At 42.5% G+C, this 48,414-nt stretch carries 45 protein-coding genes and 1 tRNA gene (1 of these 46 running past the window's edge); 32 read left to right on the top strand and 14 right to left on the bottom strand.

The window, feature by feature from the left end; all coding sequences use genetic code 11:
* Window positions 1–162: 162 nt before the first annotated feature.
* The 11 genes from JKP82_RS17700 to JKP82_RS17650 all read left to right on the top strand — a co-directional run bounded on the left by JKP82_RS17700 (window position 163) and on the right by JKP82_RS17650 (window position 9,964).
* A complete protein-coding gene (locus JKP82_RS17700) occupies window positions 163–588 on the top strand; it encodes a hypothetical protein (protein ID WP_218398056.1) in 426 nt (141 codons plus the stop codon).
* 143 nt (window positions 589–731) lie between these two features.
* Window positions 732–1,178 carry a biotin/lipoyl-containing protein gene (locus tag JKP82_RS17695; RefSeq protein ID WP_218398055.1) on the top strand — a complete coding sequence of 149 codons (447 nt, stop codon included), beginning with the start codon at window positions 732–734 and terminating at the stop codon, window positions 1,176–1,178.
* 378 nt (window positions 1,179–1,556) lie between these two features.
* Window positions 1,557–2,318: an alpha/beta hydrolase gene (locus JKP82_RS17690; RefSeq protein WP_258544427.1), complete on the top strand. Its 762-nt coding sequence runs from the start codon at window positions 1,557–1,559 to the stop codon at window positions 2,316–2,318.
* Between the two features lie 145 nt (window positions 2,319–2,463).
* Window positions 2,464–2,880, top strand: coding sequence for an MAPEG family protein (locus tag JKP82_RS17685; protein WP_159530472.1), 417 nt, complete (start codon window positions 2,464–2,466; stop codon window positions 2,878–2,880).
* A 237-nt stretch (window positions 2,881–3,117) separates the two neighbouring features.
* Window positions 3,118–4,251: an alpha/beta hydrolase gene (locus JKP82_RS17680; RefSeq protein WP_218398053.1), complete on the top strand. Its 1,134-nt coding sequence runs from the start codon at window positions 3,118–3,120 to the stop codon at window positions 4,249–4,251.
* Between the two features lie 116 nt (window positions 4,252–4,367).
* On the top strand, window positions 4,368–4,784 hold the full coding sequence (locus tag JKP82_RS17675) for a DUF6559 family protein (protein ID WP_218398052.1): 417 nt from the start codon (window positions 4,368–4,370) through the stop codon (window positions 4,782–4,784).
* Between the two features lie 125 nt (window positions 4,785–4,909).
* Window positions 4,910–5,512 carry a Pr6Pr family membrane protein gene (locus tag JKP82_RS17670; protein ID WP_218398050.1) on the top strand — a complete coding sequence of 201 codons (603 nt, stop codon included), beginning with the start codon at window positions 4,910–4,912 and terminating at the stop codon, window positions 5,510–5,512.
* 667 nt (window positions 5,513–6,179) lie between these two features.
* Complete coding sequence (locus tag JKP82_RS17665) at window positions 6,180–6,884, top strand: spondin domain-containing protein (protein WP_159530464.1); 705 nt, start codon at window positions 6,180–6,182, stop codon at window positions 6,882–6,884.
* Window positions 6,885–6,894: 10 nt separating this feature from the next.
* Window positions 6,895–7,617, top strand: a complete 723-nt coding sequence (locus JKP82_RS17660; protein WP_218398048.1) for a spondin domain-containing protein — start codon at window positions 6,895–6,897, stop codon at window positions 7,615–7,617.
* A 142-nt stretch (window positions 7,618–7,759) separates the two neighbouring features.
* Window positions 7,760–8,473: a winged helix-turn-helix domain-containing protein gene (locus JKP82_RS17655; RefSeq protein WP_159530460.1), complete on the top strand. Its 714-nt coding sequence runs from the start codon at window positions 7,760–7,762 to the stop codon at window positions 8,471–8,473.
* A gap of 3 nt (window positions 8,474–8,476) precedes the next feature.
* Window positions 8,477–9,964 carry a sensor histidine kinase gene (locus JKP82_RS17650; protein ID WP_218398046.1) on the top strand — a complete coding sequence of 496 codons (1,488 nt, stop codon included), beginning with the start codon at window positions 8,477–8,479 and terminating at the stop codon, window positions 9,962–9,964.
* 74 nt (window positions 9,965–10,038) lie between these two features.
* Here the strand turns inward: JKP82_RS17650 and yfaE are convergent, their stop codons facing one another.
* The 4 genes from yfaE to ubiG form a co-directional block, all read right to left on the bottom strand.
* Window positions 10,039–10,311 carry a class I ribonucleotide reductase maintenance protein YfaE gene (gene yfaE, locus JKP82_RS17645; RefSeq protein ID WP_013784176.1) on the bottom strand — a complete coding sequence of 91 codons (273 nt, stop codon included), beginning with the start codon at window positions 10,309–10,311 and terminating at the stop codon, window positions 10,039–10,041.
* 73 nt (window positions 10,312–10,384) lie between these two features.
* The gene (gene nrdB, locus JKP82_RS17640; RefSeq protein ID WP_159530458.1) at window positions 10,385–11,515 is read right to left on the bottom strand and encodes a class Ia ribonucleoside-diphosphate reductase subunit beta; all 1,131 of its coding nucleotides are present in this window, start codon (window positions 11,513–11,515) and stop codon (window positions 10,385–10,387) included.
* Between the two features lie 86 nt (window positions 11,516–11,601).
* On the bottom strand, window positions 11,602–13,923 hold the full coding sequence (nrdA, locus tag JKP82_RS17635) for a class 1a ribonucleoside-diphosphate reductase subunit alpha (RefSeq protein WP_159530456.1): 2,322 nt from the start codon (window positions 13,921–13,923) through the stop codon (window positions 11,602–11,604).
* A gap of 553 nt (window positions 13,924–14,476) precedes the next feature.
* Window positions 14,477–15,181, bottom strand: a complete 705-nt coding sequence (ubiG, locus tag JKP82_RS17630) for a bifunctional 2-polyprenyl-6-hydroxyphenol methylase/3-demethylubiquinol 3-O-methyltransferase UbiG (RefSeq protein WP_159530454.1) — start codon at window positions 15,179–15,181, stop codon at window positions 14,477–14,479.
* A 424-nt stretch (window positions 15,182–15,605) separates the two neighbouring features.
* Here ubiG and gyrA point away from each other — a divergent pair, with 424 nt between their 5' ends.
* From gyrA to pyrF, 10 genes are all read left to right on the top strand, one after another.
* Window positions 15,606–18,302 (top strand): DNA topoisomerase (ATP-hydrolyzing) subunit A, encoded by a 2,697-nt coding sequence (gene gyrA / locus JKP82_RS17625; RefSeq protein WP_159530452.1) that lies wholly within the window; start codon window positions 15,606–15,608, stop codon window positions 18,300–18,302.
* A gap of 96 nt (window positions 18,303–18,398) precedes the next feature.
* Complete coding sequence (serC, locus tag JKP82_RS17620) at window positions 18,399–19,484, top strand: 3-phosphoserine/phosphohydroxythreonine transaminase (protein ID WP_218398043.1); 1,086 nt, start codon at window positions 18,399–18,401, stop codon at window positions 19,482–19,484.
* 2 nt (window positions 19,485–19,486) lie between these two features.
* A complete protein-coding gene (aroA, locus tag JKP82_RS17615; RefSeq protein WP_218398042.1) occupies window positions 19,487–20,767 on the top strand; it encodes a 3-phosphoshikimate 1-carboxyvinyltransferase in 1,281 nt (426 codons plus the stop codon).
* A 157-nt stretch (window positions 20,768–20,924) separates the two neighbouring features.
* Complete coding sequence (gene cmk / locus JKP82_RS17610) at window positions 20,925–21,596, top strand: (d)CMP kinase (RefSeq protein WP_013784169.1); 672 nt, start codon at window positions 20,925–20,927, stop codon at window positions 21,594–21,596.
* A 121-nt stretch (window positions 21,597–21,717) separates the two neighbouring features.
* On the top strand, window positions 21,718–23,388 hold the full coding sequence (gene rpsA / locus JKP82_RS17605) for a 30S ribosomal protein S1 (protein WP_013784168.1): 1,671 nt from the start codon (window positions 21,718–21,720) through the stop codon (window positions 23,386–23,388).
* A 76-nt stretch (window positions 23,389–23,464) separates the two neighbouring features.
* Window positions 23,465–23,752, top strand: a complete 288-nt coding sequence (gene ihfB, locus JKP82_RS17600) for an integration host factor subunit beta (RefSeq protein ID WP_013784167.1) — start codon at window positions 23,465–23,467, stop codon at window positions 23,750–23,752.
* 153 nt (window positions 23,753–23,905) lie between these two features.
* Window positions 23,906–26,245 (top strand): PilZ domain-containing protein, encoded by a 2,340-nt coding sequence (locus JKP82_RS17595; protein ID WP_218398041.1) that lies wholly within the window; start codon window positions 23,906–23,908, stop codon window positions 26,243–26,245.
* 94 nt (window positions 26,246–26,339) lie between these two features.
* Entirely contained in the window at window positions 26,340–26,597 is a 258-nt protein-coding gene (locus JKP82_RS17590; RefSeq protein WP_041452528.1) for a LapA family protein, read from the top strand.
* Window position 26,598: 1 nt separating this feature from the next.
* The gene (gene lapB, locus JKP82_RS17585; protein ID WP_057791946.1) at window positions 26,599–27,768 is read left to right on the top strand and encodes a lipopolysaccharide assembly protein LapB; all 1,170 of its coding nucleotides are present in this window, start codon (window positions 26,599–26,601) and stop codon (window positions 27,766–27,768) included.
* Window positions 27,769–27,775: 7 nt separating this feature from the next.
* Entirely contained in the window at window positions 27,776–28,471 is a 696-nt protein-coding gene (gene pyrF / locus JKP82_RS17580; protein WP_159530442.1) for an orotidine-5'-phosphate decarboxylase, read from the top strand.
* Between the two features lie 156 nt (window positions 28,472–28,627).
* On the opposite strand, the gene ald is transcribed toward pyrF, so the two are convergent.
* Complete coding sequence (gene ald / locus JKP82_RS17575; RefSeq protein WP_218398040.1) at window positions 28,628–29,758, bottom strand: alanine dehydrogenase; 1,131 nt, start codon at window positions 29,756–29,758, stop codon at window positions 28,628–28,630.
* Between the two features lie 146 nt (window positions 29,759–29,904).
* Here ald and lrp point away from each other — a divergent pair, with 146 nt between their 5' ends.
* The 6 genes from lrp (at window position 29,905) to serS (ending at window position 37,116) form a co-directional block, all read left to right on the top strand.
* The gene (gene lrp / locus JKP82_RS17570) at window positions 29,905–30,390 is read left to right on the top strand and encodes a leucine-responsive transcriptional regulator Lrp (protein WP_013784161.1); all 486 of its coding nucleotides are present in this window, start codon (window positions 29,905–29,907) and stop codon (window positions 30,388–30,390) included.
* A gap of 240 nt (window positions 30,391–30,630) precedes the next feature.
* The gene (locus tag JKP82_RS17565) at window positions 30,631–33,318 is read left to right on the top strand and encodes a DNA translocase FtsK (protein ID WP_218398039.1); all 2,688 of its coding nucleotides are present in this window, start codon (window positions 30,631–30,633) and stop codon (window positions 33,316–33,318) included.
* Window positions 33,319–33,323: 5 nt separating this feature from the next.
* Window positions 33,324–34,079, top strand: coding sequence for an outer membrane lipoprotein periplasmic chaperone LolA (gene lolA / locus JKP82_RS17560; RefSeq protein WP_126873201.1), 756 nt, complete (start codon window positions 33,324–33,326; stop codon window positions 34,077–34,079).
* A 10-nt stretch (window positions 34,080–34,089) separates the two neighbouring features.
* A complete protein-coding gene (locus tag JKP82_RS17555; RefSeq protein WP_218398038.1) occupies window positions 34,090–35,424 on the top strand; it encodes a replication-associated recombination protein A in 1,335 nt (444 codons plus the stop codon).
* 5 nt (window positions 35,425–35,429) lie between these two features.
* A complete protein-coding gene (crcB, locus tag JKP82_RS17550) occupies window positions 35,430–35,813 on the top strand; it encodes a fluoride efflux transporter CrcB (RefSeq protein ID WP_159530424.1) in 384 nt (127 codons plus the stop codon).
* Between the two features lie 10 nt (window positions 35,814–35,823).
* Window positions 35,824–37,116, top strand: a complete 1,293-nt coding sequence (serS, locus tag JKP82_RS17545; protein ID WP_218398036.1) for a serine--tRNA ligase — start codon at window positions 35,824–35,826, stop codon at window positions 37,114–37,116.
* Window positions 37,117–37,311: 195 nt separating this feature from the next.
* On the opposite strand, the gene JKP82_RS17540 is transcribed toward serS, so the two are convergent.
* The 6 genes from JKP82_RS17540 to JKP82_RS17515 all read right to left on the bottom strand — a co-directional run bounded on the left by JKP82_RS17540 (window position 37,312) and on the right by JKP82_RS17515 (window position 40,617).
* Window positions 37,312–38,130 carry an HAD family hydrolase gene (locus JKP82_RS17540; protein WP_218398034.1) on the bottom strand — a complete coding sequence of 273 codons (819 nt, stop codon included), beginning with the start codon at window positions 38,128–38,130 and terminating at the stop codon, window positions 37,312–37,314.
* A gap of 59 nt (window positions 38,131–38,189) precedes the next feature.
* Entirely contained in the window at window positions 38,190–38,537 is a 348-nt protein-coding gene (locus JKP82_RS17535; protein WP_159530418.1) for a TusE/DsrC/DsvC family sulfur relay protein, read from the bottom strand.
* A 159-nt stretch (window positions 38,538–38,696) separates the two neighbouring features.
* Window positions 38,697–39,074: a DsrH/TusB family sulfur relay protein gene (locus JKP82_RS17530; protein WP_218398032.1), complete on the bottom strand. Its 378-nt coding sequence runs from the start codon at window positions 39,072–39,074 to the stop codon at window positions 38,697–38,699.
* Window positions 39,074–39,436 (bottom strand): DsrE family protein, encoded by a 363-nt coding sequence (locus tag JKP82_RS17525; RefSeq protein WP_159530414.1) that lies wholly within the window; start codon window positions 39,434–39,436, stop codon window positions 39,074–39,076. The genes JKP82_RS17530 and JKP82_RS17525 overlap by 1 nt, the downstream gene beginning before the upstream one ends.
* The gene (gene tusD, locus JKP82_RS17520; protein ID WP_218398030.1) at window positions 39,436–39,825 is read right to left on the bottom strand and encodes a sulfurtransferase complex subunit TusD; all 390 of its coding nucleotides are present in this window, start codon (window positions 39,823–39,825) and stop codon (window positions 39,436–39,438) included. Before tusD ends, JKP82_RS17525 begins: the two co-directional genes overlap by 1 nt.
* Before the next feature lie 126 nt (window positions 39,826–39,951).
* On the bottom strand, window positions 39,952–40,617 hold the full coding sequence (locus JKP82_RS17515; protein ID WP_159530410.1) for a Bax inhibitor-1/YccA family protein: 666 nt from the start codon (window positions 40,615–40,617) through the stop codon (window positions 39,952–39,954).
* 237 nt (window positions 40,618–40,854) lie between these two features.
* Between JKP82_RS17515 and JKP82_RS17510 the strand changes: the two genes are divergently transcribed.
* A tRNA-Ser gene (locus JKP82_RS17510) sits at window positions 40,855–40,946 on the top strand.
* Between the two features lie 110 nt (window positions 40,947–41,056).
* On the opposite strand, the gene JKP82_RS17505 is transcribed toward JKP82_RS17510, so the two are convergent.
* On the bottom strand, window positions 41,057–42,226 hold the full coding sequence (locus tag JKP82_RS17505) for a serine hydrolase domain-containing protein (RefSeq protein WP_246604325.1): 1,170 nt from the start codon (window positions 42,224–42,226) through the stop codon (window positions 41,057–41,059).
* 190 nt (window positions 42,227–42,416) lie between these two features.
* On the opposite strand from JKP82_RS17505, the gene JKP82_RS17500 reads away from it, so the two are divergent.
* Entirely contained in the window at window positions 42,417–42,998 is a 582-nt protein-coding gene (locus JKP82_RS17500) for a hypothetical protein (RefSeq protein WP_159530408.1), read from the top strand.
* Window positions 42,999–43,483: 485 nt separating this feature from the next.
* Here JKP82_RS17500 and JKP82_RS17495 read toward each other — a convergent pair whose 3' ends face one another.
* Both JKP82_RS17495 and JKP82_RS17490 read right to left on the bottom strand, forming a co-directional pair.
* Window positions 43,484–44,548 carry a type 1 glutamine amidotransferase domain-containing protein gene (locus tag JKP82_RS17495; protein ID WP_159530406.1) on the bottom strand — a complete coding sequence of 355 codons (1,065 nt, stop codon included), beginning with the start codon at window positions 44,546–44,548 and terminating at the stop codon, window positions 43,484–43,486.
* A gap of 64 nt (window positions 44,549–44,612) precedes the next feature.
* Window positions 44,613–45,662: a S41 family peptidase gene (locus tag JKP82_RS17490; protein WP_258544428.1), complete on the bottom strand. Its 1,050-nt coding sequence runs from the start codon at window positions 45,660–45,662 to the stop codon at window positions 44,613–44,615.
* A 198-nt stretch (window positions 45,663–45,860) separates the two neighbouring features.
* Between JKP82_RS17490 and JKP82_RS17485 the strand changes: the two genes are divergently transcribed.
* The 3 genes from JKP82_RS17485 to JKP82_RS17475 all read left to right on the top strand — a co-directional run.
* Window positions 45,861–46,550 (top strand): response regulator transcription factor, encoded by a 690-nt coding sequence (locus JKP82_RS17485; protein ID WP_159530402.1) that lies wholly within the window; start codon window positions 45,861–45,863, stop codon window positions 46,548–46,550.
* 148 nt (window positions 46,551–46,698) lie between these two features.
* Window positions 46,699–47,769 carry a sensor histidine kinase gene (locus tag JKP82_RS17480; protein ID WP_159530400.1) on the top strand — a complete coding sequence of 357 codons (1,071 nt, stop codon included), beginning with the start codon at window positions 46,699–46,701 and terminating at the stop codon, window positions 47,767–47,769.
* Window positions 47,770–47,882: 113 nt separating this feature from the next.
* Window positions 47,883–48,414: the 5' portion of an alpha/beta hydrolase gene (locus JKP82_RS17475; RefSeq protein WP_159530398.1), read on the top strand. The gene runs 500 nt beyond the window's last position; 532 of the gene's 1,032 nt are visible here — the first part of the coding sequence; the start codon lies at window positions 47,883–47,885; the stop codon falls past the right edge of the window.

Raw genomic sequence — 48,414 nt, 5'->3', positions numbered from 1 at the left:
ATAAAAATCATGCTATGTTTGTTCATGCTAGCCTCCAAATTGATTTAGTATTGAACAAACTAATTATGGCTTTGGCTGAAAAGTTAACCCACGAAAATGCGGAGGCTAACATTTCACAGGGAGTCATTGTGTCTATGTAGCCAAGGATAGTTCGGTGTTTGTATGACCTACGAAGAATTTTATTACAGTATTGATTGCAACTTTCCTTATCATGATGAAAATGAGTGGAAACGAATTATTCAACAATCTATCGAGATTGGTGATGACGCGCCCTTTCTGGTATTGCACGAAATATGTCGCGTGCCAGCTTCAGAAAAGATTGAAGAATCTATGCATTTAGAAATGTACAACTATTGGAAAGAGTCATTTTCTAGCCCTGTACAAGAAATCGTTGAACCTGCCTCACTCACATATATTAATAAAGGTGAACTAACAGACAACGAGGCGCTGGAGATTATGGTTAAACTTTCAAAGTTTCCAAACTCGTACAATGCCCTTCAAGTTGTTTTACTTTCGTGTCCCGATGATGAAGAGTTAGTCGACGGAAAGTATGAAGAAATTGTTAGTATGTGGAAGTTGGCTACATAACAAGAAATTAAACAAGGACAAAAAACAGTTGGCTTGTGCTCCTTCGTCGCTAATTTTAACCAAGCATTTTTCGCCTATTAGTAAGGCGTTATAAATAGGACTTACCCAAACTTAGTGGGTAAGACCAATCCCAAGGAAGGTAAGTGAATACTGAAATTAAAATACCTCAATTACCAGAATCAACTAATTCCGCAAATATCATTCGAATTTATGTTAATGAAGGTCAAGAAGTTGAATACGATCAAGCGTTGTTTGATATCGAAACAGAAAAAGTAGTTCTAGAGGTAGTATCACCATCAGCGGGTGTCGTAGAGGGTTTCAATATATCTCAAGGGGAGCAGGTTGTTTCAGAGCAAGTCGCAATGAACTTACGTGTAAAAGCAAATTCTGACACGCCTGCCGAATCAAAGAAAATTGAGTATATTGAAACTATAGTAGAGAAAAAAGTTAAGGAAGATTCAGATAGATTATTACTAGAAGAAACTATAGGTAATTCTTTATTTGATAAAAGAGGCCAAATCTGCGGATTATTTGGATTCGTAATAGGAATAATAATTGGTGTCATTGGCACAGTCGTTGTCCTCGGCTAATTCGGGTTATAACAAAAACATCAACGGAAAACTGCTCGCTGTAAAGCGCTCGTATTTTCTAGTTATATTAAGCGACTAAACAAGACAGGCATAATTGGAAAGGTAAATCTGCTTTTGCGAGATTTGCTATTTAGATGCAACGCTATCCCAGCAATCGCATTGCACTTTGTCGACCTTCAACCCGTTGCTGATGTTGGTTGTGTGCGTATTGCTCAAGGTGAATCACTTTGCCAGCGGCCTGCTTAAAGCAGGTTTCAAACTGCGTGGTTAAAGTTAGCCATTCAGATTAAAGAAAGTGTACTAAGGGACAGTTTTGGTGGTTTCGAATTATGCCTGTCTGGTTAAGTTTCTTAGTTCTTCGAAAAAGGAGTTTAAAATTTGAAAACCTATTACCTGTTACTTTCAATTTTCTTTTGCTTTACCGCAGATGCCCAAACTCACAAAGTGAACGTTATTGTTCCTCAGTCATACGAAACTGAGACATCAAAAGAATACCCTGTTATTTACTTACTAGACGGCACCTCGAATCAGAATATGCTAAATGGCATGCTTCAAAGACTCCATTTATCAAAGGGGTCTTATGAGCATATTATTGTAAGTATCGATGTAGAGGATCGGCTGGATGATTTCGCACCAACCGTAAACATGGATCCACGAGGCCCTGTTGGAAAAGGAGGTGGCGGGGACCAATTTTTAGATTTCTTAGAAAAAGAGCTTATGCCGCGCATCAACAAAAAATATCGCACAAGTGAATTTAATTCCATCGCTGGCCACTCTGTTGCTGGACTGCTAGTTATCCATAGCTTTCATTCACGCCCAAAACTTTTTCAGTCTCATCTAGCCTTCAGTCCTGCTGTCTGGTGGGGAGCAAGAGAGACGGCTAAATCGGCTCAAAATTACGTGCTCTCAAACGGAGGCAGCGAAAATTACCTTTATATGAATATTGGAAGTGAAAACGGTGAAATGAAATCAGTGTATAACTCGTTTGCAGCTACACTAATGAAAAACCATTCCATCGACTTAAAGTTAAAGCTAAACGAGTTTGACGATGTTTCTCACGATTTCACAATGGTTGCGGGCTTATACAATGCTTTATCAGGGTTATATCAATATCAGCGCGGTAAGGGCATACAACAATGACATTATATTGCTCGCAAGCTCAATGGGACATTCACACGATGGCTCTGTCCCTTCGTTCCAATTTTAGCCTACGTATTGCGACAATTTACCCTAGCGTATTTGCAGTGATGTACGCATAACAAACTGGTTACATAAGGAGTTACGAATGAATTCTAGTCATATCTTTTGGCCTGTATTGGCTCAGGTTTTTCTTACCCTAGTACTTTTTATCATTCTGGGAGCAAGAAAGGCCAAGGTAGTGAAAGCTGGCAAGGTTAATCGTCAGCAAGCGGCGTTAGATAATCGGGTATGGCCTGAAGAGGTCGTCAAGGTTTCCAACAACATTGCCAACCAATTTGAAGTCCCGATCCTTTTCTACGTTTTATGCGTTGTTCTCTACAGTATAAATGCCGCCGGTATTGTGGCCGTCGTTCTGGCTTATATGTTTGTTGTGAGTCGATACGCGCATGCCTGGGTCCACGTGGGGTCCAACTATGTGCCAATGCGGTTGCGGCTCTTCATGGTTGGTTGCGTGGTGTTACTTGCCATGCTTGGAGTTGCAGTTTGGAAATTGGCTGCATGACCGGTGTCTGCATAACAAAGCAATCAAATTTGTTTCGGCCTTCGGCGGGCGATTCCCCCGAATTAGTTGTTTCAAAATTCTTGAAACTGTAGAGTTTGTTTGGGGTAATGCAAGTTAAGAGTCTTTATCAACATTATGCGAAATTTATCTAAAATAAATTAATTAACAACACTCGTGTTGGGTTGTTGTCGTTTCCCACTCTAATGGTGAGTAGTGTAATAAAATTAAGGAAAATGATTGAAAAAATTAATTTACGGAATACTGCTGCTTATACTGGGAAGCCACAGTAATAGCTGGGCTATATCGAAGCTACCGACATTACAAGAATTGACGATTGATAGTAGTGTACTTGGTGAAAAGCGTGATTTAGTGGTTTACCTGCCGGCGGGGTATAAATTTAGTCAAAATCATTACCCCGTATTATACCTGACCGATGGTGACATTCAGGGATCACATACTGTTGGCACAATAGACTATCTAGCAAAGTTTGAGCAGATACCGCAAATGATTGTAGTGGGTATTGTAAACCCAGCTAAAACACGTATTAGAGATCTGACGATAACACCTTCAGATAAGCAAAGTCTTAATCAACTGGAAAACGCAGACAGATTTTTAGACTTTGTAGAGAAAGAAGTCATTCCTTATGTGAAACAGCAGTACCGCATTCTGGACTATCAAATTCTATCTGGAACTTCTCATGGCGGGCAGTTTGCTATCAATGCAATGGTAAAGCGGCCAGACTTATTTAATGGCATTATCGCCATCAGCCCATCTTTATACTGGAATAATCGGCAATTGCTTGGGTTAGCCGAGCAAGCTCTAAAAGACAAAAAGTTACAAGGACGTTTGTATATGTCGATAGCTAACGAAGAGCCAACCATGACAGATCCGTATCAACAGTTTATCGATCTACTTGTTAGTTATCCATCTGAGAAGCTGGTAGCCACATCTCAGACTTTTAGTGATGAAACGCATAATACAACCGTGCTCAAAGGGCAATATGCCGGATTAAAATACTTGTTTTCCGAATGGCCTATTCCAGAGGGTGAGCCTAAAACGTTGGCTGATTTACAGTCAAAATTTGCCAGTCGCTCAACACTTCTCAAAACACACTTAAAAATTCCAGAAGATAAAGTCAATGGTTACGCCCAGTGGTTGCAATACTTGAACCGTCATGATGATGTGTTGGAATTATTGGAGTGGAATCGAAAAAACTATCCTCATTCAGTAGATGCACATTCAGCCTTAATTAAGGCCTATATGGATTTTAAAATGACAGAAGAAGCCGAGTCAGCCCTTAAAAATGCATTGAAGTCAGTTAATGACCTTAGCCCAAAACAAAAATCACAGCTTAAAATTTTGATTTTATAAGCATTCGTGGTGAGGCTACTCGATAGCACAACCTGACCCATGAATAAATTCTGCTGTGCAAAGCATCAAATGACAAAATGACAAAATGACAAAATGGAGTGTACTAAATAATAGATATGTTTGATAAAAATCCAATTCACAGAATTGCTAGCGTATTGCCCCCAGCATTGGTGAGTGCGTTTGAAAAGCAAACATTTTATTCTACTGAAGAAGTGAAGCGTATTTTTGATAGTGAGCTCAAGACTAAACACAATGTAGAATATGCTTTTGCCATGTTTTGCTCGCAGGCTGAGTTCGAAAAATTGGGTTTAGCGTCAACTTATAATGATCTGCGCTTAGACGTATCTAAAACGTGTTTTGGAAATTGGCCTCGATTTAATTTCGAATCACTATTAGATTATTCTCGTCGCTCAACCATCGGTGGTGAAAGTGTTGTTATTGGGGGGAAGGTGGTTGTGGGGATGGCGGCTGCGGCGGAGGTGGCGAATAGTCTTTTTTATGAGCATGGGATAGTATCTGGCATGCGCTTTTAGAAAAACAAGCCAGTGTGATTAATAAGCAGCCGTGTTATTTATTCTGAACATTCGCTCAACGTTACTAACTATTATTTATCTCGTGGTGAGGTGGGGGGAACCTTCTTTCTTCCCAAGGATTCGAAATGAGTATCTTGCTTTTTTTAAGTACGGCTTTAGCTTTAACTTTAAGTCTCATCAGAGAAATCGCTAAAAGAGGAGAAGATAGCTTAGCTGTCACGGTTTGGAAATTTTTTAGCTATTACACTACGCTCTCAAACGTTCTTGTCTTGTTATGGTCTGGAGTTATTACTTTTTCTTCCTCACAGGCAGTCAGTACCTTCGCGCTTAATGCCAATATCGCCGCTGCCATTACGTTTTACATCTTTACGGTAGGTATCGCTAATTACCTTATCTATGGATGGCTTAAACTGTCATTCTTCGAGCGTATTGCTGATTTGTTTGTTCACGCTATCACGCCGCTTGCTACATTAACGTATTGGTTGTTATTTTCAGAAAAGCAACAACTCGAATACTCATTGGTAGGGTATTGGCTAATCTTTCCGTTAAGCTACGCCCTATACACCATTCTGCATGGTAAATGGTCAGAATTCTATCCTTATGAATTTACGAACATTAATGAACTTGGAGTCAAAAAAGTTTTTTTTAATGCGTTGGCCTTATCAATTTGCCTGTTAATAGGTGCTACTTTTTTTATATTTATAGGCAAGGTGATTGGTCATTTTTAACGAAAGAGATAATTGACTCGCATTCCGTGCATGGGCTGATACCTAAGGGCTTACTTCATTTCTAAACCTCACTTTCCTGCACTTGATAATGGAAGGTTATGAAACATTATGGAGAGCCTATTTGCCACATGATAAATTTCTATAAAGTAAAGAGTATTCAGGCTTATTTACCAAAAAACAAACCTATTTTTGAAGGGGGTTTTGATTCCGTTTGTTCCAATTAAGGCAGTTCATGCAGCTGAAGATTCTATTTAAGTCATCTTGGAAAAATTTACGTAAAGCATATTGATGAAGAAAGCTGCTCATTTTAGTGGAAGTGTTTTCACCAGAATGCTGTCAAAATTTGATGTGTGGCGGCGTAAGTATGCAATGTCTAATAATTTGGGCATGCGGCGAATACATTTACTGGCTCACTCTATGAGTAATCGAGTGCATAGAACACCCATTAGCTATTGCGGTAAATACGATCATCATGGCCACCAAACCCATGATTCACCTCTGGTTACAGTGGACTCGTTACCTTATCGAACACATTTATCGAGCCAACTTTACAAACCTGTTATGTCATCAGTACAGTTTTGTCCCAATTTCTGGATACTTTCGTGACATCTTTCTTTCAGTATTGATAGGGCGTTAACACTCACTCATTCATTACTAAGGAAACATCATGAAGCGATTTAATAAAATTTCTGCAGCGGCATTGCTTGCGTTTGCAAGCCAACAAAGTTTCGCTGCAGATATAACGGTAGAAATTCAGAACTTAACTCACGGGTTGTACTTCACACCTATTGCCGCTGTGGCGCACACCGCTGATGCTAGCTTGTTTGAAGTGGGTGAGGCTGCCAGCACTGAAATTCAAATGATGGCCGAAGGCGGCAGTTTAGACGGTATTGCTACCATTGGCACTGCTATTGGTGCAGACGTTATCGCCAACCCTGCAGGCGGGCTGTTAGCGCCCACCATGTCTACGTCAGCCGACTTAATGACCGCAGACGACAATGTTGTATTGTCGGTTGTAGCGATGATCCTTCCTTCTAACGATGGTTTTATCGGGTTAGATAACTGGGAAATTCCAACAGAAGCTGGCACCTATACGGTTTTCATTAATGCCTATGATGCGGGAACAGAAGCTAACGACGAATTACGTGGTAGCGGCGAACCAGGTATGGCGGGTATGCCAGTACCACCTCCACTAGACCCATTACTTGGTAACGGCGGAACTGGTGTAGCAGGCGCAGATACTAACACTACCGTACATATTCACCGCGGAAACATTGGCGACGACTCGTTAACGGAAGGTGCAAGTGATGTAGACAACGCCGTTCATCGTTGGTTGAACCCAGTAGCTAAAGTAACAGTAACCGTACGATAAGGAGGCTGTTATGCAATATTTAGCCAAACATTATAAAAAAGCATTGGTACTTACGTTACCCTTTTTGCTTGCGGCGTGTGGTGATGACGATACCCGTGAAGTAATTGTAGAAGTAGAAGTACCAGCTGAAGTTCCCGATCCAGTGCCGGTATCGTACGACGTAACCGTAACTAATTTAACCAATGGTCAGCCAGTATCGCCGCCTGCGGTAGTGCTGCATAGCGAAGGTACGTTATGGGAAGTAGGTGCAGTTGCATCGGTGGAGTTAGAGCGTATTGCTGAACAAGGTGATTCTGCCGACTTTCTAATGCTAGGTGATGCAAGTGGTGGCGGTGTTGGCCCAATTACCCCAGGCGATTCACAAACGATTAGTGTCACCATTAACGATATCACCGACGCCAACCTAACGATTGCCGCCATGCTGGGAAATACCAACGATGCCTTTACCGGTATTAACAGTTGGAGCCTAGCCAACCTTGAAGTAGGTGCTACCTATACTACTGTTAGCCCAGCTTATGATGCAGGTACGGAAGCAAACACTGAAAGTGCAGCAACCGTGCCAGGCCCAGCAGCCAATGGTGAAGGCTTTAGCCCAAGTCGTGACGACACAGGGTTTATCTCAATGCACCCAGGTGTGGTGAGCTCAGATGACGGGCTTTCAACCTCGGCGTTAACGGTTGAACATAAGTTCGATAACCCGGTTATTCGTATACAAATTACGCGAACAGAGTAATGAAAAACAATGCCTCTATCGCTAGAAGAACGGCCAATTCAGCCGCTAATTTAACGGGCAAGTAAATAAAAAGCGTTAATCTTGTGAAAGATTAACGCTTTTCCATCGTTCTATTAGTTTTTGAACTGTGGTTTTCCCAAAAATGACCGACAAAATATTAATTGTTGAAGACGACCAAGATATCGCAAATTTAATGCGGGTTAATCTGTTAGAACTGGGTGTTGAAATAGAACATCAAACTGATGGAAAAGTAGCACTGGAATGCGCGTTGTCTGATGAATTTGCCATTGTAATTTTGGATGTGATGCTACCTAGCATGAGCGGCTTAGATATATGCCGCAAGGTGCGAGATGCCTTGCCTATGCAAAGCATTATTATGCTTACCTCGAAAACCTCTGAAACCGACAGAGTATTAGGGTTAGAGCTTGGCGCCGACGATTACATGACAAAGCCATTTAGCGTAAGAGAACTGCAAGCAAGGGTGCGTTCTCAGCTTCGAAAATATCATGTGGTGCAGCAAACTCAAACTACGCAACAACAAGCAGATACACCGTTAAAACTAGGTCGCCTTGTTATCGACCAGCGAAATCATCAGGTATTTTTATCTGAAGAAGAATTGGTACTAACCGCCACTGAATTTGAATTGCTTCATCACTTGGCCAGTCACCCCGGGCAGGTATTTAGTCGCAGCCAATTATTAGAATCGGTGTGGGGCTACCACCATAGTGGCTACGAGCATACGGTGAATTCACATATTAACCGGCTGCGTTCGAAGTTAGAAAACGACGCCACCGCGCCCCAAATTGTACAAACCGTATGGGGTGTAGGGTACAAATTTAATCCTCAAGGAGTATAGCCCATGAAATTTGGCTTTTATCCTCGCCTTGCCGTGTGCTTGGTTGGCGTATTTATGGTGGTGATGATTGCCTGTTTTTACTCCACGAATTTATTACAAAAACGCACACAACAAGAAGCAGAACAAAAACTGCATATTGGCTTAGCGGAACATCTTGTTAGTGATAACCCGTTACTGAAGGAAGGGGTGTACGACTACGAGGCCCTTGGAAACCTTTTCCATACGCTAATGATTTTGGGCCCAAGTTTTGAGTTCTATTATTTAGACCCTGAAGGCACCATTCTTACGTATTCGGCCGAGCCTGGAAAAGTGAAAGCCGATGCGGTGGATATCGCCCCTATAAAACAGCTTATTAATACCGATCGCGGCTTTCCCATTGAAGGTGACGACCCAAGAAACATTGGCCTGCAAAAAATATTTTCTGCGGCACCGGTTTATAACAACGAACAACTGCAAGGCTATTTGTATGTGATTATTGGTGGTGAGCGTTACGACTCCATTATCGCGAATTTACAAAATAGCCAGAGCATGCGCGAAGTCGCATTATTTATGTTTGTTGGTTTGTTTTTGCTTTTGCTAGCGTTACTTGTGTTGTTTAAATATTTCACCACGCCATTAAGACGCTTAAGCGATGATATGGATCGCGTACGAGAAGCCGATTTTCATCGTGAAAAACTACCCCCTAATTTGGCTACATGGAACAGAAACAGCGCCAACGAAATAGACCGCTTAGGCTGTGCGTTTACCGATATGCTTACCCATATAGACAATCAGTTCGAACAGCTTAATAAAATTGATAGCCAGCGGCGTGTACTGCTTGCCGACTTATCACACGACCTGCGTACTCCTTTGGCTAGCCTACAAGGTTACATTGAAACATTAGCGCTGAATGAAGACAGTTTATCTAAAGAAGATAGAAGACATTTTGTGGATGTGTCGCTTAAAAACGCGAAAAACTTAAAGCATCTTATCGACCAAATATTTGAGCTTGCGTATTTAGAAGGCGGGCAAGTTACCTTGCATCAAGAGTCTTTTCCGTTAGGTGAATTACTGCATGATGTGGCCGCAAAGTTCGAGCTTGATGCGAAACAGAAAAATATCGCTATTAAAGTTATTCCCGATCACTTTGAATACTACGTGTTTGCTGATATTGGCAAGCTTGAGCGCGTGCTTACGAACCTTATTGCCAATGCTATTCGCCATACCCCGGAAAATGGCAGCATAGACCTTGCTGTGGTGTTACATAACGATAAGCTTAGAGTAGATATTCGTGATACCGGTATTGGAATTAGTGATAAAGAAATAGCGTACATTTTTGATGCTAGGTATCAGGCCAGTAATACAGAAAAAGATACGTGTAGCCATGCAGGTTTAGGTTTGGCTATTTGCAAAAAGCTAATGGCACTGCTTAATTCCGATTTGAGAGTAGAGAGTCAATTAGGGAAGGGCACGTGTTTTAGCTTTGAACTTACCTTAGCGAACAGTCATTAAGGTTGGGCTTAAGCGGTAGGTAAATTCTAGCGGGCTTGATTTATAACGGTACTCGATTCATAGCGGGGCTCGATTTATAAAGGCACTTTGATTTTAAGCGGACATAAGGCTACGCAGCAGCACGGAAGAATTTCGTCATCATCAATAAAGGCGAGGGGATCGGTAGTATATTCTACTTCGCCTTCAATCAGCTTAGTTCTACACGCACCGCAAAAACCTTCACGGCAATGGTAGTGAATATTGATGTTAGCGGCTTCAAGGGCGGTAAGAAGCGTAGTATCAGGGGGGGATGAAATACACCCCACATCAACAACGTCGATGCGGAGTGTTTTATCAGCTGTGCTCATTATTTTTTGGCGCTACTTCTTAGCGTTTTTGTAGTGTGCTCTGTTAGCGCTAGCGCTCAAAATCAGCTTAGCGCTACAATTCGAAATCAGCAAAATCGTCTTCACTAACCGCAGAGTCAATTTGACCTACCAAGTAAGAACTAATTTCAGACTCTTGTGGCGCTACCTGAACGTTGTCAGAGTTAAGGTAGTTATTCATCCACGGCAGAGGGTTACTGCTGATTTCAAATGGTGCATCTAGGCCAATAGCCGTCATACGTTGATTGGCAATATATTCAACGTAAGAACAAAGGATTTCTTTGTTAAGGCCAATCATAGAGCCATTCTGGAAAAGGTAATCAGCCCATTCTTTTTCTTGCTGAACGGCATTCATGAAGATAGCGCGAGCTTCTTCTTTGCAATCTTGTGCAATTTGCGCCATTTCAGGGTCGTCTTTGCTTCGTGCCCACAAGTTCAAAATGTGTTGGGTAGAAGACAAATGTAGGTTTTCATCACGGGCAATCAGGCGGATAATTTTAGAATTACCTTCCATCAACTTACGTTCCGCAAAGGCAAACGTACAGGCAAACGACACGTAGAAACGAATGGCTTCTAAAGCATTCACTGAGTTCATACACAAGAAAAGCTTCTTCTTTAACTCGTACATGTTGATGGTATGTGGCACGCCATCAACAGTGTGCACACCTTCACCTTGTGTTTGCCATAATTGAGTGGCAAAAATAAGGTCGTCGTAGTACTTCGAAATGTCGGCGGCACGGCGCTTAATTTCATCGTTAACCACAATGTCTTCAAAAATATCGCTAGGATCTGAAAACAAGTTACGCAAAATGTGCGTGTAAGAGCGAGAGTGGATGGTTTCAAAGAAAGACCATGTTTCCACCCAGGTCTCAAGCTCAGGCAATGAGATGATAGGTAGAAAGGCAATATTAGGGCTGCGGCCTTGAACCGAGTCTAATAGGGTTTGGTATTTCAAGTTTGAAATAAAGATGTGCTTTTCAGGGTCGGTTAATTTTTGAAAATCAACACGATCGCGAGATACATCTACTTCCTCAGGGCGCCAGAAAAAGCTAATTTGCTTTTCAATAAGCTTTTCGAAAATGGCATGCTTTTGTTGGTCGTAACGGGCTACATTCACCGGGTTACCGAAGAACATAGGTTCAACCAATGGGTTGGTACTTTGCTGATTAAACGTAGTATATTTCATGAGTGCCTAACTAAAAACTTAATGATAAACGCGTTTTATTATTTATGTTCTTGCTGCGATACCGATTTCGCAAAAGCGGGCGCGTGCTAAATTTTGCACGCACCGCCTGCACAATCATCGTCTTCTTCTATAACCACTTCTTCTTGACGAGGTAACGGCTCATTGGCTTTAACATCTAATGCTGAAGCGTCTGTCGCACCATCGCGTGTGTTGTGGTAGTACAGGGTTTTCACACCCAGCTTGTACGTTGTTAATAGGTCTTTCAGTAACAGCTTCATCGGAACCTTGTTACCGTCATAACGGCTAGGATCGTAGTTGGTGTTAGCAGAGATAGTTTGGTCGATAAACTTCTGCATAATACCGACTAGCTGCAAGTAACCATCGTTAGAAGGAATATCCCACAACAATTCGTACTGATCTCTTAAGCGCTCGTACTCAGGTACTACTTGCTTAAGTACGCCGTCTTTACTTGATTTAATACTAATAAAGCCACGTGGCGGCTCAATACCGTTGGTTGCGTTTGAAATTTGAGAAGATGTCTCAGAAGGCATTAACGCAGACAAAGTAGAGTTACGTAAACCGTGAGTCTTGATTTCTTCACGAAGGGCATCCCAATCGTAATGAAGTGGCTCGTTACATACGCCATCAAGATCTTTCTTGTAGCTATCGATAGGCATGATGCCTTGCGAATAAGTCGTCTCGTTAAACTTAGGACACGCGCCTTTTTCTTTCGCTAGGTTGTTCGATGCTTTCAGTAGGTAATACTGCATAGCTTCAAACGTGCGGTGAACTAGGCCATTCGCGCTATGGTCTGAATACTTCACACCATGTTTAGCTAAGTAGTAAGCGAAGTTAATAACACCCACACCTAAGGTTCTGCGACCCATAGTGGCATTGTATGCCGCTGGTACTGGGTAGTCTTGGTAATCGAGTAGATTATCAAGTGCACGTACTGCTAGGTCTGATAATTCTTCAAATTCGTCTAGTGACTTAATGGCCCCTAAGTTGAAGGCAGATAGCGTACAAAGGGCAATTTCACCTTCTTCGTCGTTAACGTGCTGCAAAGGCTTAGTAGGCAATGCAATTTCAAGACAAAGGTTACTTTGACGTACAGGTGCCACTTCAGGGTTGAACGGGCTGTGCGTGTTACAGTGGTCAACGTTTTGAAGGTAAATACGACCTGTGCTTGCACGCTCTTGCATGAACAAGCTGAACAGCTCCATAGCTTTAATGCGCTTTTTACGAATGTTGTCGTCGTTTTCGTATTGCACATACAAACGCTCGAACTTTTCTTGATCGGCAAAGAACGCATCGTAAAGGCCAGGTACGTCAGATGGGCTAAATAATGAAATATAGTCATCTTTCATCATGCGTTGATACATGAGTTTGTTGAACTGTACGCCGTAGTCTAAGTGACGAACGCGGTTTTCTTCTACACCACGGTTGTTCTTAAGCACTAATAACGATTCAACTTCCATATGCCATAGTGGGTAGAACAAAGTAGCTGCGCCACCACGAACACCGCCTTGCGAACAGCTTTTAACGGCTGTTTGGAAGTACTTGTAGAAAGGAATACAACCTGTGTGGAAAGCTTCTCCACCACGAATAGGGCTACCTAGTGCGCGAATACGGCCAGCATTCACACCGATACCTGCTCGCTGGCTTACGTATTTAACGATAGCGCTAGCGGTAGCGTTAATTGAATCAAGGCTATCGCCAGTTTCAATTAGTACACACGAGCTAAATTGACGAGTAGGGGTACGTACGCCAGACATAATTGGCGTAGGTAGTGATAACTTAAACGTAGAAGCGGCATCGTAGAAACGACGAATGTAGCTCATACGGGTATCTTTCGGGTAGTTAGCGAACAGACACGCTGCTACCAAGATGTATAAGAACTGGGCACTTTCGTAAATTTCACCGGTTACACGGTTTTGAACCAGGTACTTACCTTCAAGCTGCTTAACGGCGGCGTAGCTGAAGTTCATGTCGCGCCAATGATCGATATAAGTATCCATCTCGGCAAATTCTTCAGCAGTATAATCTTCAATTAAATGCTTATCGTATTTGCCCATCTCAACCATGTTAGTGACATGGTCAAACAGTGCAGGGGGCTCGAACTGACCGTAGGCTTTCTTGCGAAGGTGGAAAATAGCAAGGCGAGCTGCCAAGTATTGGTAATCAGGCGCGTCGGTAGAAATTAAGTCTGCAGCTGATTTGATAAGGGTTTCATGGATTTCGCTGGTATTGATACCGTCGAAAAACTGGATTTGAGCTTTAATTTCAACTTGTGAAACTGAGACGTTTTCAAGTCCTTTTGCAGCCCATGTCACCACCTTATGAATTTTTTCTAGGTCGATGGATTCTTGCTCACCATTTCGCTTGGTGACGGATAAACTATTATTCATGTTACTCTGGCCGTTGTCTGTTAGCGCGCGAGGCGTGGGTATATCACCCTGTTATAATGTGTATTCTTTTTAAGTTAGTTGTTTCGCTGCGAAGTAATACATCTGCGTAAGACCATTTGCGCGAAATACACAACTAACCACGACCAACCCTAAACTTATTAGCGCATAAGTTTGAGAGATGCCGCTGAATGCTTTTCTTTAATAGTATGTTTTGTCTGATCATCCGAATAAACGCAGTAAAAGGATCGTTGTCGATCTCAATAATTTCCAAAAATTCGCTTTGGGATCCCGCGTTGGATTAAACACAAGATAGTGAGGTTTGCCTCACAATGCAACCCAATATCTGGTGCTTAAACGACCACTTAAACTGGCACGGATTTTAGGTTAGTAGTGACTAACTTTTTAGCTTTCTACAAGCCTTAAATATACTGATTGCAAGTACTATTCGAAAAAATGATCGAGGCTTAAAATAATTTAACTTAATATCGTACTTAACACCTAAACACGATATGTGGTGTTGAAATTATCATCAAGCCCCAATATGTAGTGCTAATTAATCTTGCGACACCGTATATAGTAGGTAGTTAACGTCTACATTGCGGTCAGAAAGATAAAAGCCCTGGGAAACAGGGTCCATATGTAAGCCGGTCATATCTCGTGGTAGCAAACCGGCATCATCTGTCATCTGCATAAGTTCAGAAGGTTTAATGAATCGAGAATGATCGTGAGTGCCTTTTGGCACCAGCTTTAATAAATACTCAGCCCCAACGATCCCCATCAAATAAGACTTTATATTTCGGTTTAATGTAGAGAAGAAAACATGGCCACCAGGCTTAACTAATTTAGCGCAAGCCCGCACTACCGAAGCAGGGTCGGGAACATGTTCAAGCATTTCCATACAAGTCACTACATCGAACTCGCCTGCATGACTGTCTGCGAAGGATTCAGCGGTAACACAGTGGTAGTCAACATTGATGCCCGACTCTAAACCGTGAAGCTTGGCAATTTCTAAAGACGCACTTGCCATATCGAGCCCAACAACTTCAGCACCGGCTTTCGCCATAGACTCAGCCAATATGCCGCCACCACAACCAATATCGACCACTTTCTTGTTAAACAAGCCATTGCTGTGTTGGTTAATAAAATCTAAACGAAGTGGGTTAATTAAATGTAGGGGTTTGAACTCACTTTCAGGATCCCACCACCGTGAGGCTAACTCTGAAAACTTATCAATTTCCTGCTCATCAACGTTTGTCATTTATATTTTTTCCTTTCTGCGCCTGCTTATTGTTTTGCACTAATTTATAGCATCGATTTTTATATACCGATTTTGCAAAAGAACGCACATGACTGATGCCGCTCGACAGATAGAAGATATCTGCGATTAATTAAACACTGCCTATATAAGAGCAATAACATAACGCAAAACCAGCGTTAAGGCATCGTTTTTGGCACTTGAATGCAGTTTCGAGTGCCTGCTTGAACGAAAAATAATCGCTTGTTAACGAGTACGTAAGGAAGGGCAATTAAGCGCTACATAAATGTGTCATCAAGTGTTACACTCGAAGCAAGATTATGAGCCCATAATAACAATGCAAATCTATCGTTTGCTTCTCTATATTGTGTAGATTGAGCTAGATAGATAATGCAGAACAAACCGAAAAAAAGGGATTAAGCAGTTTATGTCTGATAACGCTAACGAAATCCTCCCCGTTAATATTGAGGAAGAGTTAAAGAACTCCTATCTCGATTACGCGATGAGCGTTATTGTCGGGCGAGCATTGCCTGACGTGAGAGATGGTTTGAAGCCTGTACACCGCCGTGTGCTGTTCGCAATGAACGAACTGAAAAACGACTTCAACAAACCATACAAGAAATCTGCCCGTGTGGTAGGTGATGTAATTGGTAAGTATCACCCACATGGTGATTCTGCGGTATACGATACTATTGTACGTATGGCCCAGCCATTCTCACTTCGCTATATGTTGGTAGACGGCCAAGGTAACTTTGGTTCGGTAGATGGCGATTCAGCCGCTGCGATGCGTTACACCGAAATACGTATGGCAAAAATTGCCCACGAACTTCTTGCCGACCTCGATAAAGAAACCGTCGACTTCGTACCTAACTACGATGGCACTGAACACATTCCAGAAGTGTTACCTACTAAGGTTCCTAACTTACTGGTAAACGGTTCTTCTGGTATCGCGGTAGGTATGGCAACTAACATTCCGCCACATAACTTAACTGAAGTTATCAACGGCTGTATTGCCCTTATTAAAGACCCATCAATTACGATTGATGACTTAATGCTTCATATCCCTGGTCCTGATTTCCCTACTGCCGCTATGATCAGTGGTCGTAAAGGTATTGATGACGCTTACCGTACCGGTCGCGGCAAAATATACATGCGCGCCAAAGCGGAAATTGAAACGGAAGATAACGGTAAAGAAACCATTATCATTAATGAAATTCCGTACCAGGTTAACAAAGCTCGCCTTATTGAAAAAATTGCTGAGCTAGTTAAAGAAAAACGTATCGAAGGTATTTCTGCACTACGTGACGAGTCTGATAAAGACGGTATGCGTATTGTTGTTGAAGTAAAACGTAACGAATCAGCAGAAGTACTGCTTAACCATTTATATGCCAATACGCAGTTACAAACGGTATTCGGTATTAACATGGTTGCGTTAGATAACGGCCAGCCTAAAGTCTTTAACTTAAAAGAGACCTTAGAAGCCTTTATTCTGCATCGCCGTGAAGTCGTTACCCGCAGAACGGTATTTGAACTACGTAAAGCTCGTGACCGTGCACACATCCTTGAAGGTTTAGCCATTGCGCTAGCCAACATCGACCCAATTATTGAGCTAATTAAAGCCTCACCTGGCCCTGCTGATGCGAAAAAAGCATTAGTCGCACAAGGGTGGGATTTAGGCGATGTTTCGCAAATGCTTGAACGTGCTGGTGATGATGCTGCACGCCCAGATTGGTTAATGCCTGAATTTGGTATTCGTGACGGACAATACTTCCTTACCGAACAACAAGCACAAGCTATTCTAGACCTTCGCTTGCACAGACTAACTGGTCTTGAGCACGAAAAAATTCTTGAAGAATATAAACAGCTTCTAGACGTTATCGCTGAACTACTTCACATCCTTAATAGCCCAGAGCGATTAATGGAAGTGATTGAAGAAGAACTTGAGAAAATTCGTGACGAATTTGGTGACGCGCGCCGTACTGAAATTACTGCTGCTAGTCACGATATTGATATTGAAGACTTAATCGAACAAGAAGACGTTGTAGTTACCTTGTCTCGTGAAGGCTATGTGAAGTATCAAAAACTTAATGATTATGAATCTCAGCGTCGTGGTGGCCGTGGTAAATCCGCTACCAAGATGAAGAATGAAGATTTCATAGAGAAGCTACTCGTTGCGAATACTCATGACCACATACTTTGCTTCTCAACCCGTGGCCGTTTGTACTGGTTGAAAGTGTATCAATTGCCGTTAGCGAGCCGTAACGCGCGTGGTCGTCCAATTGTGAACATTCTTCCTTTAGAAGATAACGAGCGTATTACTGCAATTCTACCTATCAAAGAATTTGAAGAAGGTAAGTTTGTATTAATGGCGACGGCTAACGGTACGGTGAAGAAAACCGATTTAAGCCTTTATTCACGGCCACGTTCAAGTGGTATCATTGCTGTTAACTTGAACGAAGGTGATGAACTAATTGGTGTTGACATTACCCATGGTGATGACGACATTATGTTGTTCTCAGACGCGGGTAAAGTGGTTCGCTTTAACGAAAAACTGCGTGACAGCGAAACAGGTAACGTTAAATTAGATCCTGAAACTGGCGAAGAACTATTAGCACTACGTCCAATGGGTCGTACCGCTACCGGTGTTCGTGGTATCAGATTACAAGACGACCAACGCGTTGTGTCCCTAATTGTACCTCGTGGTGATGGTCCTATCCTTACTGCCACAGAGAACGGTTTTGGTAAACGTACACCGCTAGAAGATTACCCAGCGAAGAGCCGTGCTACACAAGGTGTAGTATCGATTAAGGTTTCTGAGCGTAATGGTAAAGTGGTTGGCGCGGTTCAAGTTGATGAAGCCAATGAAATCATGCTTATTTCTGACCAAGGTACTTTAGTACGTACCCGCGTTGGTGAAGTATCAGTGGTAGGTAGAAATACCCAAGGTGTTCGCTTAATCCGTACTGTTGAGAACGAACACGTTGTTGGCTTACAACGTATAGAAGAAGTAGTAGAAGAATTGCTAGAGTTAGATGAAGATGGCAATCCAATCGCTATAGAAGAACCTATTGAGCAAGAAGAAAACGCTGCACAAGACGGCGACAGCTCAACGACAGAAGAGTAGGGTATTGCCCGCTTAATTTAAAAGCGGGCAGTTATCGGTGTTCTTTATTACAAGCGGCTTAGGCCGCTTGTTATTTTATAGGTGTTGAAAAACGCAATGAAAGAGGTTTTCAATTTTAGCGCTGGCCCGGCAAAGTTGCCTGAAGCCGTAATGCAAAAAGCACAAGCTGAATTTACTAACTGGCGCGACTCAGGTTGCTCGGTAATGGAAGTCAGTCACCGCGGAAAAGATTTCATCGAGATAGCAGCCAAAGCTGAACAAGATTTGCGCGAATTACTCTCGGTTCCTAAAAATTATCATGTTCTTTTCACCCATGGCGGTGGACGTGGTCAATTTGCAGCGGTTCCCCTTAATTTATCGTCTGCTTCAGACACCAGTCTTCACTTAGTCAGTGGGTCTTGGTCTGATGGTGCGGTGAGTGAAGCTGCGAAATACAATAATGCTGTAGTGGTAGGCGAGCTTTCTAAAAAAGAGGGTTTGCATTACATGCCGCAACCCTCACTGGCCAATGTAGATCAATCTGCAGCGTATTATCATTTCTGCCCGAATGAAACCGTTGACGGTATCGCCTACGATTGGTTACCAGAGTCTGGCGATGTACCGCTGGTTTCTGATATGTCTTCTACTATTTTGTCTCAGCCTGTTGATGTTGCTAAACACGGTCTTATTTACGCCGGTGCGCAGAAAAATATAGGCCCAAGTGGTTTGTCGGTAGTGATTGTTCGTGAAGACTTAGTGGGCAAAGCCCGCAAAGAAACACCGTCAATTTTCGACTACGCATTAGCCGCTAAAGCTGATTCTATGTATAACACGCCGCCCACGTTCTCGTGGTATTTGGCGGGGTTAGTGTTTGAGTGGCTCAAAGAGATGGGCGGCGTTGATGCTATGGCAAAACGCAACAGCGAAAAAGCATCATTGTTGTATTCTGCAATCGACACTTCTGATTTTTATGGTAGCCAAGTACACCCAGACAATCGTTCTAAAATGAATGTGCCGTTTCAGTTGGCTAACCCAGAATTAGATGCACTATTTTTAAGCCAAGCACAAGATGCTGGTTTAATGGCATTAAAAGGTCATCGCTCTGTAGGCGGAATGCGTGCCAGCATTTATAACGCTATGCCCGTTGAAGGGGTGATGGCGTTAGTAGAATTTATGCGTGAATTTGAACGAGTAAACGGGTAGTCATGGAACAGTTAACATTAGAACCTATTAGCAAAGTATCAGGGGAAGTAAACGTTCCTGGGTCTAAAAGCCTGTCGAACCGAGCATTACTGCTTGCTGCATTAGCTGAAGGCGAAACCGAACTAACAAACTTGCTTGATAGTGAAGATATTGAGCATATGCTAAATGCGCTAACCAAACTTGGCGTTACTTATTCACTTAGTGAAGATAAAACTCGCTGTAAAGTAGTGGGTAACGGCGGGGCGTTTTCAGTTGCCGAGCCATTAGAACTTTTCTTAGGTAATGCAGGTACGGCAATGCGCCCACTATGCGCTGCACTCGCTGCAAGTAAGGTAGAAGTCGTACTTACCGGTGAGCCGCGCATGGAAGAGCGCCCTATAGGCGATTTGGTTGATGCATTACGCATGGGTAACGCGGAAATTGAATACCTTAAAAACGACGGTTTTCCTCCGCTACAAATTAAGGGTAAGACGTTATCCGGCGGTGAAATGGAAGTAGACGGTAGTGTGTCGAGTCAATTTTTGACTGCACTATTAATGTCTGCACCGTTGTTTACTGGTGAAGTGACCATTCGTATTAAAGGCGAATTAGTGTCAAAACCGTATATCGATATTACCCTAGATACCATGGCGAAGTTTGGTGTTGAAGTGAACAATGATAACTATCAAACATTCACCATTAGTGCAGGGCAATCATATCGTTCGCCAGGTAAATTTATGGTGGAAGGTGATGCTTCATCGGCTTCTTACTTCCTTGCAGCCGGCGCCATTAAAGGCGGAACGGTACGCGTAACCGGAATTGGTAAAAATAGCATCCAAGGTGATATTCGCTTTGCCGATGTGCTTGAAGCCATGGGCGCTAAAATCACTTGGCATGATGAATATGTGGAAGTAACAGGGGCTCCACTTAAGGGTGTAGACATGGATATGAACCATATTCCTGATGCGGCCATGACCATTGCCACTACTGCGCTATTTGCACAAGGGCCAACCAGTATTACTAACATCTACAACTGGCGAGTAAAAGAGACTGACCGTTTAAACGCCATGGCCACTGAGCTTAGAAAGTTGGGTGCAGAAGTAGAAGAAGGGCATGACTATATTAAAGTATGGCCAACGGATACGTTAAAGCATGCTGCCATTGATACCTATAACGATCATCGCATTGCCATGTGCTTTTCGTTAGTAGCACTCAGTGATACGCCGGTAACCATTAACGACCCAGGTTGTACCCGCAAAACCTTCCCTGATTACTTCACACGGTTTGCCACACTCTATTCTTAGTCTGAAAAAAGACCTTATTTCGTTTATAGCGTATTATTTTTAAAACGAAATTTAGCCTTATGTACAATGCCATCAACGCTCGATGGCATTGCTTATCTCTACTTAACGCGTATAATTGCGCGCGATTTTTACGTATTTTATAAATTCTGGAGCAGGTATGCATTCTACACCCGTAGTCACGGTTGACGGTCCCAGCGGTGCAGGTAAGGGAACGTTAAGTAGCTTACTCGCAAAGAAGCTTGGATGGCACTTTTTAGATAGCGGCGCGATTTATCGTGTTCTGGCTGTCGCAGCTCTACACCACGACTTACCGTGCGACGATGAAGAATGTGTTGTTCCGTTAGCAACGGGTCTTGATGTAAGTTTTGAAACTGACAAAGACACCACACGTGTCATTTTGGAAGGTGAAGACGTAACTGACGACATTCGTACTGAAGAAGTGGGTAGTGTTGCATCGAAGGTTGCCGCGTTACCTCGCGTTCGTGAAGCTTTGCTTCGACGTCAACGTGCTTTTCAACAAGATCCTGGCCTTGTCGCCGACGGTCGAGACATGGGTACAGTGGTTTTCCCCGACGCAAAAGTGAAGATATTTCTTACCGCTAGCGCCGAAGCCCGTGCTGAACGTCGCTATAGCCAGTTGAAAGCTAAAGGTATGGATGTTAATATTGCGCGCCTTTTAACCGATATCAAGGCCAGAGATGAGCGAGATACACAACGTTCAGTGGCGCCATTGGTACCGGCTCAAGATGCGGTAATTATAGACTCAACGGACTTGGATATAGACCAAGTCTTTGAAAAAGCGATGGATATCATCAATTCGCGCCTTTAAGTAAGGTGAGTTTTTAAGATATTCAAAGCAGTGCTACCACAGGGAGTGGCGGCTTTTACTAATAACCCCACGTTATCCGGATTTGAAGCGTGGATATCAACTTAAAGTTAATTTAAACCTTATGACTGAAAATTTTGCACAACTTTTTGAAGAAAGCTTACAAGAACTAGAAACACGTCCAGGTTCAATTGTAAAAGGTACTGTAGTTTCTATCGACAAAGACATCGTTCTTGTTGATGCAGGCTTGAAATCAGAAAGTGCTATCCCAGCTGACCAATTTAAAAACGCTGAAGGCGAGCTTGAAATCGCTATCGGTGACGAAGTAGATGTAGCTCTAGACGCAGTAGAAGATGGTTTCGGTGAAACAATCCTTTCTCGCGAAAAAGCGAAGCGTCACGAAGCGTGGGTTGAGCTGGAAAAAGCTTACGATGATAAAGTTACCATTAAAGGTATTATCAACGGTAAAGTTAAAGGCGGTTTCACTGTTGAAGTTAACACAGTGCGCGCTTTCCTTCCTGGTTCATTGGTTGATGTACGTCCAGTACGTGACACAACTCACCTTGAAGGCAAAGAGCTAGAATTTAAAGTTATCAAACTTGACGCTAAGCGTAACAACGTTGTTGTTTCACGTCGTGCCGTTATTGAAGCAGAAAGCAGCGCAGAGCGCGAATCTCTTCTTGCTAACCTTGAAGAAGGCCACGAAATCAAAGGTATCGTTAAGAACCTTACTGATTACGGAGCATTCGTTGACCTTGGTGGCGTAGACGGTCTACTACACATTACCGATATGGCTTGGAAGCGCGTTAAGCACCCAAGTGAAATCGTAAATGTTGGTGACGAAATCAACGTTAAAGTACTTAAGTTCGATAAAGAGAAGCAACGTGTTTCTCTTGGCATGAAGCAAATGGGCAACGATCCATGGCAAGAAATTGCTTCACGTTACCCAGAAGGTACTAAGATCTCTGGTCAGGTTACGAATCTTACCGATTACGGCTGCTTCGTTGAAATCGAAGACGGCGTTGAAGGTCTTGTACACGTTTCTGAAATGGATTGGACTAACAAGAACATCCACCCATCTAAGGTTGTTAACCTAGGTGACACAGTTGACGTTATGGTTCTTGAAATCGACGAAGAACGTCGTCGTATTTCTCTAGGCCTTAAACAGTGCATCGACAACCCTTGGGAAACTTTCGCTAAGTCACACGAAAAAGGTGACAAAGTGTCTGGTAAGATCAAGTCAATCACTGACTTCGGTATCTTCATCGGCCTTGACGGCGGCATCGACGGTCTAGTTCACCTTTCTGACATTAGCTGGAACAAGTCTGGTGAAGACGCTGTTCGTGACTATAAGAAAGGCGACGAAATCTCAGCTGTTGTTCTTCAAGTTGACCCTGAGCGTGAGCGTATCTCTCTTGGCGTTAAGCAAATCGAAGAAGACCCTTTCAACAAGTATCTGACAGATAACAAGAAAGGTGCTATCGTTGTAGGTACGGTTACTGAAGTTGACGCTAAAGGCGTTACAGTTAACCTTTCTGAAGAAGTTGATGGCTACATTCGCGTTGCAGATTTATCTGTTGACCGTATTGAAGACGCAACTGAAGCTGCTAACGTTGGCGACAGCATCGAAGCGAAATTTATGGGCGTTGACCGTAAAAACCGCACCGTTAACCTATCTGTGAAAGCAAAAGATCAGGCTGACGAAAAAGAAGCTATCGACAAGGTTAATCAGCAAGAAGATGCTGGTTTTGCTAGCGCAATGGCAGAAGCATTTAAAGCTGCTAAAGGCGAATAATAAGCTATATGTGGGAGTGTCTTGCACTCCCTTGTTCGCAGTAGCTGTTTAACGATAATATTGAAACGAGGTTGGTATGACCAAGTCTGAATTAATTGAACGGCTCGCGGATCAAGCGCGTCAAATTCCTGCGAAAGATCTTGAACTGGCAATTAAAGAACTTCTCGAACAGATGGCCCAGACCCTTCAAAAAGGTGACAGGATTGAAATTCGAGGCTTCGGCAGTTTTTCATTACATTACCGCGCTCCGCGCGTGGGACGTAACCCAAAAACTGGCGAAACAGTAGAGTTAGATGGAAAATATGTCCCTCACTTTAAGCCAGGAAAAGAGCTTCGAGAAAGAGTAGACGCCTCCATAGCTTAAATAAAAAAAACCGCACATGTTGCGGTTTTTTTATATCTATTGAAAAAAAATTTGGTATATTCGTTACTTAAGTTTAAATTTATATCTGGATGCAGGTTTTATTTTCAAATCTGAATAGATTGTAGTTAATTAAATACGGTGCATGGTGTACCAATGTCGGCCGGCGAAGAACAACAAATCATAAAGCAGTATCAGCCGCTTATTCGTGCCTTAATTCCTTATGAGCAAGATAATCGCTTATTGGAAGGTATTAATAAATTTTCAAAGCGGCTCCCAGGCAATATCCGCAAAATCATTAAAGAGGAAGTCGTTAGGCTTACGTCTTTAACTGATGCATCTGCGGACAATTCTGCGTTCGCAAAATTCCCTGTCATGAAGTTCAAACATTTTGGCATCCCCATGCGTTTAGACAAAGTGGGCGCTAAAATCCTTCAAAATGAAACTGCCTTATATCAAGAACGATATACCGTAGGTGTGTTTGAATCGGTGATGAACTCCGATTTTTATCAAACACAAATTAAGCGCGATCAATTTAAAAAAATTGTTGAAGCATTTAATGTAGAAAGCCAGTCATTTACTGATATAGATTTTGGTGATGACATTGCTGTAAGACCCAACTTCACCGTGTCTTCCGTAGATTTTGAAAAGGGCAGGCACTGTACGGTTAGCTCCCTTTCTTTTACAGGTATTGCTGTAGAAACAAAACGACCGCCTAATGCGACCACTGGTGATATTGTTACCTTCGTTATACCAGAAGTGATGGGCTTAACCACCGAGCCGACTGAAATTACCTATGAGCTGGATGCGATAAAGTACAATAAACACCTTGGTAAGTATGAATCGTTTTTCATTATGTCTTCAGAAACAGATCTGACGTTACTGAATAGTTTAAAGCGGTACATTAAAGGCACGTCGTATAAACAGCCTTTGCAGCGAGACTTAGAAATTGAAAGGGCAATGCAAGACCTCGAACGAGATCGTATTTTAGAAAATAGCCCGTGGTTGCCAGTATTTCTTTCTGCCCATCAAAAATCCCTTAAGCCAATTATTGCGCTATTTACTAAAGCGAATGTGGATAATAACAATTCAGAAAAATTACTGGCGAGTCTGCAAGACAAAGCGCATTTTGAAAATCTGGTTCAAGAATTAAAAAAGTACAATGAAGCTTTTGTCTTTCATGGCATCATTAAAACTAAAAATGGTGCAATTACCATCACTGCAACCCATCGCCAACTTGTAGAACTTGGTCAGCTCAATGCTATCGTTTATCTACTGGTTAAAAGTGGGGAGTTTACTTGTACGCAGTGTCGCTTAGAAGATTTAAGCCGTGAAGACAAAGTAAAAGCATTCGCTATTCATGATATCCCTAGCAAAGAGTTTGAGCATCTTGCTGCGTTAAGCCACGTAATGTACTGCCGAGATATCTCTATGTACCTTACTAATTTAACCCTAAGCGAAAAGTGTGATTTTAAACCCTTATCGAAAACGCTGCGGGCTTCGGGCGACAACTGGTCCATTGATTTTGTGATGGAAGATGATCTTGATAGGCGTTCTGAGACCCGGTATATCATCGATAAAGTCGCCATGATAAAAGTAGGGCTGTTATCTTCAATTAATGTACGTGTTGCCGATTTATCTGCCAGTGGTATGAAGATAATGGTTGCACCAGGCACTGAACTGCAAAATGAAGTGCGGGTATCGGTACCAGACCTTAAAATTAAAAACGAGAAATATAAGGTTGTTCACTATGACGCTTCGTCAGGCGTTGTACGCCTATGCTTAGAAGATGTAAAAAAATCTAAAGCTGGGGCAAGTGTTGATGCCATGGTTGAGGAAAATTCCGCGTATTTCAAAATTAGAGATATAGCGCGTATTCAACGCTCAACCCATCGATTTATTTGGGAGCTAGCAGTACGTCATATGCCTTCGCTCGCTGTACTTTGCGTAATGAACAGGCATATTCTGGATAGACTTAAAACCGTTTATCAAAGCGATTCATCTGACGATTTATACCCATTTTCACGTACCGCCAACATTATTCCATTACATGGTTTTTTTGCCGATAAAGCGGTGGCTAAGCCTAAATCTATGATGCTTGATGCCATGTTTAAAGGCGATGTTGAAAACAATCTTGTGGTGCATTGTGTACGTAAAAGCGACAATCGCTTGGTATACATAAAAGAAAGCGATTTTCTTTATTCTAAATTACGCACACAAATTCAAAATCAGCTAGAAGAAGATAAAGTGCAAGTGAGTGCCACTAATGTAACGGCTATACGCTGTTATGGCGCCACTACACCGCTGACAAAGAAGCGCTTAGCACAGCTGTCTAAACTTGATAAGGCAATGTACGATAAATTAGAAACCATGCAAGCTGGCTATACACACTGTATTTTTGTGACTAATATGTCTGCATTGCATCACGACTTGGTTATGGCCAAATTAATTGCAAAGCAAGAGCGCCCTTTATCAGAAGATGAAGCCACCGCCTAACGCTAAGTAAGCACAACTAAAACCTTGGGTTTTGGTGTTATCTCTTGCTGCATTTTGCTATTCTTTATTAATTACGTACAAGAAGGGTTTGGTCTTGAAAGGGATCCTCACAATACTCGCCATTTTGGTATTACTGACATTTGCGTTTGTCATTGGCACACAAAACGAAGCCTATATCACCGTTAACTATCTTATTGCTCAAGCTAACATGCGGGTTTCCACCCTTATTGCTATTGCGCTTTCTTTGGGTGTGTTAGTAGGGATACTTATTATGTCAGCAAGCTGGTTGCGTTTACGCGTACAGTTGTTGTCGGCGAATTCAAAAATCAATAGCCTGAAAAAAGAACACTAATATGCTCGAACTGCTGTTTTTACTTTTGCCTGTTGCAGCAGGTTACGGATGGATTATGGGCCGTAACAGTGTTCGCCAAGCACAACGTAAACAGTCTAGTATTCTGTCTAAGCATTATTATAAAGGCTTAAATTTCCTCCTTTCCGATCAACCAGATAAAGCGGTAGACACCTTAATCAAAATGATTAATGTGAACAGCGATACGGTTGAAACTCACATTGCGATGGGCAGCTTCTTTCGCCACCGCGGCGAAATAGACAGAGCCATAAAGGTTCACCAAAACCTAGTAAGCCGTGACGAGCTGCAACCTACGCAACGTGAAAGCGCGTTAAAAGAACTTGGGCATGATTACACTCACGCTGGTTTCTTAGAACGGGCTGAAAACGCCTTTCTTCAACTACTCAATAGTGATAAGCACTATTTGGTTGCGCAAACACAGTTATTTAGTATTTACCAAACCACCAAAGAATGGGACAGAGCCATTGAACTTGCTGAGCGCATGGTGGAATGTCATGGCGACAACGATGATGTGTGTGAACGTTTAGCGCATTTTTATTGTGAACATGCCGTAGCGAAGCTAAAAGACGATGATCAGGGCTCTGCGTTGTCCTTGCTTCAAAAGGCCGTTAACGCCGATGAGCATGCCGTAAGACCTTGGTTAATGCTTGGGCAGCTTGCACTTCAACAACAACGTTACAGCGACGCACGGGCGTATTTTGTGCAAGTGGCAGAGCGTGACATTAATTGGTTCAGTGAAGCGGTACCTAGTTTAGAAAAAATTGCGGAAGAAACCGGAGATTGGGATAATTTCGCCGAGAGCTTAGAAGCCCATTGGCAAGAATGTGCAACCTCGTACCTTGCTATGGTTGATGTATTGTTGAAAAAAGGCGATACCACGCAAGCGGCGGATTATCTATTAGAACAACTACGTAAACGCCCAACCATGCGTGGTTTCAAAACCTTAATGGGTTTGTATATCGACCAATTAGACGATAAAACCTCAGCAGAGAGCTTACGTATATTAAAAGAATTAGTAGAAAAGCAAATGTTGCAACGCCCTAAATACCGCTGCCATAGCTGCGGGTTTTCGGGGCGTAAACTCTACTGGCTATGTCCTTCATGTAAAAAATGGGGCGTAGTAAAACCGATAAAAGGGCTAGACGGAGAATAACTTTACCATGCAAGAACCTCGCGTTATTGTTGCACTCGACTATGACAACCAAGAACAAGCACTTTCGTTTGTTGACCAATTAGATCCCAGCCTGTGTAAAGTTAAAGTGGGCAAAGAAATGTTCACCTTATTTGGCCCTGAGTTTGTAAAATCTTTAGTGGCGAAAGGCTTTGACGTTTTTCTTGATTTGAAATTTCACGATATCCCCAACACAGTGGGTAAAGCATGCAAAGCAGCCGCTGAACTTGGCGTGTGGATGGTAAACGTGCACGCCAGCGGTGGACTTCCAATGATGCAGGCTGCCAAAGAAGGCATTGCGCAAAGTAGCCGTCCTGAAACCAAATTAATTGCGGTTACTGTACTCACCAGTATGGATCAATCGCAGCTAAGCGGCGTGATTGATAATGTAACACCCGAGCAACAAGTGTTGCGCCTAGCGTCGTTAACTGCCCAAGCGGGCTTAGATGGTGTAGTGTGTTCTGCTAAAGAAGCCGCGATGCTACGTAATGAAATTGGCGACGACTTTTTGTTGGTGACTCCGGGTATTCGCCCTAAGGGGAGTGATGCGGGCGATCAAAAGCGTGTAATGACGCCATCAGAAGCAATCGACAGTGGGGTAAGTTATTTAGTAATGGGACGACCTATTACGCAAGCTAGCGACCCTATGGATGTATTGAAGCAGGTAAACGCCTCTATTAGCTAGTTGCCGACTAGCTAACTTTAAACAAAAAATAACAAAAGAATACACACAAAAGAACGCCCAGTAGTGTCGCATTCAATATGCTAACCACTTACTGGGCGTTTTTATTTACTAGTACTTATATAAGTACTAGTAAGCCAAACATTTACTTATGCGCGCTTACGCGTTAAGTGCTTCTTGTGCAGGTGTGTAAGTTAAACCTAACTTTTCACCTAATGCATCAACGACTGCTTTATAGGTTACTTTGCCTTCATGAACGTTAAGACCGTTCAATAAATGCTTATCTTCAAGCATAGCTTTAGCAGGGCCTTTATTCGCCAATGCTAAACCAAACGGTAGCGTCGCATTGTTAAGGGCCATCGTTGAAGTACGTGCAACTCCACCCGGCATATTCGCAACACAGTAATGCACAACGTCTTCAATGATGTATACAGGGTCTTGGTGTGTAGTGGCTTTAGAAGTTTCAAAACAACCACCTTGGTCAATAGCAACGTCTACCAATACAGAGCCTGGCTTCATGGCCGCAATTTGTTCGCGGTTAAGCAGCTTAGGTGCTGCAGCGCCAGGAATTAGTACAGCGCCAACAACAAGATCAGCTTTTGAAGAATAATGCTCTATAGCATCAACCGTTGAGTAAACCGTTTTAACTTGGCCGTTAAAAATGTCATCTAACTGACGAAGGCGAGGAAGTGAACGATCTAGAATAGTGACGTCAGCGCCTAGGCCTAAAGCCATTTTAGCTGCTTGCGTACCTACAACACCGCCACCAATAATAAGCACTTTACCCGGAGCTACGCCAGGAACGCCGCCCAATAGCGTACCGCTGCCGCCGTGTGCTTTTTCTAAATAATGTGCACCGGCTTGAACTGACATGCGGCCAGCCACTTCGCTCATTGGCGCTAATAATGGCAAACCTCCACGGTCGTCGGTTACGGTTTCGTAAGCGATGCAGGTTGCGCCAGAAGCAATAAGGAGCTCTGTTTGCGTAGGATCAGGTGCCAAATGAAGGTAAGTGTAAAGGGTCTGGCCTTTACGAAGCATTTTACATTCATTCGTTTGAGGCTCTTTCACTTTAATAATCATTTCTGCTTCAGCAAAAACTTGCTCAGCAGTTGATGCGATAGAAGCACCAGCTTCAACGTACATTTCATCGGTAAAACCAATTGCATCACCGGCTAGCGTCTCAACTAACACTGAATGACCATGACTGGTAAACTCTTTTACTGCCGCAGGCGTTAAGCCAACGCGATATTCATGGTTCTTAATTTCTTTTGGTACACCGATTAACATAACTTTTCCTCTAATTGATTAGCCTAGTGGCTCACTTGCCGATTATTATTTGATTCAGTATACGTGAGATAAAAACGAACTATGTGCTGAAAAAATATCAGTTGCAGCATATAATCTGGCATAGCGTGATTAAGTCGGAATAAAATATGCTGGTAAAAACTCCAAAACACCTTGACCGAATAGACAGGAATATACTGATTTCGCTACAAAAAAACGGGCGAATATCAAACGTGGAATTGGCGAAAGACGTGGGCTTGAGCCCTAGTCCTTGTTTAGAGCGAGTTAAGCGGTTAGAGAGCCAAGGCTATATAAAAGGCTACCATGCCGTGGTTGATCCAGAAAAGCTGGGTGCGGCCATGCTCGTTTTTGTAGAAATAACGTTAACGAAGACGTCAGTAGATATCTTCGCAGAATTTTCTGCGGCAGTTAGGCTCCATGACGATATTCAAGAATGCCATCTTGTCTCTGGGGATTTTGATTTCTTGCTAAAAGCACGGGTTGCAGACATGTCGAGTTACCGTAGATTATTGGGCGACACCTTACTGCGCCTTCCAGGTGTGAGTGAGTCACGAACCTATGTAGTCATGGAAGAAGTGAAAAGTACAACATCACTTCGGATTAATTTGAAGTAATGAAAGCATGGCTCAATTATGGGCATTTGTGATAGGCTGTGCAAAAACACAGTGGTTATTGTTAGTGTAAATTTGACTCGCAATAGTGGGTGTACGTAAACCGATTTGTAATACACCTTATTAATAAATTACTTATTGAAAACATTACGATAATATTGGCACTGCATTTGTATTCTTCTTTATCGATAGAATTATCACAACATCGAAACATCAATTTAGTTTAATAAGTGACTTAGGGTTATGACGCAATTAACAGGGATTCAGCGAATTTGGGAAGCCGGCATGATAATAGCCTGTGTCTTCGCCTTTTTCTTATTGCTGGCATTAGTATCTTTTCATCCGGGTGACCCTGGCTGGAGCCAAGCCGGCTTGCAATTAGACGTACATAACTGGGTAGGGTCTACCGGCGCGTGGAGTGCCGATTTATTACTTTTCTCTTTTGGCTTTTTAGCTTACCTACTGCCTTTTGGTGCCGCCTTTTTAGGTTGGTTCTTATTCCAGCACATAAAAGCCTTGGAAGAGTTCGATTACCTCACAATTGGTTTACGAATTATTGGTGGTTTATTGATGGCACTGGGTGCCACGGGAATTGCCAGTATAAATTTTGACGACATATACAACTTTTCTGCCGGCGGCTTTGTTGGCGATGTTATTAGTTCAGCCCTTGTGCCGTACTTTAATACCGCAGGCACTATTTTATTGCTTTTGTGTTTTTTCTGTACTGGCTTTACTTTACTCACGGGTATTAGCTGGTTAAGTATTGTAGACAGACTTGGTGAAATGACGCTTTGGTTTGGGCGCAAATGTGTCTCTTTACCCCAACAGGCACTTGCGCTCGATATGCCAAGGCTTGCGCTTCCTTCTCGTAGTGCAAAGTCTGAAAATGATGAATTAGACATAACCAGCATGCGTGCAGAGCCCGCAGAAACACCTGAACCTGTCTATACGCCGCCACCTCAGGCAGAGCGAAGTGAACCTTCATTTGGTGTTCCTGATGATGTGTTTGATGATGACGATGTTCCGCCTTTTGAAAATCAGCGTCATGCTCCTTCAGATACCGAAAGCAAACCTAAGTCGAGTTTTTCTTTATCTGGTATGCGTGAAGCAGTGCGCAATAAAGTGAAAGAAGCCAAGCCTTCTAGTAATGACGAAGCTGCAGTTAATCGCCAAGATACTCAGTCGCAGTCTGATGAAATGATTGAGCCAACCTTCGATATATCGCAAACCGATACGTTAGATGAAGCGCAAGCGACTGAGGCACAACACACTGCTGAGCCTGTTAATGCAGAGCCATTAGACGCGCAGCCTGCGCCTGCTCCCGAATCAGCACCAGCACCACAGCCAGCGCCTAAGCCAGTACATCAACCCTTTACACCAGTGGCGATGGGAGCAAAATCCATTACTCGTCATGAAGGGGAGGGGAGCGAACCTATTACGGCTATGCCTTCGTTCGACTTGCTTGAGCGTGCAGATAAACACGAAAACCCTCTCACTCAGGAAGAGATAGACGGTATTTCAAGGCTAGTTGAAGAGAAACTGGCTGACTTTAATATTGAAGCCACGGTAGTGGGTGTTTATCCCGGCCCTGTAATTACGCGTTTCGAGCTAGATTTAGCGCCTGGGGTGAAGGTAAGCAAAATTACGGGGCTATCTAAAGATTTAGCACGCGCCATGTCGGCCATATCGGTGCGTGTAGTAGAAGTTATTCCAGGTAAATCTGTTATAGGCTTAGAGCTTCCAAACAAAAAACGTGAAATGGTGCGTTTAAGTGAAGTGATTGGCGGCGATGCATTCCAGCGCAATAGTTCACCGCTTACCATGGTGTTAGGTGCAGATATTTCCGGTAAGCCTGTGATAGTAGATTTGGCTAAAATGCCTCATTTGTTGGTGGCAGGTACAACGGGGTCAGGTAAATCGGTTGGGGTTAACGTTATGATCTTAAGCTTGCTTTATAAGAGCACGCCAGAAGATGTACGTATGATCATGATAGACCCGAAAATGCTTGAGCTATCGGTATATGAAGGCATTCCGCATCTGCTTGCCGAAGTGGTAACCGACATGAAAGAAGCGGCCAACGCCCTTCGTTGGTGTGTAGGCGAGATGGAGCGTCGTTATCGCTTGATGAGTGCCTTAGGGGTAAGAAACCTAAAAGGCTACAACGCAAAAGTGGAAGAAGCGATTGCTGCTGGTACGCCTATTCAAGATCCGTTGTGGAAGAGTGAAGAAAGCATGGAGCCCCATGCGCCTGATTTAGAAAAGCTGCCTGCTATTGTGGTTGTGGTAGATGAATTCGCCGACATGATGATGATTGTAGGTAAAAAGGTGGAAGAGCTTATTGCTCGTATTGCGCAAAAAGCCCGAGCAGCTGGTATTCATTTAGTTTTGGCTACGCAGCGACCTTCGGTAGATGTTATTACCGGCCTGATTAAAGCGAATATTCCAACGCGTATTGCATTCCAAGTTTCCAGTAAAATTGATTCACGAACTATTTTAGACCAGCAAGGTGCTGAAGCACTGCTAGGTATGGGTGATATGTTGTACTTGCCACCAGGTAGCCCAGTACCTACACGTGTGCACGGCGCGTTTGTAGACGACCATGAAGTTCATGCTGTTGTGGCAGATTGGAAGCGTCGAGGTGCGCCTAAATATATTGATGAAATATTAAATGGTGAAGCGTCCGCCGAGGTACTTTTACCCGGTGAACAAGCCGAAGGTGAAGAGCAAGAATTTGATGCATTTTATGATGAAGCCGTCGCCTTTGTTACCGAAACAAGAAGGGCAAGTGTTTCTAGTGTGCAACGCAAATTCAGAATTGGTTACAATCGCGCCGCACGATTAGTGGAACAAATGGAATCTAGTGGCGTCGTAAGTGCACAGGGTCACAACGGTAACCGCGAAGTATTAGCTCCGCCAGCGCCTAAGGATTAAAAAGAATGAACAAAGTAGTACCTATTATGATGGCAATGGCGCTAACGGCGCCGTTAAGCTTATCTGCAATGCCGGTAGAGGCAATTAATGATATCAGTGGTGAGGCCGCAGTGGTGGTTGAATCTGCAACAAAGCCTGAATTTACCTCTCACAGTGCTGAACAAATTTCAAAAGCCGATGATGCAAATGTACTTTTAAAAAAACGCTTACATGGATTACAGCAATACCAAGCTGCTTTTAACCAAACGGTAACGGATGCCCAAGGTAATATTGTGCATGAAGCCCAAGGTACCCTAACCATGATGCGCCCCAATAAACTTCGCTGGGAAACCACCTTTCCTGATGAAACCTTGCTGATTGCCGATGGTGAAGCGGTTTGGAATATCGATACCTTCGTTGAGCAGGTGACTATTATTTCGCAAGACCAAGCGATTAAAGACAATCCTATTGTTTTATTAACGGCTAACGACGATGAAACTTGGAATAGCTTTGTGATCAGTAAGCTTGATGACGCGAAGGCCAGTTCAACGTTAGAGCAATACCAAATTGTGCCTAAATCGACAGATGGCCAAATAAAGTCACTGACATTAGGGTTCAACAGCGACGGTATTCTGTCGACGCTAGATATGCTTGATGCACAAGACCAAACCAGTGCGTTAGTGTTTAGCAACCAAGACTTAGATTTTGCTATTGATACTGCTAAAGATAACCTATTCTCTGTAGACGTGCCGCAAAGCTATATTATTGATGATCAGCGATAGCAAAGAATAGATGATTAACGATAACAAAGAACCGCTTGAACCTTTTGCGCCATTAGCAGCTAAAATGCGGCCGGTGACTATAGATGAGTATGCCGGCCAGTCGCACCTACTAGGCACCAACAAACCATTACGTAAAATGTTAGAAGCAGGCCATTGCCATTCTATGATTTTATGGGGCCCGCCAGGTACGGGTAAAACGACGTTAGCCGAGCTTATTGCCACCTATACCAATGCTTCGGTTATTCGCATTTCAGCGGTAACTTCTGGTGTTAAAGATATTCGTGCTGCAATGGATACCGCAAAAGAAAACTCTCGCTATAACCAACGTACCTTGCTGTTTGTGGACGAGGTACATAGATTCAACAAAAGCCAGCAAGATGCGTTTTTACCCTTTGTAGAATCTGGCACCGTCACTTTTATTGGTGCCACCACTGAAAACCCCTCATTTGAATTAAATAATGCATTGCTTTCTCGTGTTCGGGTTTACGTACTTAAAGCGTTAGAACAAGAGGCGCTCGCTGAATTAATGCAACGCGCGCTAACTGATGAAGAAAAAGGGTTAGGTTCACGCAGGTTAAGTATTGAGGAAGATGCCAGTAACGCATTACTAGGGTTGTGCGGCGGCGATGGTCGAAGGTTACTAACGTATTTAGAGCTAGCAGCCGACTTTACCGAGAACAGTGTTATTTCTATTGCCGATATTGAACAAGCCGTAGGCGAAAAAATTGCCAGCTACGACAATAAAGGTGATACATTTTATGACTTAATATCGGCGTTTCATAAGTCGGTACGGGGTTCAGACCCTGATGCTGCGTTATATTGGTACGCACGTATATTAGACGGTGGTGGCGACGCGCTGTATGTCGCTAGACGATTACTGGCCATAGCTTCGGAAGATATAGGCAATGCCGACCCTAGAGCCATGCAGTTAAGCATAAACGCCTGGGATACCTTTCATCGCGTAGGGCCTGCTGAAGGTGAACGTGCAATAGCGCAAGCTGCTGTTTATTGTGCCTTAGCGGCAAAGAGTAATGCCGTTTATATGGCATTTAGCCAAGCGAAAGCATTAGCAAGAAAAACCTCTGATGCGCCTGTGCCCATGCATTTACGTAATGCGCCAACTGACTTAATGAAAGACTTAGGCCATGGCGACGGCTATCGGTATGCCCATAACGAACCTAATGCTTTTGCCGCAGGAGAGGTTTACTTGCCCGATAGCATTGCAGGCACTCGTTTATACGAACCTAACGAGCGCGGTTTAGAAAAAGCCCTTAAAGCAAAACGTGACTATTTAGACAAGCTTAACAAACACGCGCAACATGCGCGTAATAATCAAAAACGGTGAATATTGTGCCTCAAGGCGTTATTTTATACTGCTATATTGCAGCGGGCGGGGCGTTTGGGGCTTGCTTGCGTTATTTTTGCACCACAACCATAGATTCTTGGTTTGGAAAAAGTATGCCCTTTGGTACACTAGCGGTGAACGTTGTAGGCTCATTTGCTTTAGTTACGCTATACGGCTTTATTGAGCGCAACGAATTAACCGACTCTCCCTTTCGTGCATTAATTGGGGTAGGGTTGTTGGGCGCGTTTACTACATTTTCAACATTCTCTGTGGAAACGCTCACATTATTAGAAAACGAGCTGTGGTTAAAAGCCATTGCTAACATATTTCTTAACGTTGGCGCTTGCTTATTAGCAGGTTGGCTAGCTATTGAACTCATGAAAGGATAAGTAGGAACACATGTTAGATCCAAAGTGTTTACGAGGCGATATAGAAGAAACTGCCAAGCGTTTGGCTGCCCGTGGTTATAACCTCGATGTAGCAACATTTAACTCGCTAGAAGAAAAAAGAAAAACACTTCAGTCCAAAACACAGGATCTGCAGAACGAACGTAATGTTCGAAGTAAGTCCATTGGTAAAGCAAAGTCACAAGGCGAAGATATTGCGCCTTTGTTGACAGAAGTGGGCAAATTAGGCGATGACTTAGATGCGGCTAAAGCTGAGTTAACGGTATTGCTTGATGAAATCACGGCCTTTACCCAAGGCATTCCTAACTTACCGCATGAGTCGGTACCTGAAGGTAAAGACGAAGACGACAACGTAGAGATTTCACGTTGGGGTGAGCCACGTACTTTTGATTTTGACGTGAAAGATCACGTTGATATTGGTGAAGGGCTAAATAACAGCTTAGATTTCGCTACGGCGACTAAATTGACAGGCAGCCGCTTCGTAGTGATGCGCCGTGATATGGCTCGCTTAAACCGTGCCATTGCCCAGTTCATGTTGGATGTTCACACCACCGAACATGGTTACGATGAAATGTACGTACCGTTTTTGGTAAACGCCGACAGCCTGTATGGCACAGGGCAATTACCTAAATTCGGTGAAGACTTATTCCATACTCAACCGGCAACAGAAGAAGGCCAAGGGCTTTCACTTATTCCAACGGCAGAAGTGCCGTTAACGAATATTGCCCGTGATGAAATTCTAGACGAGAAATCGCTACCGATTAAAATGACCGCGCATACCCCTTGTTTTCGTTCAGAAGCAGGCTCGTATGGCCGTGATACCCGTGGTTTGATTCGTCAGCATCAGTTCGACAAAGTTGAGCTTGTACAGCTAGTGAAGCCTGAAGATAGTTTCGATGCATTAGAGGAACTTACTCAGCACGCAGAAACTATTTTACAGAAGCTTGAATTGCCATACCGTAAAGTGTTGCTTTGTACTGGTGACATGGGCTTCGGCGCATGTAAAACCTACGATTTAGAAGTATGGTTGCCAGCGCAAAATACGTATCGTGAAATTTCATCATGTTCAAACATGGTAGATTTTCAGGCCAGACGTATGCAAGCCCGCTTCAGAAATCCAGAAACGAACAAGCCTGAGTTGCTTCATACATTGAATGGTTCTGGTTTAGCGGTTGGCCGCACGTTGGTAGCTATTTTAGAAAACTACCAACAAGCTGACGGAAGTGTAACGGTACCTAAAGCCCTTGTTCCTTATATGAATGGTGTAGAAGTGATAAAAGCGTAAGCCTTTAAGGCATGCGCTTTGAGGCATGCACTTTGAGGCATAGCCTTTAAGGTCTAGAGCCGACACCTACATTTCATATTTAATGACTATTATAAGCTCGTAGATGTTCTATCTGCGAGCTTATTTGTATGTGGGATATAAATAGCTAAAGGCAAATGGCTTCGTACATTGGTATTACCGTGTAGTACTTGTTAATTAAAGTGAAAATCGCTGCCTGAGAAAGCGCGCTACACCGTCTTCATTATGATGTCCAATCACTTCACTGGCTGCGTTTTTGATAACAGTCTTAGCGTTGTCGGGGGCGTAACATTCATTAGCCAATTCAAACATGCTTAAATCGTTGTCGCTGTCGCCAAAACAAATAACATTGGTAGCACCCAGTTGTTGTTTCAAATTCATGACCGCACTACCTTTACTTGCTGCACGGTGGTGAATATCCATCCAACTAAAAGAATTTCCCTCTATTGCGGGCCCTGAATACGCAATAAGGTTTTCAACGTCGTTAATGGTTTTCCACATATTCCTAACTGTTGTATTGTCGCCAATCATACTGATGTTGGTTATTTTAGCGGAAAGGGAAAGTTGGCTTATCGGGCGAAGTATTGCGTTTGTCTTTTTAAAATATTTGTCTAGTAAATTTTGTTCTATTGGGTGTTTTGCCGTGGGGTGATAAACAACATGAGATGTGCCATCAATAACGTTAACAAAAGGGGTGATATCATTTTGATGCGCAAGATGAATAATGAATTCAAGCTCATTAGTATTGACTAGGTTTTCGAGGGTTAATGCATTGGCTGTTGGGTCCCATATAGCCACACCGTTATTATAAATATGGGGCAGCAGAAAGTTATCTTCTGCAATAATGCTGTTAGCGGATAGCATGGTTCTGCCCGTCGCTACTGTATATGCAATACCGTTCTGTTTCAGCAGAGCTAAGGTCTCACGGGTAAAGCTTGAAATTTGTGATTCGCTATTTAACAGCGTCCCGTCTAAATCGAAGAAAATAAGATCCATGTGTTGCTCCTCTTTAACCTTAATGAGTGCCTAATCGTTTGCGCTAGCTTAAACTGGTTTTACAAGCACTTTGCAGGCTTAGGTAACCCAGCAAGTTTGGTAGCTTGCTTGGCTGGCCCTTTAGGGAACAAACGTTGTAAATAACGGCTATTACCTTTTTCTGGCCCATATTTAGCTGCCATCGCTTTCACTAGCGCACGGATAGCAGGGCTAGTTTCAAACTCTTCATAAAAGTGACGTACAAAGCGAATAACTTCCCAATGAGGCTCACTGAGTGTAATGTTTTCGTTTTCTGCTAGGGTTGGCACCATATCTTCACTCCACAAGGTATGATCAAGCAGATAACCTGCTTTGTCAGTAGGGATGGCTGTGCCGTTAAATTCAAAATGAAACTGTTCTTGGGTCATTAATAATGCTCTGTAATTGACGCATTGGGCATTGTACGTGTCAGTGTTAGGTTTTACTGCTGCGCAAAGACGTGGATGCTTAAAGGTACAAATATGAATGATAAAGGTTTAAACGCCTTATTTAAGTTAAGTGCTTGAACAACGACCTTAAGAAGTAACTTATAAGTACACCACAGGATAAAAAGTATCTGTAAGGGTTACTAACTCATCGGACGATATCGGCGTGACAGATACTTTATTATCACCTTCATTTACCCAACGACTTACCCCACGTAGCGCCATATCTTCTTGTAAGGCGAACATACTTGTTGTCTCCCTGCGCAAATCTTCACGGGCATTTATTGTGTTCGCTAAGCCTAAGCTCGCTGAAACTAAATTCGCAAATCCGCAAAACAAACCGTCATCAGAATGTTGGGCGTAATACACACCGTCGTCTATTAGCACAAGGGCGTTGGCAGAATCAGCACTTTTAAGCGCCTGCTGAAGTGTTTTAATCGCTACAGCATTTAGCGGGTAAGATTTTACAATAAAGAGCATTAGAAGGTCACCACATGGTCTACACGCGCGCACAGTGCTAGCTTTTCATCAATTGATAACAGTGAAGCATCTAGTTGCGCTATTAACTCATGTTTTTGGTTAGCTAGAGGCGACTGCCTTAAACTTTCTTCGCAGACGTAACATTCTTCAATATCGAAAAAGGGCAGGGAGCCTAACCGTTTACTGTGGTTTTTTGTTCCGCGAACAGATTCAGTTTTAGTTAGCTGCAATACACCTTGTTGTTCGAACAGCACAATGATCTCATGGCCATAGTTGGTGGCAGCGAGTGCAAAGTCTAGCCCATCTTGGCTGGTGCTAGATTGATAAGGGGGTTGCGTAAATCGAATCAGTAAAGTAGCCATTAAAATTGTACCACCTTATCGCAGTCGTGAAGCGCGGTAAAAAATTCACCTAAACCAGCCTGTTCAAAACCCTCTGCCACATTAGCACCTGATACCCCGGCGCTAGCAGCTTCCTGCTCGCCTAATACGCCGCGTTTAACAGCGGCAGTAATACAAAGGAGCAGCGTAATGTCATGATCGTTTTTAAGCGCTTTCCACGCGGCCAGTGGATAAAACTCATCACCTACTTCTACCATGAAGCCATTAGCATGATGCACACCTTGGCCATAGAAGAAGACGTTATTAACAGTATGCCCCTGTGCAATAGCACTATTGATAAAGGAAACCGCACGCTGTGCATGTTGACCTTCATAAGGAGAACTTGTTATTAAAATTGAATAGTGTGCCATGACTCTACAATATGGTTGGTGATTAATTTAGTGATAAATCTAAGGTTTATTCTAGTAATAAAAACTGCGCCGTAGAAACAAAAACACCCCAGTAACGGGGTGTTTATTTAAACGCTTACGTTGAACTTAGTCGTCGCCGCCAAATGCACCTAGAAGGTGAAGCATAGACGTGAACAAGTTATAAATGTTCAAGTATAAAGAAACCGTTGCGCGGATGTAGTTTGTCTCGCCACCGTTGATGATACGGCTTGTATCAAACAAGATGAAACCAGACATAATAAATACGATAGCTGCGCTAATGGCCAAGCTTACCGCAGGTACTGCGAAAAACATATTCGCAATCGCCGCTACAATCACAACAACTAAACCTACAACCAAGAAACCGCCCATAAACGAGAAATCTTTTTTGGTAGTAAGTGCATAACCAGAAAGAGCGAAGAATACTAACGCTGTAGCACCTAACGCTTCCATGATTAAGCCTGGGCCTGCTACACCTAAATAAAAGTTAAGCGTGTAACCTAATGAAGCACCCATTAAACCGGTGAACAAAAATACCCAATAAATACCTGAAGCTGATTCAGCTTTCTTTTGTACAACAAATAAAGTGACGAATGCACCAATGGTCATGCCTAGTGACATCATAGGAGAAATACCTACAGCCATAGCAACACCGGCACAAACCGCACTAAACGCTAGTGTCATCGCAAGCAGCATATAGGTGTTGCGCAAAACCTTGTTCGTTTGCAACACTGATGGTTGAGATGCACTTGAATACATCGAACGTTGATCCATTGTTTCCTCCAAAAGGACTTTGTCTTTAACCAAAATGGTAAACTAACTATTAGTGTATGTTGTATGGGTTTTAGTTCCCATTTTCAAGTAGTTTCAAATGAAAATAGTGTTAGTAAGTATGAATTACGTGTCAACCGCGCAATTAGCGCACTAATTGTTTGAAATGCCATCACTTAACTTATTTTTTTTAATTTTTACTTTACAGTCATAAAAATATCATTAAGATACGCAGCACTTGGAGAGGTGGCAGAGCTCGGTTTAATGCACCTGACTTGAAATCAGGCGAAGGGTCAAACCTTCCGGGGGTTCGAATCCCTCCCTCTCCGCCAAGTTCTAGAAACCCGCACACTGTTGCGGGTTTTTTTATGGTTAAAAGAAAGACTGATGTGATAACGCGGGGAGGAGCCCCCGCTTTCGACGAAAAGGCTAGCTAGCCTTTCTAGTTAACCTCGAAAATAGTTACAAGTACACTATTCATAAAGTTTGCCGCCGGAGCTTGGCAATCTTCATAGCCACTGCAGTTAAAAAATACGGTTAACGTGAGATCGCTGTCTGCCACATAATAGTTTTCAGTAATATAACCGGGGTCGCCGCCACCATGGTGATATACGTCTTTACCATTTATGTTTTGATAAAATATCCCCAAGCCGTATTGCGTTTCACTGTTAACCTGAACAAGACGGTTACTGGCAAATAAGTGTTCAGTTATTGCGGAATCTAGGTTTGAGTTTTCACTCACGATGGCACGCAATAAAAGTGACATATCTTCTACTGTAGACACTAATGGCGCATCGGCAACACCGATGTTTTCGTAAATGAACTTCGTGTTTTCAATTTCATCATCAAATTCTGCGTACCCAGAAATAATGCTGCCCATGTCCTTTTCAAGGCCATTATAATAAGTATTGTTCATTCCCAAACCTATAAATAAACGCTCGCGCATGGCGGTATGGTGATGCTCGCCTAGTACCTCATCAAGAATTAGACCTGCTAATAAATAGCCAGTATTGGAATAGTTAAAGGCCTCGCCAGGCGCAAAGTATGCGGGCTGATCAAGTGCAAACTGCAAAGCAAAAATATCAGTTTTCACTGATGTCGGATCATCAATAATAGCTTCAAACCATTCGTCAGAACTACCGTCACCTAAGTAATCCCAAACACCAGCAGTGTGGTTTAACAACTGACGGAGGGTCATGCTCTCGCTATTTTCAATACGAGACAAAATAGTCGTGGGCAACCATGTTGATATTGGATCGTCCATATCCAGCATGCCTTCTTCGTGCAGCATAGCAACTAATAAGGCCGTGGCTTTTTTGCCTGAACTGCCTGTTGGCATTTGATGATACGTTTGCATAGGTGCTTGAGTGTCAATATCGGCAACCCCAGCTGCCCCAATAAAGTCTATTTCGGGGCTTTCAATTGCCATTACTACCCCGGGCACACCAGAATTTACTGCCGCTTGTAGCATTTCCTGATAATCAACGTTTGGCGCAGGTTGTGGGCTTGGGATAATTGGCGCAGTTGAATTGCTACTTGATCCGCAAGCAGCTAAACCTAAACACACAACACTTGCGATCAACGTTTTTTGTAACATTTTTCTGCCTGTCATATTTTATATCCTCATAAGTAATGTACCGTTTCGTAGTAAGCGAATACTAAGATATGCAAAGTGAAATAAGGGTGAACGAATATGGATAATAAAGTTTGACTTGGTTTTTTTGTCGATAGTGCCTTCACCTTCAATTCACCATCGAGTTGCTAGCCTTTAGGTCGTTTAGATAAACTTATAAAGGACAAACATGTATAAACTTATTCTCCCTACCTTGTGCTTATCGTTTTGCGGTTTCGCACATGCGGCTCAACCTTCTTATAGTTTCCTGCAGGCTGGCTTTGTAAAAACAGAAATAGCCGATCTTGAATCATTTAATCTAAATGGATATGAACTCAGAGTAAGTGGTGAGCTGGGGTATGGCTTTTTTGTTGAATACAAGCATACCGATTCTTCAGATTCTCATGATGGGTTCAAGCTTGATGTAGTGCAACGGCAGTTCTCGGGGGGATACATCCATAATTTTTCACCCAAACTGACACTTGATTACAGACTGGGCTTGGGTAATTTTGATATGACGGGCACCCGTAATAATGATTCTGCAAGCGCTGAAACAGACTTTTTTAGTGCCGCTACAAACGTTCGCTACCAATTAACCGAAAACTTAGAGATCTTTGGTGGTTTCGAAGTACAAAATTGGGATGGTGACGCCGACCAAAAAGCATATAGGTTTGGTGCTCTATACGACCTTTTGGGGGGGGTAGGGGGCATTGAATATACGAAGTACTCTGACCAAGAAATCGTAAACATGAGTATAAGATACGAATTCTAATCAAGTAATTACGCCCAAATTAATATACTGAAGCCCGACTTCGCAATAAAAAAGAAGTTGGGCTTTTTTTGATCTAAAAAATAGTTGTAGATTCTCGGTATGGTCGCGGTTGTGAGCAATTAATTACGGCAACGAGTATCCTTTTATCTCTTCCTTTGGAAAATTTTTACACATGCCGTTTGTAAAACATAATACAAAGTCACTAGGCGCGCTTGCCATTAAAAGCCAATCCTCCTCTGAAATTGAGTCTGTACGTTTGTTATTATTTGAACTCACAACATCACCAGCTAATAAAGCAGCAATTTGCCCTCGACGCTTTGGACACACGCAACGAACTATAAGGTTGCCTCCTCGCAACTTTCTAAGGTCAAGACCCGCTGAGTTATAGTGCGTTTAAAATCTTATACCGGAGTAGGGGCGTATAGTGAATTGTCTATTTGGATAATCGATTAACGTAATAAATAGGTTTGATTTCATTATTCGCGTTACTCAACTGCGTTTAAAAGCGTCAGCAATTGAGACGACTTATAAAGCTCCCCTTTAATACCAGCGACAAGAGCGTGGGTAGCAATGGTAAGCCTACTTATGTTTGCGCTCGGGTTTTGGTTAATCTCGCTTATGCGTCTAAGAGCGTCCTCTTGGCCTTGATTAACAAAAATTGTCAAAATCTGAATACTATTTTCTTCCGCCGTTTTTACTCTAGGCAATGGCTTGTAACCCAATGCCTTAACCGTCTCTTCAGCGACTTCCCAAACAGACCAAGGGTTTTGTCCAGTAATTAAGTTGTCGTGAACACTGACTTGATTAAGATAATTTTCACCGGCGATAAAAGTGGCACCTTGTTCACTCAATTTTGTTTCTAATAAAAAGGGGAAAATATTTTTAGCATTGGGTATTAAAAACAGCTCTTCGGAATTTGTAAAAGCGGAAACTCTTTTGTTTTCAAGAAAATATTGACCCGTGTCGGAAACAACATCAACGAACGCTGCTGGTCCATGACATACGGCAACAATAACTTTTTTCGTTTGCCAAAAATGAGACACGGCAGCCTTGATACCTGCGTTATTTGAGAAGTCGAACATTGCACCCTTACCGCCAACGAAGTATATACCGTCGTAGTTTGCTAAGTTTGCGCTTTCAATAGCAAAAGAATTTTTTACTTTATGCATTGCTTCATCATCATTCAAAAAAGCATAGTCAAACTTGCCCATATCATCGGTGTCTATCACCATTGGGGGTTCGCCACCCTGAACACTGGCTATATCAACGCTGAACCCATTAGCTTGGAAAACGTAGAACGCCCGCGCAAGTTCAGTAAGTTCATAACCTGTAGTTTTCCCCGTCGCACCTAATGTCTCTTCACTAGTCAGCACTGCTAGAATACGTCCGCGACTATCGTTAACGCCCTCGGATATATAGCGAATATCTTGCGGTTGTTGTTGGCTAAAGTCAGCTTTTAGCTCGTTTCCAAGAAGACTAAAAAACCACACAATAAAGCCAGATATGCCAATAACCAGAGTAAGGATTATAAGACCAATCTTTTTAAACATACTGATTCCTTTAAAAAGTGTTATTTTGTTGAAAGAGAAGTCAATTTGAGGTCAATTATTGTGATTAGTAACCTTTCTTTTTACCGTGCAACTTCGTGACTAATAGCGCAGTGGCTTTCTGTTCTGCATCTTCAGGCTCTGTATATAGATGTGGCTCTACACCAATACCTTCCCAATTTGTTTGGGTAATAGGGTTGATGGCTTTTGCCGTTGGTATGGCAATTCGCAGTCCATACTTGAGCTCAAAGTAATGCCAAGGATTGGCGCCTCCTTTACTGGGTTTTCCAATGACCAACGCACGAGACATATGTTTGAAGTTATAAGCAAACTCTTCGGCAGCTGAAAACGTATTTGGCCCAATAATTATGACTATTGGGATTTGACTTAAATGAGGGAAATCAATGGCAGGATCTGTATAAAATTCTTCGAAGCTATCAGAAGCTCTCGAGTAAAAGGTATTTAGGTGCTGTCGAGCCTCCAAAAAAAAGCTTGATATGTACTGAACAGTTTGCGCGCTGCCACCACCATTCTCTCGTAAATCAATGATAAGGCCATCTACATTTTCAATTGCTTGCATGTGATTTGAAATCACTTCTTTTGAAGTCTCGTTGAGGTCAGCAAACCCCCAAAAACTTAGGAAACCTATATTTTCTTCAGAGACTTCAACACGTTCAAAACCGAAATCGAGCCTCGCTAGCTTTTCAAACCATGTTTCTTTTTTTTGTAACCCACTAATTTCAGGGTTGCTTGAGACAGAAAAATGCTGGTCATTTTTTTGAAGGACTTTATTTATAAACGTTGTAAAATCCTGCCGGTATTTTACGTTCGCGAACGCTTTATCATGTTTAACACTTTCTAACTCATTGATAATAATTTCAATTTTATCAATTTCTACGTAGTTATGACTAATTTTATCTATCAATTCATCAACTAATTCAAGTTTTATCTGGTTGTTAAACTGAACCTGTTCAACAGGTTCATATTGTGCAAAGGATTGAGTTGTACTCAGAAGAAACAGTGAAAAAAGCAAAATAATGTCGTGCTTTCTACTTTTAAGGCAGATGCTAATATCTCTCAGCCAGAATAAATTTTTTCGATTCATGTTTCTTTCCATTTGATGCACGTTATTACCTCGTTTATTGAATGAACTAACAATCATCAGTACTCTTAAGTAAATTTGGAGTGAAATGTTGTATAAGAATAAATTTCACCTTCACATCACTTTCAATAAGTAAGCTATTCAGTACGATTTCAGGTGAATAAAGTTGATTTAATCAGCTTTGCCACAGTTTTTATGCAAAGGGAGAGTTGTATGAAGCGCAAATTACGCGTGCTTCTTGTTGAAGACAACCAAGCAATAGCGAATCAAATTATCACTTTTCTTCAAGGACACGAGTGGGACGTAGATTATGCGTCAACCGGTAAGTTAGGAGTAAAACTAGCATTAGAGCATACGTTTGACGTTGTTATTTTAGACTTAAATTTACCTGATATTGACGGCTTACGAGTATGTGAAGAAGTTAAGCGTCACGCTAACGCCAACATACCAATATTGATGCTTACTGCTAGGGATGCTTTTGAGGATAAGGTCAAAGGCTTTGGTAAAGGCGCTGATGATTATCTTACTAAGCCTTTTGATTTAAGAGAGCTGGTTTTGCGATGCGAGGCGATGTCAAGAAGGTCTGAGTTGCATCAAAATACCGTTGTCTCCCATGGGGCGTTATCTCTGGACACTAGGTCGTTTGAGGTGGTATGGAGTAGTGAAAATATAAAAGTAACAAAGGTGGGTTTTAAGCTATTACATAAGCTATTGAGTGAAATGCCTTACCCTGTCAGCCGCTCAGAATTGATTGAGCACGTTTGGGGTGATGAACCCCCTGAAAGCAATGCGCTGAAATCACACATTTATGCACTAAGAAAAGCAACTGAACAAGTAACGGGAAAACCTATCCTCCACACAATCAGCAATATTGGCTATCAGTTAAAGGGTATAGATGATTAGGTTTACAAGCTTACAAAATAGACTAATGGTTGCTTTTACTTGTTTATCATTAGTCATCTGTATTTTTTTTATACGCTTCTCAACTATATTAATAGAAATCGCCGAAGCTAACGCCTATCAATCTGTGCTCGCACAAGAGGAGCATCGCTTGACAGCAATCACCAACCCGTTATTAATACCGACAATACTAAACTCCGTTTTATATACCAATATGGAGTCGGTTCCCAATGAGATAATTACGGCAGTTGGCAATGCGCGTAGCGGGAGTTTTGAAACAAAAGACAATCAACAGTTTGTTTTCAGAATATTTGTGATTGAGCAAAGCCCCCAACTGCTACTGATGAACATAAATTCTTTTTCTGCGAATCAACATCTAAGCCAATATAAATCTTTGTTTCTTTATAGTATTTCTGGAAGTGCATTTATTCTATGTTTATTGAGCGCCTGGTACCTGTCTAAATGGCTGTCGCGCCCTATAGAGCAATTGACCAAAAGTGTTGAAAAAAGAGGCAGTAATGCTGACTTTAAATCTGAAAGAAATGTCGCTGTAGCATCTATGTTTGGTTTAGATAGATCAGATGAAATTGGAAAACTTGCCAAAGCGCTTGCAGAGTCTTATGACGAAATTCAAATATTATTGGAACGGGAACGAAATTTTACTCGCGACGTTAGTCATGAGTTACGTACTCCCATTACTTTAATTAAAAATACATTAACACTTAATAATGCAAAGGTGGGTAGCCACGCTGAGCACAATCTATTAAAACAATCTGCCAATGAACTTGAACAGACCGTTGAAATACTTTTGGCACTAGCCAGGCAAGAAAATTTGGAGTTTACAGAATTTAGCGTTTTACCGATTATCGAGAAAACTGTACTGAAGGTTTATCATCTATACCCCGACTTTCCTTTTGATGCTCTCATTACAGTTTGTCCTACAATGCGGGCCATTGGTAATGAGCTATTGTTGGGTTTGCTCTGCCAAAATCTTGTAAACAACGGGGTTTACCATGGAAATGGTAAAGCTATGACAATCCGTTCTTCTGGGCACGAACTCATTTTTGAAAATTCACTGGAAGCCACACAAGAACGCCCCTATTATCAAGGTTTAGGGCACGGACAATACCTTGTGAAACGTATCGTTGAAGAAATGGGGTGGAGCGTCATGATTGAGCAAGAAAACCGTATCTACAGAGTCACTATATCAACCATTACTTAGCCCTTTCGGTTTAAAGTTTTACCTTTGCTTCACCTATTTCTACTTAAACTCCTAATGAATATTTTGATCTAGGCCTCTTTGCGTAATCAACATTCATTCAAATAGGAGCAGTCATGACGGTAAACAACACATCAACACTGTCGAAAAAAATTGTAAAAAGTAGCATTATTTTTAGCTGTATCTTACTTAGTTATTTGACCATCAGTTTTAGCTTGATATTTTGGCCAACTAAGTTTCCGTTCAGCCTGATTCACCATGATGTAAATAATTCAAATCATAATGGACCATTGAATATTAATGGGCAACATATGACAGTAACCGCAAGAGATGGTAAGTCACTCTATGTACGTAAGATTGGGCCTGATTCTCAGCGCGTTATCGTGTTTATACATGGAATAGCAACCACACATCAAACATTAATTAATACTGCAACGCAATTGCATGAGGCAACAGGGGCTCAAATATTATTACCCGACCTGAGGGGACACGGATTTTCTCAAGGAGACAATTTCGATGTTGCTTACATTGGTCAATATGAGGATGATTTAGAAGATATTCTTCTGCACTTAACGTCAAAAACTAACGTGTCCTCAAAAGGTCTATATCGTCATATTATTATTGGTGGTCACTCAATGGGGGGCGGTA

This window comes from Alteromonas lipotrueae, assembly GCF_019249215.1.
Classification (GTDB): domain Bacteria; phylum Pseudomonadota; class Gammaproteobacteria; order Enterobacterales; family Alteromonadaceae; genus Alteromonas; species Alteromonas lipotrueae.
Note: the sequence above shows the minus strand (reverse complement) of the source record. Positions and strands in the feature narration are given on the sequence as shown.

Coding starts and splice junctions, on each gene's coding strand:
- JKP82_RS17565 (WP_218398039.1), top strand. CDS start 30,631: ATGACGCAATTAACAGGGATTCAGCGAATTTGGGAAGCCGGCATGATA.
- lapB (WP_057791946.1), top strand. CDS start 26,599: ATGCTCGAACTGCTGTTTTTACTTTTGCCTGTTGCAGCAGGTTACGGA.
- yfaE (WP_013784176.1), bottom strand. CDS start 10,311: ATGAGCACAGCTGATAAAACACTCCGCATCGACGTTGTTGATGTGGGG.
- JKP82_RS17665 (WP_159530464.1), top strand. CDS start 6,180: ATGAAGCGATTTAATAAAATTTCTGCAGCGGCATTGCTTGCGTTTGCA.
- serC (WP_218398043.1), top strand. CDS start 18,399: ATGAAAGAGGTTTTCAATTTTAGCGCTGGCCCGGCAAAGTTGCCTGAA.
- JKP82_RS17515 (WP_159530410.1), bottom strand. CDS start 40,617: ATGGATCAACGTTCGATGTATTCAAGTGCATCTCAACCATCAGTGTTG.
- JKP82_RS17540 (WP_218398034.1), bottom strand. CDS start 38,130: ATGGATCTTATTTTCTTCGATTTAGACGGGACGCTGTTAAATAGCGAA.
- ald (WP_218398040.1), bottom strand. CDS start 29,758: ATGTTAATCGGTGTACCAAAAGAAATTAAGAACCATGAATATCGCGTT.
- JKP82_RS17485 (WP_159530402.1), top strand. CDS start 45,861: ATGAAGCGCAAATTACGCGTGCTTCTTGTTGAAGACAACCAAGCAATA.
- JKP82_RS17530 (WP_218398032.1), bottom strand. CDS start 39,074: ATGCTCTTTATTGTAAAATCTTACCCGCTAAATGCTGTAGCGATTAAA.
- JKP82_RS17700 (WP_218398056.1), top strand. CDS start 163: ATGACCTACGAAGAATTTTATTACAGTATTGATTGCAACTTTCCTTAT.
- pyrF (WP_159530442.1), top strand. CDS start 27,776: ATGCAAGAACCTCGCGTTATTGTTGCACTCGACTATGACAACCAAGAA.
- JKP82_RS17660 (WP_218398048.1), top strand. CDS start 6,895: ATGCAATATTTAGCCAAACATTATAAAAAAGCATTGGTACTTACGTTA.
- serS (WP_218398036.1), top strand. CDS start 35,824: ATGTTAGATCCAAAGTGTTTACGAGGCGATATAGAAGAAACTGCCAAG.
- nrdA (WP_159530456.1), bottom strand. CDS start 13,923: ATGAATAATAGTTTATCCGTCACCAAGCGAAATGGTGAGCAAGAATCC.
- JKP82_RS17675 (WP_218398052.1), top strand. CDS start 4,368: ATGTTTGATAAAAATCCAATTCACAGAATTGCTAGCGTATTGCCCCCA.
- JKP82_RS17525 (WP_159530414.1), bottom strand. CDS start 39,436: ATGGCTACTTTACTGATTCGATTTACGCAACCCCCTTATCAATCTAGC.
- JKP82_RS17685 (WP_159530472.1), top strand. CDS start 2,464: ATGAATTCTAGTCATATCTTTTGGCCTGTATTGGCTCAGGTTTTTCTT.
- JKP82_RS17505 (WP_246604325.1), bottom strand. CDS start 42,226: ATGACAGGCAGAAAAATGTTACAAAAAACGTTGATCGCAAGTGTTGTG.
- ubiG (WP_159530454.1), bottom strand. CDS start 15,181: ATGACAAACGTTGATGAGCAGGAAATTGATAAGTTTTCAGAGTTAGCC.
- rpsA (WP_013784168.1), top strand. CDS start 21,718: ATGACTGAAAATTTTGCACAACTTTTTGAAGAAAGCTTACAAGAACTA.
- JKP82_RS17490 (WP_258544428.1), bottom strand. CDS start 45,662: ATGGAAAGAAACATGAATCGAAAAAATTTATTCTGGCTGAGAGATATT.
- JKP82_RS17655 (WP_159530460.1), top strand. CDS start 7,760: ATGACCGACAAAATATTAATTGTTGAAGACGACCAAGATATCGCAAAT.
- gyrA (WP_159530452.1), top strand. CDS start 15,606: ATGTCTGATAACGCTAACGAAATCCTCCCCGTTAATATTGAGGAAGAG.
- JKP82_RS17595 (WP_218398041.1), top strand. CDS start 23,906: ATGTCGGCCGGCGAAGAACAACAAATCATAAAGCAGTATCAGCCGCTT.
- JKP82_RS17650 (WP_218398046.1), top strand. CDS start 8,477: ATGAAATTTGGCTTTTATCCTCGCCTTGCCGTGTGCTTGGTTGGCGTA.
- tusD (WP_218398030.1), bottom strand. CDS start 39,825: ATGGCACACTATTCAATTTTAATAACAAGTTCTCCTTATGAAGGTCAA.
- lolA (WP_126873201.1), top strand. CDS start 33,324: ATGAACAAAGTAGTACCTATTATGATGGCAATGGCGCTAACGGCGCCG.
- JKP82_RS17500 (WP_159530408.1), top strand. CDS start 42,417: ATGTATAAACTTATTCTCCCTACCTTGTGCTTATCGTTTTGCGGTTTC.
- JKP82_RS17555 (WP_218398038.1), top strand. CDS start 34,090: ATGATTAACGATAACAAAGAACCGCTTGAACCTTTTGCGCCATTAGCA.
- JKP82_RS17535 (WP_159530418.1), bottom strand. CDS start 38,537: ATGACCCAAGAACAGTTTCATTTTGAATTTAACGGCACAGCCATCCCT.
- cmk (WP_013784169.1), top strand. CDS start 20,925: ATGCATTCTACACCCGTAGTCACGGTTGACGGTCCCAGCGGTGCAGGT.
- ihfB (WP_013784167.1), top strand. CDS start 23,465: ATGACCAAGTCTGAATTAATTGAACGGCTCGCGGATCAAGCGCGTCAA.
- lrp (WP_013784161.1), top strand. CDS start 29,905: ATGCTGGTAAAAACTCCAAAACACCTTGACCGAATAGACAGGAATATA.
- aroA (WP_218398042.1), top strand. CDS start 19,487: ATGGAACAGTTAACATTAGAACCTATTAGCAAAGTATCAGGGGAAGTA.
- JKP82_RS17495 (WP_159530406.1), bottom strand. CDS start 44,548: ATGTTTAAAAAGATTGGTCTTATAATCCTTACTCTGGTTATTGGCATA.
- nrdB (WP_159530458.1), bottom strand. CDS start 11,515: ATGAAATATACTACGTTTAATCAGCAAAGTACCAACCCATTGGTTGAA.
- JKP82_RS17670 (WP_218398050.1), top strand. CDS start 4,910: ATGAGTATCTTGCTTTTTTTAAGTACGGCTTTAGCTTTAACTTTAAGT.